The organism is Rhizobium sp. P1_E6 (genome assembly GCF_056405875.1).
Genome location: NZ_JBFUBG010000049.1, coordinates 1 through 44,850, shown reverse-complemented (window position 1 = coordinate 44,850; position 44,850 = coordinate 1). Strand labels below are relative to the sequence as shown.

39 protein-coding genes and 1 pseudogene are annotated in these 44,850 nt (G+C 60.7%); 28 read left to right on the top strand and 12 right to left on the bottom strand.

Features of this window, described 5'->3' with window-relative positions:
- On the bottom strand, positions 1–713 hold a 713-nt coding region (locus AC1D35_RS21555), incomplete at its 3' end, for a peptidoglycan-binding protein (protein ID WP_477940018.1).
- Positions 714–927: 214 nt separating this feature from the next.
- Here AC1D35_RS21555 and AC1D35_RS21550 point away from each other — a divergent pair.
- Complete coding sequence (locus tag AC1D35_RS21550; RefSeq protein WP_113298661.1) at positions 928–1,230, top strand: hypothetical protein; 303 nt, start codon at positions 928–930, stop codon at positions 1,228–1,230.
- A gap of 98 nt (positions 1,231–1,328) precedes the next feature.
- Here the strand turns inward: AC1D35_RS21550 and AC1D35_RS21545 are convergent.
- Positions 1,329–2,208 (bottom strand): annotated as a pseudogene (locus tag AC1D35_RS21545) (hypothetical protein).
- A gap of 448 nt (positions 2,209–2,656) precedes the next feature.
- Between AC1D35_RS21545 and AC1D35_RS21540 the strand changes: the two are divergent.
- Positions 2,657–3,439, top strand: a complete 783-nt coding sequence (locus AC1D35_RS21540; protein ID WP_477852095.1) for an SDR family NAD(P)-dependent oxidoreductase — start codon at positions 2,657–2,659, stop codon at positions 3,437–3,439.
- A gap of 66 nt (positions 3,440–3,505) precedes the next feature.
- On the opposite strand, the gene AC1D35_RS21535 is transcribed toward AC1D35_RS21540, so the two are convergent.
- From AC1D35_RS21535 to AC1D35_RS21515, 5 genes are all read right to left on the bottom strand, one after another.
- Positions 3,506–4,414 carry a homocysteine S-methyltransferase family protein gene (locus AC1D35_RS21535; protein ID WP_113309060.1) on the bottom strand — a complete coding sequence of 303 codons (909 nt, stop codon included), beginning with the start codon at positions 4,412–4,414 and terminating at the stop codon, positions 3,506–3,508.
- Between the two features lie 119 nt (positions 4,415–4,533).
- Positions 4,534–5,223, bottom strand: coding sequence for an ABC transporter permease (locus AC1D35_RS21530; protein ID WP_477852097.1), 690 nt, complete (start codon positions 5,221–5,223; stop codon positions 4,534–4,536).
- Positions 5,224–5,235: 12 nt separating this feature from the next.
- A complete protein-coding gene (locus AC1D35_RS21525; protein WP_113298657.1) occupies positions 5,236–5,961 on the bottom strand; it encodes an ABC transporter permease subunit in 726 nt (241 codons plus the stop codon).
- A gap of 12 nt (positions 5,962–5,973) precedes the next feature.
- Positions 5,974–6,747 carry a transporter substrate-binding domain-containing protein gene (locus AC1D35_RS21520; RefSeq protein ID WP_477940015.1) on the bottom strand — a complete coding sequence of 258 codons (774 nt, stop codon included), beginning with the start codon at positions 6,745–6,747 and terminating at the stop codon, positions 5,974–5,976.
- A gap of 44 nt (positions 6,748–6,791) precedes the next feature.
- Positions 6,792–7,571, bottom strand: a complete 780-nt coding sequence (locus AC1D35_RS21515) for an ABC transporter ATP-binding protein (protein ID WP_477852100.1) — start codon at positions 7,569–7,571, stop codon at positions 6,792–6,794.
- A gap of 162 nt (positions 7,572–7,733) precedes the next feature.
- On the opposite strand from AC1D35_RS21515, the gene AC1D35_RS21510 reads away from it, so the two are divergent.
- The 8 genes from AC1D35_RS21510 (at position 7,734) to AC1D35_RS21475 (ending at position 15,955) form a co-directional block, all read left to right on the top strand.
- Positions 7,734–8,198, top strand: a complete 465-nt coding sequence (locus AC1D35_RS21510) for an Lrp/AsnC family transcriptional regulator (protein WP_477852102.1) — start codon at positions 7,734–7,736, stop codon at positions 8,196–8,198.
- A gap of 392 nt (positions 8,199–8,590) precedes the next feature.
- Positions 8,591–8,830, top strand: a complete 240-nt coding sequence (locus tag AC1D35_RS21505) for a Blp family class II bacteriocin (RefSeq protein WP_477852103.1) — start codon at positions 8,591–8,593, stop codon at positions 8,828–8,830.
- A gap of 113 nt (positions 8,831–8,943) precedes the next feature.
- Positions 8,944–10,776, top strand: coding sequence for an alpha/beta hydrolase family protein (locus tag AC1D35_RS21500; RefSeq protein ID WP_477852104.1), 1,833 nt, complete (start codon positions 8,944–8,946; stop codon positions 10,774–10,776).
- A gap of 69 nt (positions 10,777–10,845) precedes the next feature.
- Entirely contained in the window at positions 10,846–11,541 is a 696-nt protein-coding gene (locus AC1D35_RS21495; RefSeq protein ID WP_477852105.1) for a hypothetical protein, read from the top strand.
- A gap of 10 nt (positions 11,542–11,551) precedes the next feature.
- Entirely contained in the window at positions 11,552–11,740 is a 189-nt protein-coding gene (locus tag AC1D35_RS21490; protein ID WP_113298651.1) for a hypothetical protein, read from the top strand.
- A 285-nt stretch (positions 11,741–12,025) separates the two neighbouring features.
- Entirely contained in the window at positions 12,026–13,189 is a 1,164-nt protein-coding gene (locus tag AC1D35_RS21485) for a beta-barrel domain-containing protein (RefSeq protein WP_477832218.1), read from the top strand.
- Between the two features lie 10 nt (positions 13,190–13,199).
- Complete coding sequence (locus AC1D35_RS21480; protein ID WP_477852106.1) at positions 13,200–15,326, top strand: peptidase domain-containing ABC transporter; 2,127 nt, start codon at positions 13,200–13,202, stop codon at positions 15,324–15,326.
- A 377-nt stretch (positions 15,327–15,703) separates the two neighbouring features.
- Positions 15,704–15,955 (top strand): hypothetical protein, encoded by a 252-nt coding sequence (locus tag AC1D35_RS21475; RefSeq protein WP_113309050.1) that lies wholly within the window; start codon positions 15,704–15,706, stop codon positions 15,953–15,955.
- 264 nt (positions 15,956–16,219) lie between these two features.
- Here AC1D35_RS21475 and AC1D35_RS21470 read toward each other — a convergent pair whose 3' ends face one another.
- Together AC1D35_RS21470 and AC1D35_RS21465 are read right to left on the bottom strand one after the other, a co-directional pair.
- On the bottom strand, positions 16,220–18,262 hold the full coding sequence (locus tag AC1D35_RS21470) for an oxidoreductase (protein WP_477940011.1): 2,043 nt from the start codon (positions 18,260–18,262) through the stop codon (positions 16,220–16,222).
- A gap of 90 nt (positions 18,263–18,352) precedes the next feature.
- Complete coding sequence (locus AC1D35_RS21465) at positions 18,353–19,258, bottom strand: DMT family transporter (RefSeq protein WP_477940008.1); 906 nt, start codon at positions 19,256–19,258, stop codon at positions 18,353–18,355.
- 112 nt (positions 19,259–19,370) lie between these two features.
- Between AC1D35_RS21465 and AC1D35_RS21460 the strand changes: the two genes are divergently transcribed.
- Complete coding sequence (locus AC1D35_RS21460) at positions 19,371–20,246, top strand: LysR family transcriptional regulator (protein WP_477852110.1); 876 nt, start codon at positions 19,371–19,373, stop codon at positions 20,244–20,246.
- Here the strand turns inward: AC1D35_RS21460 and AC1D35_RS21455 are convergent.
- Positions 20,221–21,204: a GlxA family transcriptional regulator gene (locus AC1D35_RS21455; RefSeq protein ID WP_477852111.1), complete on the bottom strand. Its 984-nt coding sequence runs from the start codon at positions 21,202–21,204 to the stop codon at positions 20,221–20,223. The genes AC1D35_RS21460 and AC1D35_RS21455 overlap by 26 nt on opposite strands.
- A gap of 107 nt (positions 21,205–21,311) precedes the next feature.
- Between AC1D35_RS21455 and bcoG the strand changes: the two genes are divergently transcribed.
- The 10 genes from bcoG (at position 21,312) to AC1D35_RS21405 (ending at position 35,048) form a co-directional block, all read left to right on the top strand.
- Positions 21,312–22,214 carry a 3-dehydrocarnitine:acetyl-CoA trimethylamine transferase BcoG gene (gene bcoG / locus AC1D35_RS21450; protein ID WP_477832217.1) on the top strand — a complete coding sequence of 301 codons (903 nt, stop codon included), beginning with the start codon at positions 21,312–21,314 and terminating at the stop codon, positions 22,212–22,214.
- A gap of 7 nt (positions 22,215–22,221) precedes the next feature.
- Positions 22,222–23,712: a carnitine 3-dehydrogenase gene (locus tag AC1D35_RS21445; RefSeq protein WP_477832216.1), complete on the top strand. Its 1,491-nt coding sequence runs from the start codon at positions 22,222–22,224 to the stop codon at positions 23,710–23,712.
- A gap of 10 nt (positions 23,713–23,722) precedes the next feature.
- Positions 23,723–24,883 carry an acyl-CoA dehydrogenase family protein gene (locus AC1D35_RS21440; RefSeq protein WP_477832215.1) on the top strand — a complete coding sequence of 387 codons (1,161 nt, stop codon included), beginning with the start codon at positions 23,723–23,725 and terminating at the stop codon, positions 24,881–24,883.
- 3 nt (positions 24,884–24,886) lie between these two features.
- Positions 24,887–26,941 (top strand): acetate--CoA ligase family protein, encoded by a 2,055-nt coding sequence (locus tag AC1D35_RS21435; RefSeq protein WP_477940004.1) that lies wholly within the window; start codon positions 24,887–24,889, stop codon positions 26,939–26,941.
- 6 nt (positions 26,942–26,947) lie between these two features.
- On the top strand, positions 26,948–27,730 hold the full coding sequence (locus AC1D35_RS21430; protein WP_477853992.1) for a carnitinyl-CoA dehydratase: 783 nt from the start codon (positions 26,948–26,950) through the stop codon (positions 27,728–27,730).
- Between the two features lie 120 nt (positions 27,731–27,850).
- Positions 27,851–29,440, top strand: a complete 1,590-nt coding sequence (locus AC1D35_RS21425; protein ID WP_477853993.1) for an ABC transporter substrate-binding protein — start codon at positions 27,851–27,853, stop codon at positions 29,438–29,440.
- A gap of 91 nt (positions 29,441–29,531) precedes the next feature.
- Complete coding sequence (locus AC1D35_RS21420) at positions 29,532–30,539, top strand: ABC transporter permease (RefSeq protein ID WP_477853994.1); 1,008 nt, start codon at positions 29,532–29,534, stop codon at positions 30,537–30,539.
- Positions 30,536–31,363 (top strand): ABC transporter permease, encoded by an 828-nt coding sequence (locus AC1D35_RS21415; RefSeq protein WP_477940001.1) that lies wholly within the window; start codon positions 30,536–30,538, stop codon positions 31,361–31,363. Before AC1D35_RS21420 ends, AC1D35_RS21415 begins: the two co-directional genes overlap by 4 nt.
- Complete coding sequence (locus AC1D35_RS21410) at positions 31,356–32,987, top strand: ABC transporter ATP-binding protein (RefSeq protein ID WP_477939999.1); 1,632 nt, start codon at positions 31,356–31,358, stop codon at positions 32,985–32,987. The genes AC1D35_RS21415 and AC1D35_RS21410 overlap by 8 nt, the downstream gene beginning before the upstream one ends.
- Positions 32,988–33,044: 57 nt before the next feature.
- Positions 33,045–35,048 carry a CocE/NonD family hydrolase gene (locus tag AC1D35_RS21405; RefSeq protein ID WP_477939997.1) on the top strand — a complete coding sequence of 668 codons (2,004 nt, stop codon included), beginning with the start codon at positions 33,045–33,047 and terminating at the stop codon, positions 35,046–35,048.
- Positions 35,049–35,051: 3 nt separating this feature from the next.
- Here the strand turns inward: AC1D35_RS21405 and AC1D35_RS21400 are convergent, their stop codons facing one another.
- Positions 35,052–35,966, bottom strand: a complete 915-nt coding sequence (locus AC1D35_RS21400) for an alpha/beta hydrolase (RefSeq protein WP_477853998.1) — start codon at positions 35,964–35,966, stop codon at positions 35,052–35,054.
- Between the two features lie 422 nt (positions 35,967–36,388).
- On the opposite strand from AC1D35_RS21400, the gene betC reads away from it, so the two are divergent.
- Complete coding sequence (gene betC, locus AC1D35_RS21395) at positions 36,389–37,903, top strand: choline-sulfatase (RefSeq protein WP_477853999.1); 1,515 nt, start codon at positions 36,389–36,391, stop codon at positions 37,901–37,903.
- A gap of 15 nt (positions 37,904–37,918) precedes the next feature.
- On the top strand, positions 37,919–38,083 hold the full coding sequence (locus tag AC1D35_RS21390; protein WP_162747164.1) for a hypothetical protein: 165 nt from the start codon (positions 37,919–37,921) through the stop codon (positions 38,081–38,083).
- Positions 38,084–38,267: 184 nt separating this feature from the next.
- On the opposite strand, the gene AC1D35_RS21385 is transcribed toward AC1D35_RS21390, so the two are convergent.
- Positions 38,268–40,058 (bottom strand): ABC transporter ATP-binding protein, encoded by a 1,791-nt coding sequence (locus AC1D35_RS21385; RefSeq protein ID WP_477939994.1) that lies wholly within the window; start codon positions 40,056–40,058, stop codon positions 38,268–38,270.
- Between the two features lie 475 nt (positions 40,059–40,533).
- On the opposite strand from AC1D35_RS21385, the gene AC1D35_RS21380 reads away from it, so the two are divergent.
- The 5 genes from AC1D35_RS21380 to AC1D35_RS21360 all read left to right on the top strand — a co-directional run bounded on the left by AC1D35_RS21380 (position 40,534) and on the right by AC1D35_RS21360 (position 44,808).
- Positions 40,534–41,820 (top strand): GGDEF domain-containing protein, encoded by a 1,287-nt coding sequence (locus AC1D35_RS21380; protein ID WP_477939992.1) that lies wholly within the window; start codon positions 40,534–40,536, stop codon positions 41,818–41,820.
- Positions 41,821–42,027: 207 nt separating this feature from the next.
- Entirely contained in the window at positions 42,028–42,417 is a 390-nt protein-coding gene (locus AC1D35_RS21375; protein ID WP_477939990.1) for a GFA family protein, read from the top strand.
- 407 nt (positions 42,418–42,824) lie between these two features.
- Positions 42,825–43,469, top strand: coding sequence for a lysophospholipid acyltransferase family protein (locus AC1D35_RS21370; protein WP_113298632.1), 645 nt, complete (start codon positions 42,825–42,827; stop codon positions 43,467–43,469).
- The gene (locus tag AC1D35_RS21365) at positions 43,466–44,413 is read left to right on the top strand and encodes a phosphatidate cytidylyltransferase (protein WP_113309033.1); all 948 of its coding nucleotides are present in this window, start codon (positions 43,466–43,468) and stop codon (positions 44,411–44,413) included. The genes AC1D35_RS21370 and AC1D35_RS21365 overlap by 4 nt, the downstream gene beginning before the upstream one ends.
- Positions 44,413–44,808 (top strand): hypothetical protein, encoded by a 396-nt coding sequence (locus AC1D35_RS21360; RefSeq protein WP_477939988.1) that lies wholly within the window; start codon positions 44,413–44,415, stop codon positions 44,806–44,808. The genes AC1D35_RS21365 and AC1D35_RS21360 overlap by 1 nt, the downstream gene beginning before the upstream one ends.
- Positions 44,809–44,850: the final 42 nt, after the last annotated feature.

Below are 44,850 nucleotides of genomic sequence, written 5' to 3'. Positions count from 1 at the left end.
ATCCTGGCCACGCCCTTGACCTTGTGCGTCCCTTTTGGTGACGGATTGTCGTCGCTGCCGACGGTCGCCGGATAGATGGCGAGTAGCACTCCGTCCTCGCCATACGCGGCCAACTGTCCTCGTTTCTTGTCGGCCTCGATATGATCAATCCTTGCCTCTCGTCGAGCACCCGGCATCGCCACGTAAATCGTTGCGCCGGTTGCAAAATCGGAGCCGCGATTGAGCGCGTTCAAAAGATCGACATCCATATGAAATCGCTCGGCGAGTTTTTCGGCGACGCTCGTATAGCCCATGCTGGCCATTTCGGCCTTCTCGCCATAGTCTTCGGGAATATGGTCTACCAGACCCTGAGCGTCCTCGACCGTAACCGTATAGCGTCCGATGATCGGCCCACCGGCTTCCAGCTGACCGATGACCGCGGGGTCGATTTTCCCATCGGATGGCAGTCCGATCATGGTCTCGAAACCGGCCAGAGCCTTGATCACGTTTTCTCCGTAAACCCCGTCGATCACGCCCGGCGATGCACCGGCACGGTCGAGAAGCACCTGAAGGCGCACAATCGCGGGATCCGGATCGGTTACCGGCGCGGACGACCGACCCTGCGCTACGGCGGAAAGTGATGCGGCATTGATGGCATTAGGCGAAATTTCCGCCGCCTCGGCATTGCCGATACCAAGGATTGCGACCATCGATAGAAACACGAGCGTTTTCATGACCGATGAACTTGCCGCGCACGAAATAGGTTCCACGGCAATGCGTCCGCGGGTTCCCTGATTGAGGCGAGCGGCCTGTCGCCGCCGGAGATTTCGTCCTCCGTAGGCCTTCGGGTCCGGCGGTTCGGACCGTTCCTGCGCGCGACTTTCACGCGTTTTGGAACAAAAGGGCCGCTAAGATGCTTTTCTCTGCAGGCTAATGGAGGAAAACACCATGGCATTCACACCGAACGACCCCCTCGGCGGCCCCGGCCGCAATCCCGACCTGCGAACGACGCCAATCCACCGGCGCCGCTCATCATGGGGCCTTATCCTCGTGATCGCAGTCGTGGCCATCGCAGGATTCGCCTACTACAACTACATGGCCCCGACGACTGATCCGCAGACGACAGCCGCAACCACTCAGGGCGAGCTGCAGCCTGCTCCAGCCCCTGTCGCCCCGGCAGCACCGTCTGCGCCGGCTGCAAACAACGGAGCCCCCGCCCCCGCGGCACCGCCAGCGAGTGGCAATCCGTAACAAGCGAAAATTCGAAGCCCGGCGATGCTGCCGGGCTTTTCGGGTACGCGCGACCCGCCGCTTTCCGCGGGTCCCGGCCCACATCATGCTCAAACGGTTTATGTCCTCTCCTGTCTCGCTGCCCGCCGCTCGCGTGATCGGGCCGTCTTGCGCGCATCGCGCAGTTCATGGATTGTCGGCTGCCACCAGCCGCGATGCCTCTCGTAGTCACCTGGTACGGATCTCGCCGGCCATGCATGCACGAGTTCTTCCAGAGTAGCGACGCGCCACGCGGCCCAGACCCGATCGTGAGCCGCTTCCGGGTAGAATTCGTCTGCAATGTCAGGCGCAACCAGTTCACCAGTCACGTCAACGATCACCACGATCCCATAGAACGAGGTTGCGATGGGACGCTGAGATGGCGGCAGGTCGGGCAGGCAGAGGGAGACGACGACGTCGTCGTTCGGCCGAACGACGACGGGCTGCACGGTCTTGCTCGGTGCCTTTTCGCTCCGCAGCGCGCCTTCGCCGTTCATCAGGCTCGTTGCGCCTGGCGGCTTCCTCGATCCTCTGCCAGCGATGCTGCAGATCGTCGTATGAGCCGAAAGGCACTATCCAGATATGGCGCTCTCCATCCCAGCGGGCAAAAGGGATCTGCCGAAGTTCGCTCACCACTGTACGGGAATAGGGCGTGCGGATGTGGAAACCCGTATCGCCAACCTTCAGATAGGGGCTGAGGATCGGTTCGAACGCATAGGCGTCGCGTCCTCTTTCGTCGGCAAAGAGGTCTCTTCGGGAGGCCTCGCGCGCAAGCCAGCGATCAATGCGGCGTCGGGCTGTGGTTCCGGGAACGAGCCAGGCATTTTTCTCCTCGCTCCATCGTGCGCGGGGGAATGTTTCCCGAAATCGCTGGACCGTCATCCTGTCGAACGGAAAGGCCACCGCTTCGCCGGGATCTGTCGCGGCCACATCTGGCGGGGCGTCGTCGCTATTGTTCATGGCCGATCCTTTCATCGCCGGCGTTTTCGYGCCGTCGGGCAAGGTTTGCCATCGCACAAGCATGGTCGTGCCTCCCCTGAGGCCCCTGACGGGCGGTAGAAATCAGTTTTGCGGCTCTCGTCGGGTGCTGACGTCCGTCGAGGCCGGAAGAGGCAAACCGTCGGTTGACGTTTGTGCTCCAAGGATGAAACAGTCCAGTAGCCAAATGGTTCGGGCGTCGCCGGGCTCGGTTCTAACCGGCCGTCAGTTCTTCGTTCCAGCAGAGACGAGATGCGTCACGAGGCGACCTGTCCGATGGCAATCCAGGGGTGTCGTCAGCCTTGCGAGAACATTGGCCTGCTCGCGAGTCGGGATTGTTCTTTGCACATATGAAGCGATATCGATGGGTGCGGCGGGCGACACATCTCTGCGACGACCAAGATCAGCGAACCCAATCGAAAGGTGAACCATGAGCCGAATCTTCATCACAGGATCAACAGATGGCCTTGGGTTAGCTGCAGCCCGCGTCCTTATCGAAAATGGCCATGAGGTCGTCCTGCACGCGCGATCAGAGGAACGCGCTCGAACCGTCGGCGATCTCATGGGCAAGTCTGTCTCCGTCGCTATCGGCGACCTTGCCAGCGATGCCGAGACCAGATCCATAGCAGATCAGGTCAACCGGATCGGGCCTATGGACGCCGTAATTCACAACGCCGGTATCTACGCAGAGAGAGGCCGCGGGAATACGCCGGAAGGTCACGCTGGAATCCTGGCCGTCAACACCCTGGCACCCTATCTGCTGACCGCCTTGATCGATCGACCTGCTCGCCTTGTGTACCTGACGAGCGGCATGCACCAGAATAGCGACGGCACCCTTGAGGATATCGACTGGACAGCCCGCACCTGGAACGCAAGCCGGGCCTATTCCGAAAGCAAGCTTCACGTGGCGGCACTCGCCGCGGCAGTCGCGCGACATTGGCCTGATGTGCTCAGCAATGCCGTCGATCCAGGCTGGGTGCCGACGAAAATGGGCGGGGCCGGAGCGCCGGACAGTCTGGAGATGGGGCATGAAACGCAGACTTGGCTCGCAACTAGCCAGGATAAGGAGGCGCAGGTCACTGGCGGATACTGGCATCACCGCCAGCGACGCCAGCCAGCGCGACAGGTCACCGACCTCGCCTATCAGGACATGTTGATGGACAAACTGGCGGAACTGACGGGGGTCAACATATTCCCGATCTCCGGCCGCTGACGGTTTGCCGCAGATCCCTCCTTCGCGCTCCTTGCCCAGCAAATACGAATATCGTCGGCAGATGCCTCAGTCCAAAAACGTCTTCCTCAAGCGATGAATATGAGCAGCGCCGATGCCGCAGCAGCCGCCGATTATTGTCGCACCCGCTTCGGCCCAGGAACAGGCATAACGCGAATAGGCATCGTCATTCAGATCGTTGCGGGTGTCGTGCAGGCCTTCATTGGCGGCTGCGTCGCCCTGCTCCCCCTCGAAGGCATTGGCGTAGACGCCGATTTCGAGGTGAACGTCCGCCTTCCGGAACACGCGCGCCGCCGTCTCTACGGCCGCCTGCATGACCTCGGGCTTGCTGCAATTGAACAGGAAGGCTTCGGCACCCGATGACACTGCCCAGGATGCTGCGTCCTCGACGCTTTCGCCGGAGCGAAGCTTCCGCTCGCCACTTTCGATGTCTGCCTCATCATCCGCCAATGTGAATGCGATCCAGAACGGTTTGCCTGTTGCCGCCACCGCCTTGCGGACGGCCTCGCCCTCGGCGATCAGGCTTAGCGTCTCGCCGAGCCATACATCGACGAAAGGATTGAGGTTTTCGACGAGCACTTTGAGATAATCCTGCACGCGCGAAGGCTGAAAATTCTGCGGCTCATAGGAACCGAAGATCGGCGGCAGCGAACCGGCGACCAGCACCTTCCGATCCGCGACGGTATCGGCCGCCTCGCGCGCCAGGCGACCGGCGAGGCGGATCAATGCCGCGCCCTCTCTCTGGAACCGGTCCTCACCGATATGGAAGGGCACGAGCGCATAGCTGTTCGTCGTAATGATCTGCGAGCCTGCGGCGATGAATTCCTTATGGACCTCACGCACGATATCCGGCGCGTTGATCAGCGCCAGTGCCGACCATTCCGGCTGTTTCAATTCCGCGCCCAGTCGCAGCAGCTCGCGGCTCATACCGCCATCGAGAATTCGGGTCGTGCTCATAAAGGGTTCTCCATTCAGGCTGTCGCGCCGTCACCGGCTGCGGGCTTTTCAAAATAAATTGGGCTGGGTGTGCGTGGTTCGTGCGCGCAGTCGTTCATGGCCGATACTATTCCGTCGGCCTAGCGGCGAACCGGCACCTGCGCTTCGAGACCTCGAAAAACGCGGGCGATTATTGCGGTCAGGGCGAGATAGAAGAGGGTGACTACCAGCAGCGGTTCGTAGACGAGCAGGGTGTCCTGCCGGACCTTGTTTGCCACGGCATAGAGGTCCATCACCGTCACCGTGAAGGCGAGCGGCGTCGCTTTGAGCTGCATGACGATCTCTCCCGCAATCGTCGGCAGGGCGATGCGAATGGCGCGCGGCAGCCAGATGCGCCGGGTCAGCTTCCAGGGCGACAGGCCGAAGGCCCGGCCGGCTTCGAGCTCCCCCTTGGGAACGGCAAGCAGCGCGCCGCGCAACACCTCGGCCTCATAGGCGGCATAGTTCAGCGTGAAACTGACGGCGGCGAAGAAGAAGCCCTCGCGCAAGACCGGCCAGAACAGGCTCTGGCGGATGCCGGGGATCATGGGAAGCAGCGATCCCACCCCATAGTAGAGAAGCCACAGCTGTATCAGCAGCGGCGTGCCTCGGAAGAAGGTGCAGTAGCCGCGGGCGAGCAGCCGTGTCAGCCTGCCGCCGCTGACCTGCGCGAAGGCGAGGCCGATGGCGATGACGAAGCCGAATATGACGGAAATCACCAGCAGGCAAACCGTCTGCCAGGCGCCCGTCAGAAGCAGTGGCCAATAGGAAGAGATCCAGGTGAAATTCATGAGACGCGTTCCTCAGGCAAGGCGCGGCTGCCCCCGCCGTACCCGTCCTTCGATCAGTTTGACGACGACGTTGGAAACGAGCGTGATGGCGAGGTAGAGAAGGGCCGAAGCGAGGAAAAAGACGAAGTAGTGCTTGGTGCTTGCCCCGGCAAGGCGGGTGGCGAGCGCCAGTTCCTGATAGCCGACGACCGCAACCAGCGCGCTGTCCTTGGTGACCGACATCCACAGATTGGCAAGACCCGGCAGGGCGTTCGGCAAGAGCGCCGGCAGCAGGACCCGGCGGAACCGCAGCACCGGCCCCATGCCGAAGGCCTTGGCGGCCTCGATCTGGCCAATGGGAATGGCGAGGATCGCGCCGCGCAGCACCTCCGTCATATAGGCGCCCTGCACGAAGCCCAGCACCGCGACGGCCGCGACGAAGCCGTTCACATTGACGGGCGGCAGATCCAACGCGGCCAGGAGCCGGTTGAGGCCATCGGTGCCGGCATAGTAAAGCCCGACGATCAGGATCAGCTCCGGAACAGCGCGGATCACGGTGGTATAGAAATCGAGCAGCAAGCGGAGCACGCGGTTGCCCGAAAGCTTTCCAAGCGCGCCGCCCATGCCAAGCAGCAGGCCGATCGCGAAGGCGCAGGCCGAGATGGCGACCGTGGAGACCGCACCTGCCAAGAGAACGCCGCCCCATCCCGGAGGATAGGGAGACAGCAGGTCCAGAATACCTTGTTGCGCGGTCGCCATTATCAGGACTGCTTACTTTGCGCCGTAGATGTCGAAATCGAAGTATTTCTTGGTAATGGCGTCATACTGGCCGCTGGTCCGGACTGCCGATATCGCCGCGTTCAGCTTGGCTTTCAGCTCCGTGTCTTCCTTGCGCAGGCCGCCCGAAACGCCAGCTCCGAGAATTTCCCTGTCGTCGGCGACGTCACCCATCTTGGCGCAGCAATCCTTGCCGCCATCGCTTTTCAGGAAAGCGTCAAGCGCCAGTGAATCGCCGAAAACATAGTCGATACGGCCAGAAGCGAGGTCCTGAAAAGCCTCGTCGAGCGTCTGGTAGGTCTTCTCCTCCGCGGCCCCGGCGAAATACTTCTTGTAATATGCCGACTGGATCGTCGACACCTGGATGCCGATGGTCTTGCCCTTCACGTCCTCGGCGGTGGCGCCCGGCTTCTGGTCCTTGGGACCGATCAGGGTGCTCGGCGTGTTATAGTACTTGTCGGTGAAGTCGATCACCTTCGAGCGTTCCGCGGTGTTCGACATCGACGACCAGATCACGTCGAACTTCTTGCTCTGCAGAGCCGGAATGAGGCCATCCCAGGAAATGTCGACGATCGAGCATTTCTCCTTCAACTCTTCGCAGACAGCATTCATGAGGTCGATCTCCCATCCCTGCCATTGGCCGGAGGCATCCTTGGCGAAGAAGGGCGGATAGGATTCGTTCATGACGCCGAAGCGGACTTCGGCCTGCGCGGCGACGGCGGAAAGCGCAAGTGCAACGCCGGCGACAAGAGTGGGGATCAGCTTCATTCGCAGGATTCTCCTGGTTTGTGTTATCGATGAGAGTTCGCGCATCAGTGGGCGCTGAGACCGGTAAATTCCCGGCAACGGGCGCTCACCGGCGCCCCGAATACTTGCTCAGGCGGGCCTTCCTCCTCTATCCGTCCCTGATGCAGGAAGAGAACACGGCTCGACACATCCCGGGCGAAGCGCATTTCATGCGTGACGATCAGCATGGTCCGGCCTTCTTCCGCGAGATCACGGATGACCTTGAGAACCTCGCCGACCAGCTCCGGATCAAGCGCCGATGTCGGCTCGTCAAACAGCATGACGTCAGGGTCCACGCAGAGCGCTCTTGCAATCGCCGCGCGCTGTTGCTGACCACCGGATAAGAAAGCGGGATAGGCGTCGCGTTTATCGAAAAGCCCGACCTTATCGAGCAGGGCCTCGGCCTTTTCGACAGCCTCGCGCCGCGAAATGCCCATCACGTGCACCGGCGCCTCGATGACGTTTTCCAGCACCGTCCGATGAGCCCAGAGATTGAAACTCTGGAAGACCATCCCCAGCCCGGTTCGCAGCCGCTCGATCTGCCGCCAGTTGCGCGGCTGCAGCCGTCCGCCCCTACCGATCTTCAGCGAAATCTCCTCGCCGTTGACCGCAATCCGGCCGCGATCCGGCATTTCCAGGAAATTGATGCATCTGAGGAAGGTGCTCTTGCCGGAGCCCGACGAACCGATGATCGAAATCACATCGGACTTGTGGGCCTCAGTCGAAATGCCCTTGAGAACCTGTTGCGCGCCGAAGCTTTTATGGAGATCTTCGACACGAAGAGCAGGAAAGGGTTGATCCGACATGCATGGTTCCGGTTGAACTGAATTTGCGAAGGATAATGATAAAATAACGCGGCTTTTTCGCGCAATTTTCATCCATTCTGCATATTTTGTGCAAAATAATCTTCCCCGTGCGGCAAATACGGCAGAATACGTGAAGTGCCGCAGCAACAATTGGACTGGACAATGGAACAACTGGATCGCTTTGACCGTGACATTCTCGATATCGTTCAGCGCGACTGCCAGCTGAAAGCCGAAACGATCGCCGAACGGGTTGGACTGTCTGTCTCGGCCGTGCAAAGGCGGTTGAAGCGGCTGCGCGAGGACGGGGTGATCAAGGCGGAGGTGGCCGTCGTCGACCGCAAGGCGACGGGGACATCGATGGTGTTCATCGTCGGGATGGAAATCGAGCGGGACAATTACGACGCTTTGGCGAAGTTCCGCCACTGGGCGGAAAAGCAGGATCATATACAGCAGGTCTATTACGTCACAGGCGCGGTCGATTTGATCGCGATCGTCACCGCCCGCGACGTCGAGCATTATGACGACATCGCGGCGCTGATCATGGCGGAAAACCCACAGATCCGCCGCATGCACACGAATGTCGTGCTGCGGGACGTCAAGCTCGGCCTGTTCGTCCCGCTGGAATAACGGGCAAGCAGTGGTCTCACCAGCAAGCTCGATGATTACGCATCCAGCCAATCTGCAACGCTGCGGATAACGGGCAGGACGATGGCTCAATCTCTCACCCGATCAATCGTCCAATCAGCAGCTTCGCGCCGCTAACCTCTCGGGCGTGGCTGCACATCCGCAAGCGGACCACCAATGATGGTCTTCCTATCCGCCGTTTGACCGGACTGCGATATCGCGCCGGACGGAAACGATCGGGAGTCGTCTTGCCGGGCAATTCCTCTCGCCCCCGCCGCGGTGCGGTGGGGCAAAACCAACCATTGAAGGTTGACTCTCCCCCACCGGCCACTAGCTTTTCCTACGCGCAGTTGTGCTTTCGACTACCTTGCTGAAACAAACGAATGGTGAGTTAAGTGAAGGGAATCAAAGAACTTTCGCACAGCGAAATCGATCATGTTTCCGGCGGCGCTTCCGTTACTGGCTTCGTCAGAAGCTATATCGACGGCGCGGCCGCATTGGCCGGCGGCGGGGCGATGGGTTATGCCGCGGCAATCGGTGCCGGGGTCGGTCTATCGACCTTCGGGGTCGGCGCTCTTGCCGTCGGAGCGGCAGGCCTCGGAGCCTACGGCATCTACAGGCTCGCAACAGCCTGAGACAGTTCCTTTTTCAGATCACTCGGGCTCTTCGCCGTCAGGCGAGGAGCCACCAGAGATCGGTCCGCACCCACAAGTGGCCGATTGGCTCCATCGTCAGAAAGCGTGATCGTTTGATTTCAGCCAGCCGCTTTTACGCCGATCCCGGGGCAAGCTGGGGATATGAACCAAGCTTCGATGAAACGCTGCTGGCCTGGTGGGGCACGAAGGGCGGACACCCGACGGTTTTCATCGGCGAGATTACAGCAAAACCGCCCAAGGCCTTTGCCAGCTTTTCCGGACCCCTGCTGCATTTCTCCTGGCGCAGCTACACCAACCGGCTGTTGCTGACGGAGGGGGACCGGCTGTTCGAGGTGGACCCCAGACATCCGAACGAACGCATCGACGTCACGCCGCAGGGTTTCCAAACCTGGCAGATCATCGCGGAGCCGTCCGCCGCCGGTGCAAGACAGGCCGTCATCTCGCACGACCGCAGCCCCGCCTTCACCGATCTCTACACGACGCTTGCCGACGGCACGGCACGGCAACTGCTCGAGGAAAATTCCGGGCGCACGGAAAGCTGGCTGATCGATGCCGATCTTTTGCCCTGCCTGCGCGTCGAGCGCGGCGAGGATGGCGTCAGGCGCTATATCGCAAGGCTTGCCGACGACAGCTGGAAAGAGATTGCKGCACTGAAACCCGAGGAAACGCTGATCATCTGGAATGTCGATCCGCATGGCCTCCGCTACGAGGCGCTGTCGAACCGCGGCCGCGACAAGATCACCCTCGTCGACATCGATCCCGCAACCGGGCGGGAAACCGCAATCGCCGGCAGCGACGCTGTCGATATCCTCGATGCGATCCGTCTCAACCCTGCAGAGCCGACCGACCTTATCGTTATCCGCAACGGCTTTCCACGGCTCGTACCGATCTCCAAACGCGGCGAAGCCTTCGCCGAACTCCTGTCCAGCGCTGGCCGGCATGCCGATTTTGAAATTACCGGCGCGTCGAAGAGTGGCAGGATCATCGGCGCCTCCGTCTCCTTCGACGCGCAGCAACCGCGGCCCATGCTCTTCGATCTCGCGGCGAAAGCCACTCAGCCGCTCGGGCCCAAGCCACGGGCGCTGCCCACAACGGCAACCACACCTGTTGAGATCGCCACACGCGACGGCGAGCAGTTGAGCGCCATTCTCACATTGCCGGAAAAGGCCGCAACACCGTTGCCAGCAGTCATCACCGCCCATGGCGGCCCGGCGCGGCATGAGAACTGGGGCTACCACCGCGACAAGGCCTTCCTGGCAAGCAGAGGCTATGCCGTGCTCTCGGTCAATTATCGCGGCTCGACCGGTTTCGGAAAGCGCTTCCAGGCGCTTGGATTCCGCCAGTTCGGCCGCACCATGCAGGACGACCTCGCCGATGCCGCACGATGGCTGATCGACAAGGACATTGCCGTGCCCGACCGCATCGCCATCCAGGGCGAAAGTTTCGGCGGCATGATCGCCGCGCTCTCCATGAGCCGCGACCCTGGGCTTTTCGCCGCCGCCATCATCGATTATCCGGTCGTCGATCTGCCCTTCCAGATGGAACACAACCCCGCCACCTGGGCGCTTTTCACCGACCAGGTGGAGCGATATTTCGGCACGCCCGTCAACGAGGCGGATGCCCGCGCGCTCCACGAATTTTCGCCGATCAACCAGGTCGAGCGTGCCCAGGGCGCCTTCCTGCTGACGGCAGGCGAAGCCGATCCGATCGTCGGCGCCGAGCAGACCAGGCGCTATGAAATGGCGCTCCGCAAAGCCGGTCGCACGGTGAGCGCTCTCTACTTCTCCGGCGAAGCACACGGCTACGCGAAATGGCAGACGAAACTGGCCAGAGCCCGTGCAATAGAGCTCTTTCTTGCCGGTTGCATTGGGGGAAGGGCAAAAAAATTCGATTGGCGGACAGCCCTGGCAAGGCATTGGAAATAGGAAAAAATTGCGCATCAAGGACGATTTACACACGCTGCGCGCGTCGATTTCATTGGTCACGAAGGGTTGATGCTCGCAGTGATTGCTCTAAACTTGTTCTCGTTCGCTAGAAACGGCGGATTTCTGTTCACCTCGGAGGCACCTATGGCTGACGTTCAGAGCGTTAACGCAAATTCGAACGACTACTACATCCTTCCCCTCGAAGACTTTGAAATAGATGCTGTCAACGGCGCCGGCTCCTGGGTCGGCCACGTCGATCGCGGCATGATCGGCGGCACGGCTGCGGCCGGCGCTACCTTTTCGACAACAGGCAGCCTCGGCAAGGCCGGGATAGCCAGCGGATTCGGATTTGCCGCAGGCGCCGGGAACAGCGTCTACAACGGCGGATTATCCGGGAGCGGCAACTCGAGCGGCCGCGTGATCTGCACGCATTTCTATCGGCGTGGAAAGCTAGACCGCGATCTTTGGCGGACGGATCTCGAGTTCACTTTCGAGAACCTGTCGGAAACCACCATTCGCGGCTATCATTACTGGGCGATCCCCTATGTGCGCCTCATGCGGCGCAGCCCACTCGCAGAGCGGATCATGTATCCACTGGCAAAAGCCCGTGCTGAGGAAATCGCATTCCAGGCAGGCCGTCGCGGCAAAGGATCGTTTTCCGGCAAGATCGTCCGCCTGATAGGCGAGCCGATCTGCTACTTGATCGGCTCCATGGTGAAGCAAAAAGACTTTGCGCCGCTTTGGACCGAAACCAGTAAAGGTTGAGGGTGTCGCCATGAGCCCAGTCCTACGCATCATCATCAGCGAAGTCGGTCTTTCCGCAGTCATTGCGGCGGCCTCTGTGATCGGATTGCCGAAGCTCAGCGATCCGGCAGCGGCGGTAAACTATCCGCTGGCCGTCATCGTGTTTCTGGCATGCTCCTTTGCCTTCACAGGGTACGAACTTCTCACCCGGCAAACCTGAGCTTTCGAATTTAACAAGATCATGGGGCCGGTCACCGGCCTCATTCTCATCATCCAAAGGGTGTTCCTTCCATCGGAAGCTTCATTTTTCCTCTCAAGGTTGACCAAAATTCCTTTTCACCTAGCTCCCTTAAGGACGTCAGAGGAGGAAAATCCAAGTGAATGTCCATACAGGCCATCCTGCTCCGCCCTCACCCGACCATAAAGATCCTGCCTCGCTGAGATGAACCTGTTTCGCCGAGAAGCTCTGGAAAGACAATCCCAGCGGCTGGCGGGAACGGTCTCCATGGCCGTACCGATGGGCTGGCATCTAACCGGCTATCTGATGGCTGTTGTGCTTGCGGCCGTCGTGATCTTCCTCTCGACGGCAAGCTATTCGCGCATTGTCCAGGCCACCGGCGTCATCCTGCCGGACAAGGGAATTGCAGTGGTTATCCCACCCCGCGCCGGTGTCATCATGCAAATGATGGTGGCCGATGGCGACCCTGTGAACGAGGGTCAGGAACTGATCGCAGTGCGTTCCGAGGACTATCTCGTCAGCGGCGAATCCGCCTCGAAAAAAGTCGCTGAGATGCTGCAGCGCCAGAATGCCAGCATCGACGAGCAGCTGCAGGAAGTGAAGAACGACGAGGCAGCGCAGACGGCGCAGTTTTCCGCGCAGATCGCTGGCTTCGAGACGCAGATTGCCAAGCTCGACGGCCAGATCGAACTGCAGCAGGACCTCATCAAGTCGATCGAGGCCGATGTGGAGCGCATCCGCGGCCTCGTCAGCAAGGGCATCGTGGCGCAGCGCGACGTACTGCTGCGCGAGGACTCCCTGACCGAGCGCCGCCAGCAGATGTCGGTCATCGAAAGCACTCTGTCCGAACGCCGTTCCGATCTCTCCGACGCTCAGCGCATGCTCGACCAGGTGAAGGCGCGCGCCAATGAGAAGACGGCGTCGCTTGAGGCGCAGCGCGAAGACGTGAACCGCGGCATGGCGACCAACGAGCAGTCGCGCGCCTATATCATCCGCGCCGCCGTGCCCGGCACCATATCGGGGCTGACGGCCAAGATCGGGGAGGCCGTCAATCCGCAGCAGCCGCTGATGAGCATCGTGCCGGAACAGGCGGTATTGCATGCGCAGCTGGACGTGCCCAATGCCGCCATCGGCTTCGTCGAGGTTGGGCAGGATGTACGGCTTGCCATCGACGCCTTCCCCTACCAGAGTTTCGGCACAGTGGGAGGCCATGTCAGCAGCCTGTCGAAAAGCCCGGTTTCGCGCAGCGGCGCTGACAGTGCCAGCCTCAATTATCTCGTCAGGATCGAGCTCGAGCGGCAGGATATCCTGGCCTACGGCAAGCCGCAGGCGCTGTTTCCCGGCATGACGCTTTCGGCCCGCATCGCGACCGCTCGCCAATCTCTGCTGGAATGGCTGTTCGAGCCACTCTACGCCCTGCAGCGGCGCTAGGGGAGGCCTCGTGAACACTGCCGTCCTTCAATCAGGCTTTCTCTCCAGCGCCCGCGTGCGGCTGATCCGCCAGACGGAGGTCAGCGAATGCGGCCTTGCCTGCGTTGCGATGATCGCCGGTTTCTACGGCCGCAGCATTGATCTGGCGACCATGCGCCGGCGCTTCACACCCTCGCTGCGCGGCGCGCCGCTCTCCAGCCTCATCAGGATCGCCGACCAGATCGGCTTGTCGCCGCGCGCCGTCAAACTGCCGCTGGAGCAGATCCCCAATCTGGCGCTTCCCGCCATCCTCCATTGGGACATGAACCATTACGTCGTGGCCGAACGGGTTTCGGCCGGCAAGGTGCTGATCCACGATCCGGCAGGCCGCAGCGAATGGCTCAAGATCTCGGAAGTGTCGGGCCGCTTTACCGGCGTGGCACTGGAGCTCAGGCCCAACGAAACCTTTGAGAAGAAGAGCGAGCGCGAGACGCTGCGCTGGTCGCAGCTCTGGAGCCGCATCACCGGGCTTGCCGGCGCCTTTGTGCAGGTGCTGGTCTTGAGCCTCGTGCTCCAGGTCTATGTGCTGGCACTACCCTATTACCTGCAGATTGGCATCGACACGGCGCTACCGGCGCTCGATCACGATCTGCTGAGCGTGCTGGCGTTGGGCTTCGGGCTTTTCACGATCTTCAATGCCGCCGCAACCTTTCTGCGCTCCTTCGTCATCCTGGCCGCAGGCGCCGCCCTTGGCTTCGGTATTGCCGCGAATATTGCCCGCAAGCTCTTTCGCCTGCCGCTCGATTGGTTCCAGAAGCGTGAGGTCGGCGATATCCTCTCGCGCTTTCAATCGGTGACGCCGATCCAGAAAATGCTGAGCGAAGGCATTGCCGCGACACTGGTCGATGGCGTCCTAGCGCTGACGACACTGGTCATCATGTTCTTCTACAGCGCCCAGCTGGCGCTGGTCGCAATTACCGCCTTCTTCCTCTATTTCGTCGTGCGCCTCGTTTCCTTCTCGCTGGAGCGCCGCGCGCAGGAAGGCAGCATCATCGCCCACGGCAAGGAACAAACGGCCCTGATCGAGACGATCCGAGGCATCCAAACCTTCCGGCTCTATAACCGGGAAAGCATGCGTCACAGCATGTGGCAGACGCTGCTAACCGATGCCGTCAACGCCAATATCCGCGTCTCGCGCGTCGGCATCTGGCAGAACACCGCAAATGCTCTGATCTTCGGGCTGGAAAACATCGTGACGATCTGGTTTGCGATAGGCTTTGTGATGCAGGGCGGCTTCAGCGTCGGCATGGTCTTTGCCTATCTCGCCTACAAGGGCCAGTTCCTGGAAAAGACCGGCAACCTCGTGGACCAGGCAACGGCCTTCTTCATGCTACGCCTGCATCTGGAACGCCTGTCGGACATCGCACTGGAACCGGACGACCGCAGCTTCGGCTCGACCCAGGACACGATGACGGAGCTGAAGGGTTCGATCGAGCTCAAGAATCTCTCCTACCGCTATTCACCAACCGATCCGCTGGTGCTCTCCGATGTCGGCCTGACGATCGGTGCCGGCGAGCACATCGCCATCACCGGTCCCTCTGGCTCGGGCAAATCCACGCTGTTGAAGCTGATGATCGGGCTTCTGGAACCGATGAGCGGCGACGTGCTGATCGATGGCATACCGCTCAGCCAGTTCGGCTACAAATCCTTCCACAACCAGATCGCCGCCGTACTGCAGGACGACAATCTCTTTGCCGGCTCGATTGCCGACAACATCGCCCTCTTCGACGAGCGCCCGGACCAGGACGCCGTCATTGCCGCCGCCAAGGCAGCCGCGATCCACGACGAGATCATGGCAACACCCATGCAATACGAGACATTGGTCGGTGACATGGGTTCCAGCCTGTCAGGCGGCCAGAAGCAGCGCGTGCTTCTGGCGCGTGCCCTCTACCGCCAGCCGAAGATGCTGTTCCTCGACGAAGGCACCTCGCACATGGATGTCGCCAACGAGGCACGCGTCAACGCCTCGGTCAAGGCCCTCGGCGTTACCCGCATCATCGTTGCCCACCGGCTGGAAACCGTGGCTTCGGCCGATCGCGTGCTCTATCTCGACGCCAACGGCCTCGTGCCCGTCGAGACGCACCAGGTGTTTCAGTGATGACGGCGGAAGGGATTTCTCCAGATGATTTCGCACCTCGCTGGAGCGGGATTGTTTAAGGTCTGTTCAGATCCGGCGTCGATAAAGTAGCTACAGTCCGGGCGCCTCTACGGCCCCACGGACACGAGCGATATGTCTCTGAAAATCCTTCCTTTCCTCCAGTAGCCGGGCATTTGCGACCTTTATCATTCCATTTTCAACCTTCAGCAAACCCCAGGATCAAACGAAAGGAGCCTCCGGCGAACTGAGTTACAACCTTTTACCGTGGCAGCGTCTCCTGATTGCTGAATTGATAAGCGTTAACCTTTCGTTAACCATAGCTCCCTAGTTTCCCGGAAGCGAAGCAATACTGTCCGGCTATTTTCGAGGAGGGTGCCATGTCGCTCGTAACCGTGCCCGGTAAAATTCGCCTTTATGGCGGTCACGCTGTCCTGATCATGACGGAAGGAAACCTGCATCAGGCCGTATGCATCACGGACGATGCCATGCCTGCTGGTGGCGACGTTATGCAAGGGCTCCTTCAGTCTCTTCATCTTTATGAGAGTATCGCCGATCGCAAGTTCGCCGAAGGCGAACTGGCATATGACGGACGGGTATGGATCACCTCCTCCGACATAAATCCCCACTAAGCAGCGGAACCGAGTTTCAATTCCGCCAACTGAAGATCCGGAAGAGCCCGCGGAGGACGATGGCTGCCGAAAGGCGATTGGATGTCTCCCGCCACGCTGCTGGAACGCAGTGAACCGGCCGCTATTCGTTCTTCCGATATCCGCTCCAGGTGCGTTCGTGCCCTAAAATTTCGCGAGCACTGAAAATCGGAGCCGAGAGCCTGCCGTCGTTCCGGCCCTTGATCGACATGGCAACAAAGCCGGAAGCAGGCCAGTCGCTAAGGCTCAAAACAACGAACATAACCTCAGAGCATCATAGATGGCGGCATGGATGTTGCGGCTGGAAACCGCGTCGCCGATCCGCACGAGGTCGAAACGCCCCTCGCGGTTGCGCTGCGGCAGCGGTGGCTGACGATCGATCAGAGCGGAATAGTCCACCGCACCGAGATTTCGCGAAAACGGTTTCATCTCAAGATAGAGCCCGTCATTGGCAAGCGTGCCATGTTCGACAACGACCTGGGAGACGCGCCGCTGCCATTGTGCACCGTCGTCAAAATCCGATCCGAGCACCGCGACGAGGGAGTTGCCGTCGCGCCGGACGGATTTGAGACGCGTGTTGATGGTCACCCTGACGTTCCTTTCCGCGAAGTTCCGTGCATAGGGCACGTGGTTCATGCCACCCATCTCCGGGGCGAAAAAGCGTTCGGGCGAAACGAGTTCCAGCTCAGCACCGCTTCTGGCGATCACTTCAGCTGCCGACATGCCCGGATGTCCGCCATTGTCGTCGAAGAGGAGTACAGTGTCGGCCGCCTTGACGCTGCCGGCAAGGATATCCCAGGAGGAGGTTACAAGTTCATCGCCGGCATCGAGTTCGGGCTGTTGCGCGATACCACCGGTCGCAATGACAACGAGGTCGGGCTCAAGATCCAGAACGTTAGTTGCCTCTGCGTAGACATCATAGTGTATGCGAACACCCAGCCGCTCCAGTTCCGCCAGCCGCCAGTCGATAATGCCTATCATCTCCTTGCGTCGGGGATTTCGAATGAGAAGATTGACCTGTCCGCCGGCCTTTCCCGTCGCTTCCAGAACGTCCACCGCATGCCCACGCTCCGCAAGCACACGGGCGGCCTCAAGGCCGGCCGGTCCTGCACCGACCACGACGGCCTTGCGGCGGATCTCCGCTTTGGCGATCTCATGGGGAATCTGCCCTTCACGACCGGTCGCGGCATTGTGGATACAGAGCGCTTCGCCGCCTTCATAGATCCGGTCAAGACAGTAGGTGGCGCCGACGCAGGGCCGGATGCGCGCCTCCTCGCCAGCCGCAATCTTGCGCACGATATGGGGGTCGGCGATATGGGCGCGCGTCATCCCGACCATGTCGAGCTTTCCCTCGGCAATCGCATGACGGGCTGTTGCCACGTCGGCGATACGCGCAGCATGAAAGACAGGGAACTTGGTTATCGCCCTCACCTCGCCGGCAAAATCCAGATGCGGGGCAGACGCCATGCCCTGAATCGGAATAACCTCGTTAAGCGCGACATCGCTGTCGATATGACCGCGGATGATGTTGAGAAAATCGATGTCACCGGATCGCGCAAATCGTGAGGCGATCTCGACGCCCTCTTCGCGTGACAGCCCCTTGTCCCAGTCCTCGTCGGCAACAAGGCGCATGCCGACGATGAAATCCGGTCCGACGGCCTTGCGGATAGCCTGCGTGACCATCACGGAAAAACGCATGCGGTTGTCGAGCGATCCCCCGAATTCGTCTTCGCGCCGATTGGTCGCCGGTGACCAGAAGCCGTCCAGCAGGTGGCCATAGGCCTCGATCTCGATACCGTCGAGGCCGGCTTCCTGCATGCGCTGTGCAGCTGTGGCATAGTCTTCGACGATGCGTTCGATATCCCAGTCTTCCGCCTCTTTCGGAAAGGCCCGGTGCGCCGGCTCACGGATCGGCGAGGCTGACAGCACCGGCAGCCAGTCACCCTTGTTCCAGCCTGTGCGGCGGCCCAGATGGGTCAGCTGGATCATGACCGCTGCCCCATATTCATGACAGTCGTCGGCGAGCGCCTTCAGCCAGGGCACGATCTCATCACGATAGGCATGGAGATTACCGAAGGAGGCCGGTGAATCTTGCGAGACGATAGCCGATCCCGCCGTCATGGTAAGCGCAATACCGCCCCTGGCTTTTTCCCTGTGATAAAGCCGATAGCGATCCGTCGGCATGCCGTTTTCAGAGTAAGCCGGCTCGTGAGCCGTAGACATGACGCGGTTTTTCAGCGTCAGATGTTTGAGTTGAAAAGGCTGCAGGAGGGGGTCTCTGGAGATCATTGCCGCTCTCGTCATTTAGATGAACGTGGCCCATCGAACCGCCATCCTGACCGATGTCGCAAAAAATGACGATCCGGCAGGCGTCGCATTCTAGCCTGCCTGCGCCCGCCGGCTGCGGCCGAAATCGATTGCGGTGTGCCAGAGCACGGCGCCAAGGATGACGGCGCCGCCAAAGAAGGTGGCAACCGGCGGCTGTTCGGAAAACATGAGCCAGACCCAGAACGGGGTCAATACAATCTCCATCGTTCCGATCAGCGCGGCTTCCGCCGGCGGCATACGTCTTGCCCCGGCCAAAAAGAGGACAAGCGCGAGTGAGAAGTTGGTGGCGCCGAATGCTGCCAGCACGATCCAGTTGTGAAGGTCGAGCGAACCGACCGAGCCGAAAGGAGCGAAGATGACGAGGGTCAGAAAGGCACTGACAACGGTCGGCGGCAGGCTCGGCACGTCGGGATTGATGCGCGGAATGATGATGACGAGCGCAAAGGAAACGGTCATTCCGAGCGCCAAGAGGTCGCCGACCCCGGTGCCGCCACCGATCGACGACGCGACGATAACAGCAACACCCAATAGCGAAACGCCACCTGCAATCATCGTTCGCCGAGCAACCCGCTCCTTAAGGATGATCCATCCGAACAGGGCGGCGATGAAGGGCGCTGTCGAATAGATCATCGTCACATTCGCAACGCTGGTCATGTAGAGGGCCCCGATGAAGCAGCCCTGGCTGACAGTCTGGCAGACAATCATCGCCAGGCCGGACGGATGCAAGACCGAACGCCATTGGCGCCGCGAGATCCCGCCTTCGAGGAATAGGCAGGGGATCAGCAGGAACAGCCCGCCAAACAGCGATCGCCAGGCGATTGCCGTCCAGACGTYGGTCGTCAGGAGCCGCGAGTAAACCCCACTGGCGCTCCAGGCAAGTGTCGCCCCGATGACGAGAAGGATACCCTTCTCGCGCTCGCCGGCACTGAGGTGCCTGGCCGGATGTTCAATTGTCACGCAGGTTAGTCTCGAAGGAGGAAAGTCAACGCGTATCCTTTCTGCACCCGCAATTGACATCAGACAAACGAATAGCAGAGATGAATGCCATCGAATTTTTCTATGGCTGCCCATGCGCGAACCCGTCGAAAGCGATCTTCTCAGAACCTTCCTCGTCGTCGTCGAGACTGCCAATTTCTCGGCTGCGGCGCAGCGCGTCGGCAGGACGCAGTCCGCAATCAGCGCGGCAATCAAGAAGCTGGAGGAGACGATCGGTGAGACGCTGTTCGAGCGTGGCGCCCGAGGCGTCGTGCTGACGCGTCAAGGCGTCCAGCTCGTCCCCTATGCCCGACGTGTCATCGATCTCTTGAGCGAGGCTGCAGCCACGATCCGGAGCAAGCCGCTCGGAGGCCCGGTCCGCATCGGCATCCCCGAGGAATATAGCCAGACGGTGCTGCCCGCCGCACTTGCGGCCTTTGCGGTGCGCCATCCCGCCGTCGAGGTCACGATCTCCTGCGATTATACCGTCCGCAACATCGCCGCCCTGGAACGCGACGAACTCGATCTCGCCGTCGTTTTCGACTGGAGCGATCAGATGAGTGGCGAAGTACTCTGCATCGATCCGACCGTCTGGGTGACCTCGATCGTCCACCGGCTGCATGACATCGACCCGCTGCCGATCGCCACCTATAGAGACTCAAGCTGGTGTCGCGAGTTTGCATTGAAGTCGCTGCACCAGCTCGGACGCAACTACCGGGTCGCCTTCATTGCCGATACCAGTTCCGGGCTGAAGAATGCAGTGACGGCCGGTCTGGCCGTCACCACGTTGTCGCGCAGCAATATCCCGCCCGGCTGCCGGGAACTGACGACGGAGGACGGCTTCCCGCCGATCGATTCCTCCAAGGTCGTGCTTCGTCGCAATACGTTCCGGTCGAGCGAAGCGGTTCGCGAACTTGCCGAGATGATCCGCGACGCCTTCCAGCCTATGGCCGCGCCTCCGGTTGCCTGACGGGGCGCCTCAGCCGTCGCCTCGTTTCCGAGGGGCTTTCGGAATAGCTTGCCCGATAGCTTCGCGCAAAGGCGGAGGCCGAATTGAAGCCGGTTGAGGCTGCTATGTCGGCAAAGGACGCCGTCGTCTCGATCACCCTGCGCCGCGCTGCGTTCAGTCTCAGAGCAAGATAATGGATATGAGGCGGCGCACCGATCGACGCCTGGAAGAGGTCCTGCAGGTGCCGGGCACTGATGCCGACCCTGCGTGCAAGCCGCGCCAGCACGATCGGCTGCTCGATATTGTCCTCCATCAACCGCACCGCCTGGGCCACGCGGGGATCGTCCACGCGCAAGCCTGCCGATAGCGCCTCGTCGGCGTGAAAGGATGGCTGCTCGTAGCGGAACAGCCGGCTGACCTCGAGCGCCAGCGAATAGCTCTGGCGTCGCCGGATGACCTCCAGCATCAGGTCCACGGTCGGCAGCGAGCCTGATGTCGTCAGCCGCTTGCCGTCGATGACGAACCGGTCCTTGACGGCCGATACCTGCGGATAGGCGAGCGCGAAATCCTCGTAGTCCTCCCAATGGACGGTCGCCGACAAGCCGTCGAGCAGGCACGCTTCGGCAAGCAGCCAAGTGCCGGATTCGATGCCGGCGATCATCGTCCGGTGGCGTGCCGCCTGCGATAGCTGCATCTTCAGGCTTTGCGTCGCGCTTTGACGCCAGTTGTAGCTCGCCAGCACGAAGAGCGGTGTGTCTGATGTCGTCGTCTGGAATATCCCATGCGCAGGTATGGCGATATGGCTGGTCGTCGGCACTGCTGCCCCATCCGGCGTGAAGATGCGCCAGCGGTAGAGCTCGCTGCCGGAGATGCGGTTTGCCCCGCGCAACGGCTCGATGATCGAGGCAATCAGGATCAGATTGGTGTCCGGCAGGACAAGAAGATCGATGTCGAGCCGTTCCGTCGATCGCTCCAGCACGCTCCCCTCCCTCGCGTTCCGATAATGTATCGATCAATTCCGAAAATGCAAAGCATCCTCTCCCTTCCTGGCGCGTAATGCCCTCAAGAAGAGGGAGAACGACAAACATGCCTCTTGCGATGAACCGCGATGTTTTCATCACCTGCGCCGTCACCGGTGCCGGCGATACGGTTTCGAAATCCAGCCACGTCCCCATTACTCCCAAGCAGATCGCGGATTCCGCGATCGACGCCGCCAAGGCTGGGGCGGCAGTCGTTCATTGTCACGTGCGAGATCCGGAAACCGGTGCTGCGAGCCGTCGCAACGACCTCTACAAAGAGGTTACCGACCGCATCCGTTCGGCCGATATCGACGTGGTCCTCAATCTGACGGCCGGCATGGGCGGAGACCTGATTTTCGGAGACGTTGAAAGCCCCCTGCCCTTGAAGACAGAGGGGACCGATATGGCAGGGGCAACCGAGCGCGTCAGCCATGTCGCCGAATGCCTGCCGGAGATCTGCACGCTCGACTGCGGCACGATGAACTTCAGTCTCGGCGACTACGTCATGACCAACACGCCCGCCATGCTGCGGGCAATGGCGCAGAAGATGACCGATCTCGGCGTGCGCCCCGAGATCGAAGCCTTCGACACCGGCCATCTGTGGTTTGCAAAGCAGCTCGCCGAAGAGGGCCTGATCGAGGATCCGGTATTGATCCAGCTCTGCATGGGCATTCCGTGGGGTGCTCCTGACGATCTCAACACGTTCATGGCAATGGTCAACAACGTGCCCGACAGCTGGACTTTCTCGGCCTTTTCGATCGGCCGCAACGCCATGGCCTATCCGGCCGCCGCGGTTCTGGCGGGCGGCAATGTCCGGGTCGGGCTGGAGGACAATCTTTATGTCGGCAAGGGCGCGCTCGCCACCAATGCGCAGCTCGTCGAAAAGGCCGTGCAGGTGGTCGAAGGCATGGGCGCCCGGATCATCGGTCCTGAGGACGTCCGCAAGAAACTGAATTTGACGAAGCGCTGAGGACGACATGACAGGGATTAGCAAAGCGGCCTGTATCGGCGGCGGCGTCATCGGCGGCGGATGGATTGCACGTTTTCTGCTTGCCGGCATTGATGTCAGCGTCTTCGACCCGCATCCGGAAGCAAGCCGCATCGTCGGCGAGGTCCTTGCCAATGCGGAAAAGGCCTATGGGATGCTGACTGGCGCACCGCTACCGCCACGCGGCAGGCTCACCTTCGAAAAATCCCTGCAAGAGGCCGTCTCCGGTGCCGACTGGATCCAGGAAAGCGTGCCGGAACGGCTCGATTTGAAGCGCCGCGTCTTGAGCGAGATCGATGCTGCCGCACGCCCGGATGCCCTGATCGGCTCGTCTACCTCCGGCCTGCTGCCGAGCGACCTGCAGCGCGACATGAAGCATCCCGAACGCCTCTTCGTCGCCCATCCCTATAATCCCGTCTATCTGCTGCCGCTGGTGGAGATCGTCGGCGGCGAGAAGACCTCGAAAGCGACCATCGAGGCAGCGATGGAGCGCCTGGCTCCGATCGGCATGAAGGGGGTCCACATCGCAAAGGAGATCGAAGCCTTCGTCGGCGACCGGCTGCTGGAGGCGCTCTGGCGCGAAGCGCTCTGGCTCATCCATGACGATATCTGCACCGTCGAGACGCTCGACGACGTCATCCGCTATTCCTTCGGACTGCGCTGGGCGCAGATGGGCCTGTTCCAGACCTATCGCATCGCCGGCGGCGAGGCTGGCATGCGCCATTTCCTCGCCCAGTTCGGGCCATGCCTTGCCTGGCCTTGGACGAAGCTTACCGACGTCGTCGATCTCGACGAAGCGCTGATCGAGAAGATCGGAAAACAGTCCGACGAACAGGCTGCCGGCCTTTCAATCCGCGCACTGGAGCGCATCCGCGACGAAAACCTCGTCGGCATCCTGCAGGCGCTGAAGGCTGGAAACGACGGCAAGGGTTGGGGCGCTGGCGAGTTGCTGAAGGATTTCGAACGTGCCCTCTGGGCCGCAGGCGGCGGGAAAACCACTGCTGCCGATCCTACAGAGCCCCTGAAGCTCGTCGAGACGAAGGTAAGCCCCGCCTGGGTCGACTATAATGGCCATATGACGGAGCATCGCTACCTGCAGGTCTTTGGCGACACCTCCGACGCGCTCTTGCGCCTGATCGGGGTCGATCTTGCCTATGTCGAGGCCGGGCAGAGCTACTATACGGTCGAGACCCATATCCGCCATCTCGGCGAGGCAAAGCTCGGGCAGGCCATCCATTCGACATGCCAGATCCTCGCAGTCGATGAGAAGCGGCTGCACCTCTTCCACACGATCTGCGACACCGAGAGCGGCGCCGTGCTCGCCTCTGCCGAGCAGATGCTGCTGCATGTCGATACMGGCGCCGGCAAGGCGACCCCAGCGCCATCACACGTGCTCGACAAGGCGAATGCTATTGCGGCGGCTCACTCAACGCTGCCTCCCCCGGAAGGCGCCGGCCGCCATGTCGGTCCGAAACGGTAAGGAGATCAGCATGGATTTCGGCCTCAGCGAAGAACAGGAAATGATCGTCGAGACGGTCCGCGGCTTCGTCGAAACCGAAATCTATCCGTATGAAAACGAAGTCGAGCGCACCGGCATCGTCCCGCCGGATCTCGCCGTTGAGATCCGGCGCAAGTGCATCGATCTCGGTTTCTATGCCTGCAATTTCCCCGAAGAGGCTGGCGGCGCCGGCCTCGACCATGTCACCTTCACGCTGGTCGAGCGTGAGCTTGGCCGCGGCTCAATGGCGCTGACGGTCTTTTTCGGCCGTCCCTCTGGCATCCTGATGGCCTGCAATAAGGAGCAGCGCGAACGCTATCTCCTGCCTGCCGTCCGCGGCGAGAAGATCGACGCGTTGGCGATCACCGAGCCCGATGCCGGCTCCGACATGCGCGGCATGAAATGCACCGCTCGCAGCAACGGCAGCGATTTCGTGCTCAATGGCACCAAGCATTTCATTTCGCATGCCGATGCCGCCGATTTCATCATCGTCTTTGCCGCAACCGGCGAGGAGGAAACGCCAAAGGGCCTTAAGAAGAAGATCACCGCATTTCTGGTCGACCGCGGCACGCCGGGCTTCGAAATTCTCAAAGGCTATGATTCTGTCTCCCACCGCGGCTATCAAAATTGTACCCTGAGCTTTGCCGACTGCCGTATTCCGCAGTCCCAGGTGCTTGGCGAACTCCATCGCGGTTTCGAGCTTGCCAACCAGTGGCTCTATGGCACGCGGCTGACGGTCGCCGCCACCTGCGTCGGCCGGGCGCGCCGCGTCTTCGACATGGCTTTGTCCTATGCCGCCGAGCGCAAGCAGTTCGGCAGGCCGATCGGCGCCAACCAGGGCGTCTCCTTCAAGCTTGCCGACATGATCACGGAGATCGACGCAGCCGACTGGCTGACGCTTTCGGCGGCATGGCGCCTGGATGCCGGCCTGTCCTCCGATCGCGAAATCGCGTCGGCCAAGCTCTACGCCTCTGAAATGCTTGCCCGCGTCACGGATGAGACGATCCAGATCTATGGCGGCATGGGCCTGATGGACGACCTGCCGCTCGCCCGCTTCTGGCGTGATGCACGTGTCGAGCGCATCTGGGACGGCACATCGGAGATCCAGCGGCATATCATCAGCCGCGATCTCCTGCGGCCTCTGGGAGCGTAGCCGATGACGTCCCGCCCGCTCGAGCGCCTGTTCAGACCACAAACGATCGCCGTCTTCGGTGGCCGTGAGGCGCGCCGGGTGATCGAACAGTGCGACCGGATGGGGTTTGCGGGTGAGATCTGGCCCGTTCATCCGACGCTCGACGAGGTCCTCGGACGGCGCTGTTACAAGAACGTTTCCGAACTGCCCTCTCCGCCAGACGCGGCCTTCGTCGGCGTCAACAGAACATTGACCATCGAGATCGTCCGCAGCCTGTCGGCGGCTGGCGCCGGCGGCGCAGTCTGTTATGCCTCGGGCTTCAGCGAGGCCGTGGCGGAACTTGCCGATGGCGCCGACCTGCAAAAGGCGCTGATTGCCGCTGCAGGCGATATGCCGATCCTTGGGCCGAACTGCTACGGCTTCATCAACGGCCTCGACGGCGCGCTGCTCTGGCCCGACCAGCACGGCATGGCGCGTGTCGATCGCGGCGTGGCGATCCTGACCCAATCGTCGAATATAGCGCTCAACCTGACCATGCAGACACGTGGTCTGCCGATCGCCTATGTCGTAACGGCAGGCAACCAGGCGCAAACTTCGCTGTCCGACGTCGCCTGTGGCCTGCTTTCCGACCCCCGCGTGACGGCGCTTGGCCTGCATATCGAAGGCTTTGGAGATCCAGCAGCGCTCGAACGGCTCGCCACTACCGCCCGCCTGACGCGAAAGCCTGTCGTCGTGCTGAAAGTCGGCAAGTCCGAACAGGCAAGGCAGGCAACGCTCTCCCACACCGCATCGCTTGCCGGTGGCGATGCACTGGCCGATGCGGTGCTTGCCCGCCTAGGCCTGGGTCGCGTCGAAACGCTGCCGGCGCTGCTTGAAACACTCAAGCTCCTGCATGTCGCCGGCCCGCTGCCAGGCCCTTCAATCTCCTCGATGAGCTGTTCGGGTGGCGAGGCCTCGTTGATGGCGGATGCCGCAATCGGGCGCGCCGTCACGTTCCGGGACCTCGAACCCGAGCAATTGCCGCGTCTGAGACGCATACTTGGCGATATGGTGACACTCTCCAATCCGCTCGACTACCACACGTTTGTGTGGGGTGATCTTGCGCGCCAGAAAGAGGCTTTCACTGCCATGTTCGAGGGCAGCTACGCCCTTAATCTCGTCGTGCTCGATTTTCCCCGCACCGACCGGTGCAGTACAGCCGACTGGGTGACGACGGCGGATGCCGTCATTGCCGCCGCCTCTGCGACAGGTGCGCTCGCCGGGATCCTGGCGACCCTACCCGAGACCATGCCGGAAGCCGTTGCCAGCCGCCTGATCGCCGAAGGCGTCGTTCCCTTCTGCGGCATCGATGAAGCCCTGATTGCTGCGGAAGTCGCAGCCGGTATCGGCCGTGCTTGGCGCAAACCACCTCCTCTGCCGCTTCTCGATGTGTCATCCGTTGAAGGCGCAATCGAAACGCTGACGGAGGCCGATGCCAAGGCCGAACTCAACCTCGCCGGCCTTCGGATACCCAAAGGCCTGATTGCAAGCTCGCCCCTTCAGGCGGCAGACTGCGCTGAGCGGATCGGTTTCCCCGTCGTCCTGAAAGCTCTGGGCATCGCCCACAAGACAGAGGCTGGCGCAGTCGCACTCAACCTGAAGGATGCAAAGGCCGTATCGGATGCCGCATCGGCGATGGCCGCGACAAGCCGTTTTCTGGTCGAGCAGATGGTTGACCAACCCGTCGCCGAGCTGATTGTCGGCGCCTCCCGAGACCCGGTCTTCGGATTATCACTGACGCTTGGCGCCGGCGGGATTTTTGTCGAATTGCTGGAGGATTCCGTCATTTTGCCGTTGCCGACGACGAGAGCGGAGATTTCCGAGGCAATTGCACGCCTGAAGATCGCAAAACTGATCGATGGCTATCGTGGACGCCCGAGAGGCGACCTCGAGGCGACCGTAACGGCTGTCGCACGGGCGGCAGATTATGTCGTAATGAATGCGGCACGGCTGGAGGAACTGGACATTAATCCATTGTTGGTTCTTCCCGAAAGTCGCGGCGTTGCCGCAGTCGATGCCCTGATCCGGCGAAGGAGGTAGCATAGGTTGAGCGACCCCATTCGCACCCGACAGGTTGGCGCAGTGCTGGAAGTCATCATCGATCGGCCGAAGGCAAATGCCATCGACCTTGCCACCAGCCGCGCCATGGGACTGATATTCCGTGATTTCCGCGACGACCCTACGCTGCGCGTGGCGATCATCTCCGGCGCGGGCGAGAAATTCTTCTGTGCCGGATGGGACCTGAAGGCAGCCGCTGCAGGCGACGCGGTCGACGGCGATTATGGTGTCGGCGGTTTCGGCGGGCTGCAGGAACTGCGCGATCTCAACAAGCCGATCATCTGTGCTGTCAACGGCATCTGTTGCGGCGGCGGGCTGGAGATCGCGCTCTCGGCCGACCTGATCCTAGCAGCCGAGCATACGACCTTCGCCCTTCCGGAAATCCGCTCCGGCACGGTTGCCGACGCCGCTTCGGTGAAGCTGCCGAAGCGCATTCCCTATCATATCGCCATGGACATGCTTTTGACCGGCCGCTGGCTTGACGTCCAGGAGGCGCATCGCTGGGGTTTCGTCAACGAAATCCTGCCAACGGACAAGCTGATGGAGCGGGCCTGGGATCTTGCCCGCCTGCTCGAAAGCGGACCGCCGCTCGTCTATGCGGCAATCAAGGAAATCGTGCGTGAATCGGAGGGCTCGACCTTCCAGACTGCCATGAACAAAATCACCAAACGGCAGTTTGCAACGGTCGACAGTCTCTATTCGAGCGAGGACCAATTGGAAGGCGCACGGGCTTTCGCCGAGAAACGAAGCCCTAACTGGAAAGGACGCTAACAAGGCGGCGGCAACCGCATCGTCTTCCCGCAAGCGTACGGGCACCACGAACGGAAGAGGAAACCGCGCGTGGATCATGCCCAAAATCGAAGTCAACGCACCATAAGAAGGAGAAGGGGAATGAACGACTACACGAAATATCTCTCAAGCCGGGTGACCGCCGGCGGCCTCAGCCGCCGCGAATTCCTGGGACGTGCCATGGCAGCCGGCCTGACGCTTGCTGTTGCCGACAAGCTCTTTACCGAAAGTGCCGAAGCCGCCGAACCGAAGCGCGGCGGTCATCTGAAGCTTGGCCTGGAGGGCGGAGCTGCAACCGACTCCAAGGATCCGGCGAAATTCCTGTCACAGTTCATGTTCTGCGTCGGTCGCTGCTGGGGCGACATGCTGGTTGAATCCGACCCGCTGACGGGTGCCGCGGTGCCGGCGCTTGCCGAATCCTGGGAGCCGTCGAAGGATGCGGCGATCTGGACCTTCAAGATCCGCAAGGGCGTCAAGTTCCACAATGGCAAGGAACTGACGATCGATGATGTGGTCGCGACCCTCAAGCGTCATACTGACAAGGCATCGGAATCCGGCGCGCTCGGCGTTCTCGGCTCGATCAAGGAAATCAAGGCGGACGGCGCCGACCTTGTTCTGACGCTGTCTGAAGGCAATGCCGACATGCCGCTGCTTTTGACCGACTATCATCTGGTCATCCAGCCGAACGGCGGTGCGGACGATCCGCTCGCCTCGATCGGCACCGGCCCCTACAAACTGACGAGCTTCGAGGCGGGCGTGCGCGCCACCTTCGAGAAAAACGCCGACGACTGGCGCACCGATCGTGGCTATGTCGATTCCGTCGAAATCATCGGGATGAACGATGCCACGGCGCGCATCGCCGCACTTTCGTCCGGCCAGGTGCACTACATCAACCGCGTCGATCCGAAGACTGTCGATCTGCTGAAGCGCGCTCCGACTGTCGAAATCCTTTCGACTGCCGGGCGTGGCCACTACGTCTTCATCATGCATTGCGACAAGGCACCGTTCGACAATAACGACCTGCGCCTCGCGCTCAAATACGCCATGGACCGTGAAACCATGGTGCAGAAGATCCTCGGCGGTTACGGCAAGGTCGGCAACGACTTCCCGATCAACAGCACCTACGCGCTGTTTCCCGAGGGTATCGAACAGCGCGCCTATGATCCGGACAAGGCGGCCTTCCACTACAAGAAATCGGGCCATAGCGGCTCGGTTCTGCTGCGCACATCGGAAGTCGCCTTCCCGGGTGGCGTCGATGCTGCCGTCCTCTATCAGGAAAGCTGCAAGAAAGCCGGCATCGAGATAGAGGTCAAGCGCGAGCCCGGCGACGGCTACTGGTCGAACGTCTGGAACGTCCAGCCCTTCTCCACTTCCTACTGGGGCGGGCGTCCGACGCAGGACCAGATGTATTCCACCGCCTACCTTTCGACGGCCGACTGGAACGACACCCGCTTCAAGCGTCCGGATTTCGACAAGTTGCTGCTTCAGGCCCGTTCCGAACTCGACGAAGCCAAGCGCAAGGAGCTCTATCGCGCCATGGCGATGATGGTCCGCGACGAGGGCGGTGTCATCCTGCCGATGTTCAACGACTTCGTGAACGCCTCCACCAAACAGGTGAAAGGCTATGTCCACGACATCGGCAACGACATGTCGAATGGATACGTCGCGACACGCGTCTGGCTGGAGGCCTGACGAAGGGCGTCTGCYCTCCGATCTCCACCGAAGCCAGGACCGTGGGATACCCCCCGCGGTCCTCCTGACGTTTCAGCGCGAGGCCTTCATCATGTCCAATCCGATCCCAGGCAATATCCTGCCCGGCCTTAGGTTCCGGCAGCGTTTTCCACTGCTTGCCCTCATTCTCGAGCGCTTCGTGCTCAGCATCATCCTGCTCTTTGCCGTCTCCATCCTTATCTTCGGCGGCCTGGAAGCTCTTCCTGGCGATTTCGCCACCACCTATCTCGGCCAGTCGGCAACGCCGCAAGCGGTTGCCAATATCCGCAAAGATCTCGGGCTCGATCGGCCGGTGACGACACGCTACGTCGAATGGCTCGGAAATGCCGTAAAGGGGGATTTCAGCACCTCCTGGGCCAGCAAGAATTCCGTCAGCGAGCAGATAGGCAAGCGGCTCGGCAACTCGCTCTTCCTTGCGGGATTTGCCGCGCTGATCTCCGTTCCGCTTGCCGTCGGTCTCGGCATGGTCTCGGTACACTTCCGAAACCGCCTGCCGGACAAGATCATCAACATCATTTCGCTTGCGGCGATCTCGTTGCCGGAATTCTTCATCGGCTACCTGCTCATCATGTTTTTCGCCGTGAAATTCGGCGTCGCCACCTTTCCCGCCACCGTCTACGAGAGCATGGGCTTCGTCGACCGGCTGAAGGCCATCGCCCTGCCGACGGCGACCCTCGTGCTCGTCGTGCTTGCCCACATGATGCGCATGACACGCGCTGCAATTCTCTCCGTCATGTCGTCGGCCTATATGGAAACGGCAGAACTGAAGGGGCTTTCTGCATTCCGCTCGATCGTCAAGCATGCCGCGCCGAACGCACTTGCACCGATCATCAACGTCGTGGCGCTGAACCTTGCCTATCTTGTGGTGGGTGTGGTCGTGGTCGAGGTGGTCTTCGTCTACCCGGGTATGGGTCAGTACATGGTCGATGCCGTCACCGTGCGCGACATGCCGGTGGTGCAGGCCTGCGGCCTGATCTTTGCTGCCGTCTACATTTTCCTCAACATGCTGGCTGACATCCTCGCCATCATYGCCAATCCCAGGCTGAGGCATCCCCGATGAGATTGAGAGACATCCCCATCACCGCCTGGATCGGCATGATCGGCATCGCAGTCGCTTTCATCTTCGCGCTCTTTGCGCCCTTCATCGCTCCCCACGGCGAGACCGAGGTCGTCGGCAGTGTCTGGCAGATGCCGGACGCGCAATATATCTTCGGCCTCGACAATCTCGGCCGTGACATCCTCTCTCGGCTGATCTACGGGGCGCGCACAACACTCTTCGTGGCACTCACCGCCACGATCATCTCCTTCTCGCTCGGCGTCATCTTGAGCTTCACGGCAGCCGTCTCGCGCGGGATGATCGACATGATCTTCTCCCGTTTCAACGACTTGATGATGTCGATCCCGACGCTGATCTTCGCGCTCGTGGTACTTGCTGTCCTGCCACAGAACATCATCGTGCTGATCCTCGTCATGGCTATCCTCGATTCCACCCGTGTCTATCGTCTCGGCCGTGCCGTGGCGCTCGATGTCGCGGTCATGGAATTCGTCGAGGCGGCCAAGCTGCGCGGCGAAGGAAAGCTCTGGATCATCTTCCGGGAGATTCTGCCGAATACCATGACGCCGCTGCTTGCCGAGTTCGGCCTGCGTTTTGCCTTCTCGATCCTGTTCCTGTCGACATTGTCCTTCCTCGGTCTCGGCATCCAGCCGCCTTCGGCCGACTGGGGCGGCATGGTCAAGGACAATAAGGACGGCATCATCTTCGGCATTTCGGCCGCCCTCGTGCCGGGGACGGCGATCGCCGTGCTTGCCGTCTGTGTCAACCTGGTTGTCGACTGGCTTTTGAAACGAACCTCGAGCCTCAAGGGAGGGCGCGGCGATGCCTGATCTTCTTTCCATCCGCAATCTCAAGATCGAAGCCACCAGCTATCCACCGGGCGAAGCGCCGAAGCGTGTGACTATCGTCGACGGCGTTTCCTTTGATGTGCAGAAAGGCCGGGTGCTCGGCCTCATCGGCGAATCCGGCGCCGGAAAGTCTACGATCGGGCTCTCCGCACTTGCCTATGGTCGCGGCGGTGCGGAGATTACCGGTGGCCAGGTGCTGCTTGATGGCAGCGATATACTCACCCTCGGCAGGGGCGGCATCCGGCAGATCCGTGGCGCCCGCGTCTGCTACGTCGCACAGTCGGCCGCGGCCGCCTTCAATCCCGCCCACCGGCTCGGCGACCAGGTGATCGAGGCCTCGGTCAAGCACGGGCTGATGAATAAGCAGGAGGCGAAGAAACGGGCGCTCTACTTGTTTCAGGTGCTTGGCCTTCCCCATCCCGAAAGCTTCGGCGAACGCTTCCCCCACCAGGTCTCGGGCGGCCAGCTGCAGCGGGCCATGACGGCGATGGCGCTCTGCTCCAATCCCGAACTGATCGTCTTCGACGAGCCAACCACGGCGCTTGACGTCACCACCCAGATCGACGTGCTGGYGGCGATCAAGCATGCGATCGAAGAGACCCATACCGCTGCTCTCTACATCACCCATGATCTGGCTGTCGTCGCCCAGATCTCCGATGACATCATGGTGCTGCGGCACGGCAGAACCGTGGAATATGGCAGCGTCAAGCAGATCATCGAAGAACCGCGGGAGGATTATACGCGCGCCCTCGTCAATGTCCGGCAAACGCTGCGACAGGAGGCGATTGACCAGTCCGACACACTGTTGAAGGTCGAAAACGTCAGCGCGGAATATTCCAATGGCTTCAGGGTGCTAAACGATATCAGCCTGCATGTCCCAAAGGGACAGACGCTGGCAATCGTCGGCGAATCTGGCTCGGGAAAGTCGACGCTTGCCCGCGCCATCMCCGGGCTCTTGGCACCGACCGCCGGTACGATATCCTTTGCCGGAAAACCACTGACGCCTGAAGTCCGGCATCGGCCACGCGACGACCTGCGCCGCATCCAGCTCATCTATCAGATGGCCGACACGGCGATGAACCCGCGCCAGACCGTGCGCGACATCATCGGCCGGCCGCTGACCTTCTACTACGGCCTGCGCGGCACCAGGAAGACTGCCCGGGTGAAGGAACTGCTCGACCAGATCGAGATGGGAAACGGCTTCATGAACCGCTACCCAGCCGAACTTTCCGGCGGGCAGAAGCAACGCGTGGCGATCGCACGCGCCCTTGCCGCGAGACCCGAGCTCATCCTCTGCGACGAGCCGACCTCAGCGCTCGACCCGCTGGTGGCCGAAGGTATCCTGAAGCTGCTGCTGCGCCTGCAGGAGGAGGAAAAGCTCTCCTATGTCTTCATCACCCACGACATCGCCATCGTGCGCGCCATTGCAGATAGTGTCGCTGTGATGCATCGCGGCAGGCTCGTGCGCTTCGGCCCGAAGGCGAAGGCGCTCTCGCCGCCCTTCGACGACTATACCGACCTGCTGTTGAAATCCGTTCCCGAAATGGAGATCGGTTGGCTGGAAAAGGTGCTCGCCACCCGCCGGATGGAAAGTGCCGGAAACTGAACCATTCAGGCGGCCAATCCCAGTTGGCTGCCCGAACAATTGCTTCCGGGGAGAACCATGAGCCAACGCTCCTTCACGACGATCGAGAACCAGTGGATCACACTTGAGGACGGAACGCGCCTTGCCGCGCGCATCTGGATGCCGGATGGAGCAGACGCCGATCCGGTGCCGGCCGTCTTCGAATTCTTGCCTTATCGCAAGCGCGATGGCACGAGCCTGCGCGATGAATCGACCTATCCGGTCTTTGCCGCCGCAGGTATTGCCGGAGTGCGCGTCGATATCCGCGGCTCGGGCGAATCCGAGGGGGTGATCGACGGCGAATATACCGAGCTTGAGCTTGCCAATGCCTGCGAACTGATCGCCTGGATCGCCGCCCAGCCGTGGTGCAACGGGTCGGTCGGCATGATGGGCATTTCCTGGGGCGGTTTCAACAGCCTGCAGGTCGCAGCGCTTCGTCCCCCGGCTCTGAAGGCCGTCATTTCGATCGCCTCGACCGTCGACCGCTATAATGACGACATCCATTACAAGAACGGCTGTCACCTTTCTGCGCAACTCTCCTGGGCCGCGACCATGCTCGGCTACCAGTCCCGCCCGCCAGATCCTGCCGTCGTCGGCGATCGCTGGAAGGACATTTGGCTGGAACGCCTCAGGGAGGAGCCCTTCTTCATGGAGGAGTGGCTCACCCACCAGCGGCGCGACGCTTTCTGGCAGCACGGTTCGATTTGCGAAGATTTTTCGAGTGTCCGGATCCCGGCACTTGTGATTGCCGGTTGGGCCGACGGCTATCGCAATACGCCATTGATGGCGATCGAGGGGTTGGGGACCGATGCGAAAGCGTTGATTGGCCCTTGGGTGCACAAGTATCCGCATTTCGCCTGGCCGAAGCCGCGCGCGGACTTCCACGGCGAGGCGATCGCCTGGTGGAACCGCTGGCTTCGCGGCGAGGAGAACGGTGCGGAGAAGACGCCGCAGCTTCGCGCCTATGTCCTCGATGCCGTACGGCCTGCACTACGCCGCGATGCCGACCCAGGTTTTTGGATCGCGAAGGATGCATGGCATGCACCCAGGATGCATTCGCTGCACGTCGGACCGTCAGGCAGGCTCGAGGAAGGTGTGGCGGACCCGCAGGCATTGTCGAATGACGTCTATCTGCGTTCGCCGCTCGATACCGGAACCGCCTCCGGGGAATATTTCACGCTGAAACCGGATGCCGAAATGGCGATGGATCAACGTGGGGATGATGCCGGCTCGCTGGTTTTCGAAACCGCACCGCTTTCTGACGATCAGGACTATCTTGGCCGACCCGTCCTCACTCTTGCGCTGCGTTGCGAGGGCGAAAACGCCAATATCTGCGCACGGCTTGTGGACGTGCATCCTGACGGTACGGCAACGCGTGTTGCATTCGGTGTCCTCAATCTTGCCCATCGCAATGGCAATGCCGAACCGGAGCCCATGGAGCGCGGGAAACAGACGACAGTGCGGCTGCTTCTGGATGTCTTCGGCTATCGGTTTCGTACGAGTCACCGCATCCGCCTTTCGCTTTCGACGGCCTATTGGCCAATGATCCTGCCACCGCCAACCGATCCGGGACTTGTCATCGACACCGCTTCGGTCGAGTTCGCCCTGCCGCTTCTGGGCGACCATCAGCTTTTTGCCGTGAAGGAACCGGAAAATCCCGATCCGCTGCCGAAATATATCGAGCATGCGCCGGGAGAGACGAGAAGGCGGGTCACGCGCGAACTGTCAGCCAACCGGACCGAATACGCTATTCGCGAGGATACCGGCCTCTTCGAGCATCCCGACACCGGGCTCAGCACGCGCCAGCTGCGAGACGAGATTTGGTCGATTGCATCAGACGACACGCGCTCGATGACGGGGCGGTCCACCTGGACCTGCGACATGCAGCGCCCCGGCTGGGCCGTCACCACGGTCGCCACCGCCTCGATCGGCTGCACGGCAACACACTGGATCATCGCGGCCACCGTCACTGCCTATGAAGGTGGTTTAAAAGTCTTCGAGAAGGACTTTGGCGAAAAGCAGATAGCCCGCGACCTGATGTAGTCCTCAGCGCGAGGCAAATAGCCGTACTGCCTCGCGCACCGCCCGGAATCCCTCCCGGGCGCCCTCACTCATGTGACGGGCACGCAACCAGGCGTGCACCATCTGCGGCTCCTCCCGAAACCAGACCTCGATGCCTGCGGCCGCAAGCCGGGCAGCATAGGTGCGGCCGTCATCTCTCAGGGGATCGAAGTGAGCAACGGTGATGAAGGCGGGCGCAAGTCCGTTGATCGAGGCTGCGTGAAGCGGCTCGGCCACCGGGTCACGCGGCGGAGCTTCTACGACGTCACGGTAATAAGCGACGTCGGCCGTGGTCAGGCCCGGCGCATTCGCCATCTCGACATAGGAACCCGTTTGCAGGTCGCCACCCAGCGCGGGGTAGATCAGCACCTGGCCGGCGACGCCGGGCAGATCCTCTTGCAAAGCCCGTACGGCCAGCCCCGCCGCGAGATTGGCGCCTGCGCTGTCACCGATCAGGACGACCTTGGCGCCGGTAGACGACAGAAGGTGTTTCAACACGAGGAAGCAATCCTCGCTCTGCGCCGGCCAGCGGTATTCGGGTGCCAGTCGGTAATCGACGGAAACGAGTTCGGCGCCAGCAAAATCTGCGATTTCAGCACAGATCGAGTGATGGCTTTCGAGCGAGCCGACAACGAAGCCGCCGCCGTGAAGATAAAGGAGAACGGTTGATGTCGTGATTGTCCGCGGCCGATACCGGCGGATCGGTATACGCAGCACCATGCCATCGGCATAGACCAGCCCCTGCGGCAGAAGGTGGTCAAACCGCGCGCAGAGCGCATCGTACCATTGCCGTTGCTGCTGGATCGATGCTTCGACCGCGTCCGGCGGATAAAAGCCTTCGCAAATCTCCAGAAACTCCAGAATACCCTCTTCGGTGGGCATCGGTCGGGCGGTCGGCATGAAGATCCTTCCACGTGCTCGCAAGATGCTGTCGAGGCGGCGGCCAGCCAATACCTCATCATGCACGCGCTCCGCCACGACACCTGTCTTGCCGCGACCCTTGGTGTCGCCGGCAAGTCTGTCGCTGGAAAACAGACCCGCGCGCTTGTCCGGAACAACCGATGTCGGCGAGGCGATAGTGCGCAGTCACTCGGTCGGCTATCGTTAAAGTGCCAATTGCGACCCACGCCGCCGAGAGGATCACTCATGCGACGACCAGTGCCGTTTCTGAAGAGGACAATGGATCTGATCGGCGCTAGCCGAAGCAGACCGGCACCCGCCGCCTACAAGCAGTTCCGTCAGGCGGTCGTCGACCGGTAGCGGATGCATCCGTAGGCCTTTCCCCCTTAAAGCCAACGAACACAAGCAACAGCGATTACATCATGGCGCGTCCCAATATTCTCATCATCATGGTCGATCAGCTCAACGGCACGCTGTTTCCGGACGGGCCGGCCGACTTCCTGCATGCGCCGCATCTCAAGGCACTCGCGGCACGTTCGGTCCGCTTTGCCAATAGCTATACGGCAAGCCCTCTTTGTGCTCCGGCGCGCGCCTCCTTCATGTCGGGCCAGCTGCCGAGCCGAACGCGTGTCTACGACAACGCGGCTGAATTTGCCTCCGACATTCCGACTTATGCGCATCATCTCAGATCCGCCGGCTATCACACCAGCCTGTCGGGCAAGATGCATTTCGTTGGCCCCGACCAGCTGCACGGCTTCGAGGAACGCCTGACGACCGATATCTACCCGGCAGATTTCGGCTGGACGCCCGATTACCGCAAGCCTGGAGAGCGTATCGACTGGTGGTATCATAATCTCGGCTCGGTCACCGGCGCTGGCGTTGCGGAAATCACCAACCAGTTGGAATATGACGACGAGGTCGCCTACAACGCCAGCCGAAAGCTCTACGACCTGTCGCGCCGCCAAGACGAGCGTCCCTGGTGCCTGACCGTCAGCTTCACCCATCCTCACGATCCCTATGTGGCCAGGCGCAAATTCTGGGATCTCTACGAGGACTGCCCGGCTCTCGACCCAACGGTTTCGGCACTGCCGTTCGACGAGATGGATCCGCATTCGAAACGCCTGCTCGAGGCCTGCGACAACGGGGCCTTCGATATCACCGCCGAACAGGTCCGGCGGGCGAGGCGCGGTTACTTCGCCAATATCTCCTATGTCGACGAGAAGGTCGGAGAAATCCTCGGCGTGCTGGAGCGCACGCGGATGCGCGACAACACCGTCATCCTGTTCGTCTCTGACCACGGCGACATGCTGGGCGAGCGCGGACTGTGGTTCAAGATGTGCTTCTTCGACGGCTCCGCGCGTGTGCCGCTGATGATTTCGGCGCCCGGCTGGCAGCCCGCCTTGGTCGATCAGGCGGTCTCCACGCTCGACGTCACGCCGACGCTTGCCGGTCTTGCCGGTCTTGATATCTCGGCGATTGCGAAATGGACGGATGGCGAAGATCTGGCACAACTGGTGAACGGCACGAACGCCCGCGGTCCGGTTTTGATGGAATATGCGGCCGAAGGATCGATTGCACCGCTTGTGGGAATTCGCGATGGGCGCTTCAAACTCACGGTCTGCGAGAAGGATCCGCCTTTGCTATACGATCTTCAGGCCGATCCGCACGAACTGGTCGATCTAGCCGGCGATCCGGCCTATGCGCAGACGCTGGAAGCGCTTCTCAGTCAAGTAAAGCTACGCTGGGACCTTGCAGGTTTCGATGCGGCGGTTCGAGAAAGCCAGGCGCGTCGCTGGGTCGTCTATCCCGCGTTGCGGCAGGGGTCTTACTATCCCTGGGACTATCAACCGCTACAGAAAGCCGCCGAGCGATACATGCGCAATCATATGGACCTCAACGTGCTGGAGGAGAATCAGCGTTTTCCTCGGGGCGAATGACGGTCGAAGAGGCGCGTGGCCGACCTGAAGGACATGTTCGAGCGTGATGTGTCGCTCGTCGCTGACATCCTCATTCGTCTGGCAACTGAACGCAGACACGGCTTGCTCTCTGAAGACCATTCGGCGGCCGAACAACGTTTCCACCCGTCTGCCCGGTATCGGCCGAGCGGTCGGGCATGATGACCGCGGATCCCGCAAATGCGTTTGGACACATTGGAGGACCAAATCATATCGGGGGTAGATGCGTCATGAGTACCTCACCCCCCCCCGGAAAACTCCAGCCTTCGCCGGTCCAGAAACCTGGAGCGGCTCAAAAAGGGCCTGGGCTCCAATCGCCGCCGGATGAAAGTTCAGTGGTGGGTCATCAAGCCACCAGACCCTTGGTCAACTCCAGCGCCTGCCGCTCGAACAACCGGCGATAGATGCCTTCCTTAAGCCGGATCAGCGCTTGATGGTCGCCCTCTTCAACAATCTTCCCTTTGTCGAAGACCAGCAGCCGGTCCAGCGCCCGCACCGTGGACAGCCGATGCGCGATCACCAGCGTCGTGCGGCCGTCCATCAGGCGTTCCATGGCCTGCTGAATCTGCACTTCGCTCTCGCTGTCGAGGCTCGACGTCGCCTCGTCCAGGATCAGCACCGGCGCATCAGCCAGGAAGGCACGGGCAATGGCGACACGCTGCCGCTCGCCGCCTGACAACTTGACGCCGCGTTCCCCCACCATCGTCTCATAACCCTTGGGAAGGTTCATAATGAAGTCGTGCGCACTGGCCTGTTTCGCCGCGTACTCGATCTCGCGGCGCGAGGCGGCCGGTCGACCATAGGCGATGTTTTCCGCCAGCGTGCGGTGAAACAGGATGGGTTCCTGCTGCACGATGGCGATCTGGCCGCGCAGGCTTGATTGCTTGACCCCTGCGATATCCTGTCCGTCGATGCGGATCGAGCCCGACGTCACGTCGTGGAGGCGCTGGATGAGCTTGACGAATGTCGTCTTGCCCGAGCCCGAATGCCCCACCAGGCCCACGCGCTCGCCCGGCTTGATGGTGACCGAAAAGTCCTCATAAAGCGGGGTGGGATGCGCGCCATATTGGAAGGTGACGCGATCGAAGACAATCTCGCCCTCGCCAATCTTGATAGACGTGGCGTGCGGTTTGTCCTCGATGCCCAGCGGCATCTTGTCGAGCAGCACCAGTTCTTCCATGTCGTTGACGGCACGTTGCAGATTGCGGATGTCCTGGCCTACATTGCGCAGATAGCCTTGCAGAACGAAGAACATTGCCAGCACGAATGTGATATCGCCAGCCGTCGCCAGCCCCTGCTGCCACATGATCAGGCCCGTGCCCAGAATACCTGCCTGCATGGAAACCATCATGAAGCCCTGGATCGTGCCGCTCGATGTGCCGCGCTTCCATGTCCGTCGCGTGCGGCTGTCCCATTTGGCCAGCACGTGGCGCAAGCGGGCCTCTTCGCGGCTTTCAGCGCCGAAGGCTTTGACCACCGCATTGCAGCTTATGGCATCCGCCAGCGCACCGCCCAGCTTGGTGTCCCAGGCATTGGCAAGCCTCGCCGCCGGTGACACGAAGCCCATTGAAAGCGCCACGGTTACGCCGATATAAATCAGCGACCCCGCCCCAACGATCAGACCCATGATCGGCCAGTAACTGCCCAGCACGATACTGGCGCCCACGAGCATGACGATGGACGGCAACAGGGCTACCAGCAGCAGGTCGTTGAGCGAGTCAAGCGCCCACATGCCGCGGGTGATCTTGCGCACCGTCGAACYGGCAAAGCTATTGGCGTGCCAGTCGGTCGAGAACCGCTGCACCTTGTGGAAGCCGTTATTGACCACATCCGCCATGATGCGCAGTGTCAGCCGGATGATGCCATTGAAAATGAACCAACGCAGTACCACACTGGTCAGGCCCAGAACGACGACGATGACAAAGGCGCGGAACGCACTATCAGCTGCATTGCTGCCGGCAATGGCATCGACGATCCTGCCGGAAAACACCGGCACCATGACTTCGGCCAACGTACTGGCAATCACCAGCACAATGATGATGCCGACCAATGCCGGCCGATGGCTCCAATGATGAAAAACAAAGCCGAGCACGTGGCGATAGGCATCGGCGCGGAAATCGAGCTTCTTGCGAGTCATTTTAACCAGCCCGGCCCCGTGTTTCGGCAACCGGTCCTCAAAATCGAGAGTTAGATGGCACAGCCCGAACGGGAGACGAAATGATCCCGTCAGATCAATCGGGCTATGAAGGAAGAGAAAACCGCATGTCGCGCCCTCGAGGCGGGCCGCGAATGGAAATGACCTAGTGTCGGGACATCCCACGCGGGAAGGTTTCGATGATTGCTGGTGTCATGCAACGCCTCCCTTATGTTCGATCTAAAGCGGTGAGCGTTTTGTACCGAACCAATTCGCCATTGCCAACCGGTTTTTTACAACCTTATCGAAAGTGATGCGAAAACGACACAATTTGGCTGGCGGACTGGCGAGAGCCCGTCACCCCGATCTGATACAGGTTTGCAGATCGTGAGGAGACTTCTTTAGGCCACGGGCGCCTCTTGCCGGCCGAAGGCGCACATCGCCTTGTCGGCGGTCACCTCCTCCCTAGATCTCCGATATGGACGCGGCGCAAACAACAGTCGATGGCAGATCGGTCAGAGCAGCCCCACGCAAGCCTCTGCAAAGGCTGAACGCAGCCGTTGTGCAGGAAGTCGAGCGCCAATTGGGTGGGCGCACGCGTGATATCCACCTCGATGGTGAGCTAGCTTATCTTTTTCGCGAGCGCTCCTGGCCGCAGGCTTCAAAAATCATCCGCGCATGGATGGTCTGGGTTATCGTGCTCGATGTCCTGACCTTGAGCCTCAACGCCGTCCTGCTTTCGATCGAGACTGTTGAGCCAATGCTGCTTCCAGCATCTATCCTTCCCCCCGCTGCGATCGTCACGGCGATAGCTTTTCGAAAGCCGCTGTCCCCGTGGCAACAGGGCGCTTTCCTTATTTCTGGGGTTTTCCTGATTCTACTGTCCGTGGCGTTGGTAGGCGTCAACACTGGTGGCGAGTTTTATGAACGGCACCTCACGATCATGCTGTTTGTGGCCGTCACCGCCATCGTTATATTCCCTGTCCCATTAAGCTGGACCATCACGATTGGTGCCTACGCCTTGGGCATCTACCTCGTGTTTCAGCTGCGAAATCCGGACATCGGCGTGGGTAGTGCAATTGCGGGAACACTGTTTTTCACAAGCGGCGTGGCTGCAACCCTGATGGCGCGCCGCACAGCAACAATCCTTGCCCAGAAGACTTTCCTGCTCGAGCTGCGGGATCGAAATCGCCTCGCGGACCTGACTGATGCAAATGCCCGCCTCGAACTGCTTGCGCGAACAGATCCGTTGACAGGTGTCGCGAACAGACGTTCGATGATGGACGCGCTGCAGCGTTGTTGGAACGACGATCATAGCCCAAACAACGGTGTCGCGATGCTGATGTGCGATATCGACGACTTCAAGAAGCTCAACGATAATCTCGGTCATTCCGAGGGCGATCGGTGCCTGGTCAAGGTTGCCGGCATTATTCAGAGCAGCATGAGAGATGAGCGGGATCAGGTCGCTCGCTACGGAGGTGAGGAATTTCTTGTTCTTCTTCCAGGCGCCCATGAAGAGGCTGCCAGGGCAGTCGCTGAGACAATCCGAGGACGTGTGGAAGCTGCCTCTCTTCCGAATCCGACATCTCACGTCATCCCTTATATCACCGTGAGCATTGGAGTAGCGACAGCGACGCGAGACGGTGCCGGGGCGTCGGCGGAAGACCTTCAACGCCAGGCTGACGCGGCTCTCTACCTTGCCAAGAAAAGAGGAAGGAACTGCGTTGTTTCCTACGGGGCCGAAGCAGAGCAAGCCTTGAAATGAGCTGATGGTCCTTAGCGTGTCATAGATGGACAGCCCGGCGAGACAACTCGAGTGATCTGCTTCCGCCGCAAAGTCGACGTGGACCAAGGCAGGGCCCGATCTGCACACGGACGGTACCTCAAAGGCGTCTTTAAGCATTCGCATCGAGCGCCAAGTGAACCTTCCTTCGGCGAAATCGGTTCTATTGATTACAGACGGAAAACGACAATGGAGGAAACCATGGCTCGTCATGGCGGCTGCCTGTGTGGCGCGGTTCGATATCAGGTGGCGGGAGAGCCATATCGCATCGGTCTTTGCCACTGCGCTGATTGTCGGAAAGAAAGCGGATCGTCCTTCACATCCTTCGCCCACTGGTCACGCGACGCATTCTTATTTTCCGGCCATATCGAGACCTACAAGGGGCGCAGCTTCTGCCCTCGATGCGGCAGCAGGCTGTTCTGCCTGAACGATAACGACGTCGAGATACGCTTGGGCTCGCTTGACGCTGCGCCTGCCCGACTCCTTCCGGAAATTGAGGTCTGGACGAAGAGGCGCGAACCTTGGCTGCAGCCGCTAAACGGGACAACTCAGCATGTCGAAGACACGCCTCCGGAGTAGAGCGACTGTTCCCGGCTCGGCAGAGCTTGGATTGGTCTCACCGTTCGAGAGCTGCGATGGCATGTGGAATGTCGTCAAAGCACTCTTGACGGTCATGTCGCCCCTTATCGCTGACTGGGTGCTCAAACGCAGTTTGGTCTCAGTTGGGTATTGAATATCCAGTGATAAATGAGTTTCAACAACCAATCGCGCAATTTACGGTCGTTTCATCAGTTCATGATTATGTACACGACGCCTCGGGTCTGAGCAGCGGCAACTGAGTGGCCTTCTCGATCTCCACCGGCTTCGGCCGGAGCCCGACGACCCGACTACTCCTTTCGGTTGAAAACCTGCAAAGCTCCTTCCTTCCGCCGATGACGATGCTAGAGTTTCGACTAGTGACCCGGCTAACATCGACAGAGTGGTGAATGAAGGCATTGCTTACAAAAGCCGCGGCGACGGTCATCGTACTGTTCGCCCGCGCGGTCACGGCGGTCCGCGCCGTGTGGCCCGAGGGAGGGCTGCCTTCCCGCCCCTGCGTTTATTATGCCAACCACTCCAGTCACGGCGATTTCGTTCTGGTCTGGACGGTATTGCCGCCAAGACTGCGTCATCGGGCTCGTCCGGTGGCAGGGGCCGAATATTGGCTGAAATCCTGGCTCAATCGCTTCATCGGCAGCGATGTCTTCAATGCGGTGCTGATCGCGAGGGATCGGGACAAGCGGACGGAAGATCCCGTTACGCAGATGGCCTCGGCCATCGATGACGGTTCGTCCCTCATTCTCTTCCCTGAGGGTACGCGAAACCAGTCCGATGCCCGGCTCCTTCCGTTCAAAAGCGGCATTTTCCATCTGGCCGTGGCGCGCCCTGATGTCGATCTAGTGCCGGTCTGGATCAGCAATCTGAACCGCGTCATGCCAAAGGGTGAGATCGTTCCGATACCGCTGATCTGCACTGTGACCTTCGGCAGCGCTTTGCAGATCGCGCCGGGTGAAGACAGGGATGTTTTTCTTGAACGGATGCAGGCCGCTCTCCTGGCTCTGTCTCCGAACACTGTAGGCGGTGGGGAATGAGTGGCGCGAATTCCGATCTTATGACGCTCGTAGCCGGAATCTTCGGCGTGCTCATCGTTGCGTCAGTCATCGGTTACATATTGCAACAACGCCTCTCGCCGAATGGTTCGAACGCAGCTGTCGAAAACCTCAACGCGCGGATCAAGGCCTGGTGGGTCATGGTCATCCTGATCGGCATCGCTTTCATAGCGGGCCGTATCGGCGTCTTGATCCTGTTTGGCTTCTGTTCATTCGCAGCACTTCGCGAATTCGTAACCCTCATCAATACCCGAAGGGCGGATCATTGGGCGCTTGCGGCAGCCTTCTTCGTCGTCGTTCCGATCCAGTATTTTCTGCTCTGGGCTGAACAATACGGCATCTTTTCGATCTTCATCCCCGTCTATGCCTTCCTGCTGATGCCGATCATCTCGGTACTCCGAGGCGATACGGAGCGCTTTCTCGTTCGCATCGCGGAGGTACAGTGGGCCCTGATGATCTGTGTCTTCTGCGCTTCCCATGTACCTGCACTGCTGACCTTGAAGATACCGGGATATGAGGGGCGCAATGTGCTGCTGATCGCCTTTCTGGTCATCGTCGTCCAGCTTAGCGATGTCCTGCAATATGTCTGGGGCAAACTGTTCGGGCACACGAAGATTGCGCCAAGACTGTCGCCATCGAAAACGGTCGAAGGCTTTGTCGGTGGGATCATAAGCGCGACGCTGATTGGGACAGGCCTTTGGTGGATTACACCATTTGCCCCGCTTCAGGCGGGGCTGCTCGCCTTGGTCATCACCCTGATGGGCTTCTTCGGTGGCCTGGTCATGTCGGCGATCAAACGCGACCGCGGTGTCAAGGACTGGGGCAATCTCATCGAGGGCCATGGCGGATTGATCGACAGACTGGATTCCGTCGTCTTCTCGGCACCCATCTTCTTCCATCTTACCCGTTACTGGTGGTCGCTCTGATGCCTGTTGTCCTGCAACGTCTGTTGCGCAGCGGTGTGGTACACGTCCTGTTCGCTTTTCTGGCGATGGGCAGCTGGGCCGTCTTCGCCAATCGCGTTCATACCATGCCAGCGCCGCTCTATGCCGGTCTTGTGCAGGGGACGATATCCGCCTGCCTGACGCTTTTCCTGAAATCGGTGATTGACTGGCTTTCCAGCCGCTTCAGCGGTTCAGCACGATTTTGGGCGCCACCGCTGATCGCCTGCCTTGGCTCGGCCAGCATTCTCGCGGCGATCCACGCGGCGAGCGGCACACCGGAGATACTCCGGACCATCGCGCTGCCGCTGCTGGTGTCGACGACGTATGCTGCAATCTACAATTATTCGATCTCCACAAGACGAGGTTTTGACACATGATGGAGACAGGAGACAGGAGACCTCTGGCGAGCCGCAATACCC

Bases quoted from the DNA above. Each gene is read 5' to 3' on its own strand.
- AC1D35_RS21510 (WP_477852102.1), top strand. From the start codon at position 7,734: ATGGAACAACTGGATCGCTTTGACCGTGACATTCTCGATATCGTTCAG.
- AC1D35_RS21435 (WP_477940004.1), top strand. From the start codon at position 24,887: ATGACGTCCCGCCCGCTCGAGCGCCTGTTCAGACCACAAACGATCGCC.
- AC1D35_RS21550 (WP_113298661.1), top strand. From the start codon at position 928: ATGGCATTCACACCGAACGACCCCCTCGGCGGCCCCGGCCGCAATCCC.
- AC1D35_RS21525 (WP_113298657.1), bottom strand. From the start codon at position 5,961: ATGGCGACCGCGCAACAAGGTATTCTGGACCTGCTGTCTCCCTATCCT.
- AC1D35_RS21535 (WP_113309060.1), bottom strand. From the start codon at position 4,414: ATGAGCACGACCCGAATTCTCGATGGCGGTATGAGCCGCGAGCTGCTG.
- AC1D35_RS21520 (WP_477940015.1), bottom strand. From the start codon at position 6,747: ATGAAGCTGATCCCCACTCTTGTCGCCGGCGTTGCACTTGCGCTTTCC.
- AC1D35_RS21360 (WP_477939988.1), top strand. From the start codon at position 44,413: ATGCCTGTTGTCCTGCAACGTCTGTTGCGCAGCGGTGTGGTACACGTC.
- AC1D35_RS21400 (WP_477853998.1), bottom strand. From the start codon at position 35,966: ATGCCGACCGCCCGACCGATGCCCACCGAAGAGGGTATTCTGGAGTTT.
- AC1D35_RS21440 (WP_477832215.1), top strand. From the start codon at position 23,723: ATGGATTTCGGCCTCAGCGAAGAACAGGAAATGATCGTCGAGACGGTC.
- AC1D35_RS21425 (WP_477853993.1), top strand. From the start codon at position 27,851: ATGAACGACTACACGAAATATCTCTCAAGCCGGGTGACCGCCGGCGGC.
- AC1D35_RS21405 (WP_477939997.1), top strand. From the start codon at position 33,045: ATGAGCCAACGCTCCTTCACGACGATCGAGAACCAGTGGATCACACTT.
- AC1D35_RS21515 (WP_477852100.1), bottom strand. From the start codon at position 7,571: ATGTCGGATCAACCCTTTCCTGCTCTTCGTGTCGAAGATCTCCATAAA.
- AC1D35_RS21365 (WP_113309033.1), top strand. From the start codon at position 43,466: ATGAGTGGCGCGAATTCCGATCTTATGACGCTCGTAGCCGGAATCTTC.
- AC1D35_RS21530 (WP_477852097.1), bottom strand. From the start codon at position 5,223: ATGAATTTCACCTGGATCTCTTCCTATTGGCCACTGCTTCTGACGGGC.
- AC1D35_RS21370 (WP_113298632.1), top strand. From the start codon at position 42,825: ATGAAGGCATTGCTTACAAAAGCCGCGGCGACGGTCATCGTACTGTTC.
- AC1D35_RS21380 (WP_477939992.1), top strand. From the start codon at position 40,534: ATGGACGCGGCGCAAACAACAGTCGATGGCAGATCGGTCAGAGCAGCC.
- betC (WP_477853999.1), top strand. From the start codon at position 36,389: ATGGCGCGTCCCAATATTCTCATCATCATGGTCGATCAGCTCAACGGC.
- AC1D35_RS21485 (WP_477832218.1), top strand. From the start codon at position 12,026: ATGGCCGTACCGATGGGCTGGCATCTAACCGGCTATCTGATGGCTGTT.
- AC1D35_RS21375 (WP_477939990.1), top strand. From the start codon at position 42,028: ATGGAGGAAACCATGGCTCGTCATGGCGGCTGCCTGTGTGGCGCGGTT.
- AC1D35_RS21470 (WP_477940011.1), bottom strand. From the start codon at position 18,262: ATGATCTCCAGAGACCCCCTCCTGCAGCCTTTTCAACTCAAACATCTG.
- AC1D35_RS21460 (WP_477852110.1), top strand. From the start codon at position 19,371: ATGCGCGAACCCGTCGAAAGCGATCTTCTCAGAACCTTCCTCGTCGTC.
- AC1D35_RS21490 (WP_113298651.1), top strand. From the start codon at position 11,552: ATGAGCCCAGTCCTACGCATCATCATCAGCGAAGTCGGTCTTTCCGCA.
- AC1D35_RS21495 (WP_477852105.1), top strand. From the start codon at position 10,846: ATGCTCGCAGTGATTGCTCTAAACTTGTTCTCGTTCGCTAGAAACGGC.
- AC1D35_RS21475 (WP_113309050.1), top strand. From the start codon at position 15,704: ATGTCGCTCGTAACCGTGCCCGGTAAAATTCGCCTTTATGGCGGTCAC.
- AC1D35_RS21540 (WP_477852095.1), top strand. From the start codon at position 2,657: ATGAGCCGAATCTTCATCACAGGATCAACAGATGGCCTTGGGTTAGCT.
- AC1D35_RS21415 (WP_477940001.1), top strand. From the start codon at position 30,536: ATGAGATTGAGAGACATCCCCATCACCGCCTGGATCGGCATGATCGGC.
- bcoG (WP_477832217.1), top strand. From the start codon at position 21,312: ATGCCTCTTGCGATGAACCGCGATGTTTTCATCACCTGCGCCGTCACC.